Annotated in this window: 53 protein-coding genes and 5 pseudogenes (1 of these 58 running past the window's edge); 24 read left to right on the forward strand and 34 right to left on the reverse strand. The window is 58.9% G+C overall.

Translation table 11 applies throughout. The features are described 5' to 3' along the window. Positions 1-37: 37 nt before the first annotated feature. The 3 genes from EN857_RS30095 to EN857_RS30105 form a co-directional block, all read right to left on the reverse strand. Complete coding sequence (locus EN857_RS30095) at positions 38-481, reverse strand: DUF269 domain-containing protein (RefSeq protein WP_245511359.1); 444 nt, start codon at positions 479-481, stop codon at positions 38-40. A gap of 328 nt (positions 482-809) precedes the next feature. Further along, a complete protein-coding gene (locus EN857_RS30100) occupies positions 810-1,967 on the reverse strand; it encodes a TlpA disulfide reductase family protein (RefSeq protein WP_127241402.1) in 1,158 nt (385 codons plus the stop codon). Between the two features lie 449 nt (positions 1,968-2,416). Then, a complete protein-coding gene (locus tag EN857_RS30105; protein ID WP_127241403.1) occupies positions 2,417-2,611 on the reverse strand; it encodes a hypothetical protein in 195 nt (64 codons plus the stop codon). A gap of 946 nt (positions 2,612-3,557) precedes the next feature. On the opposite strand from EN857_RS30105, the gene EN857_RS30110 reads away from it, so the two are divergent. Together EN857_RS30110 and pyrE are read left to right on the forward strand one after the other, a co-directional pair. Continuing rightward, complete coding sequence (locus EN857_RS30110) at positions 3,558-4,343, forward strand: acetoacetate decarboxylase (protein ID WP_029356505.1); 786 nt, start codon at positions 3,558-3,560, stop codon at positions 4,341-4,343. A gap of 1,027 nt (positions 4,344-5,370) precedes the next feature. Further along, positions 5,371-5,967, forward strand: a complete 597-nt coding sequence (gene pyrE, locus EN857_RS30115; protein ID WP_029356507.1) for an orotate phosphoribosyltransferase — start codon at positions 5,371-5,373, stop codon at positions 5,965-5,967. 1,109 nt (positions 5,968-7,076) lie between these two features. Here pyrE and EN857_RS30125 read toward each other — a convergent pair. The 10 genes from EN857_RS30125 to nifH all read right to left on the reverse strand — a co-directional run bounded on the left by EN857_RS30125 (position 7,077) and on the right by nifH (position 19,039). Then, the gene (locus EN857_RS30125) at positions 7,077-8,375 is read right to left on the reverse strand and encodes a SidA/IucD/PvdA family monooxygenase (RefSeq protein WP_127323364.1); all 1,299 of its coding nucleotides are present in this window, start codon (positions 8,373-8,375) and stop codon (positions 7,077-7,079) included. An 842-nt stretch (positions 8,376-9,217) separates the two neighbouring features. Continuing rightward, entirely contained in the window at positions 9,218-10,090 is an 873-nt protein-coding gene (locus EN857_RS30130) for a universal stress protein (protein ID WP_126087041.1), read from the reverse strand. Positions 10,091-10,185: 95 nt separating this feature from the next. Continuing rightward, positions 10,186-10,890 (reverse strand): response regulator transcription factor, encoded by a 705-nt coding sequence (locus tag EN857_RS30135; RefSeq protein ID WP_224571202.1) that lies wholly within the window; start codon positions 10,888-10,890, stop codon positions 10,186-10,188. A gap of 107 nt (positions 10,891-10,997) precedes the next feature. After that, on the reverse strand, positions 10,998-11,477 hold the full coding sequence (locus EN857_RS30140) for a NifX-associated nitrogen fixation protein (protein WP_024505267.1): 480 nt from the start codon (positions 11,475-11,477) through the stop codon (positions 10,998-11,000). 16 nt (positions 11,478-11,493) lie between these two features. Beyond that, a complete protein-coding gene (gene nifX, locus EN857_RS30145) occupies positions 11,494-11,991 on the reverse strand; it encodes a nitrogen fixation protein NifX (protein WP_063169371.1) in 498 nt (165 codons plus the stop codon). Beyond that, positions 11,988-13,340 carry a nitrogenase iron-molybdenum cofactor biosynthesis protein NifN gene (gene nifN, locus EN857_RS30150; RefSeq protein ID WP_135859556.1) on the reverse strand — a complete coding sequence of 451 codons (1,353 nt, stop codon included), beginning with the start codon at positions 13,338-13,340 and terminating at the stop codon, positions 11,988-11,990. The genes nifX and nifN overlap by 4 nt, the downstream gene beginning before the upstream one ends. Before the next feature lie 8 nt (positions 13,341-13,348). Beyond that, positions 13,349-14,824 (reverse strand): nitrogenase iron-molybdenum cofactor biosynthesis protein NifE, encoded by a 1,476-nt coding sequence (gene nifE, locus EN857_RS30155; protein WP_126057648.1) that lies wholly within the window; start codon positions 14,822-14,824, stop codon positions 13,349-13,351. 61 nt (positions 14,825-14,885) lie between these two features. Next, positions 14,886-16,427 (reverse strand): nitrogenase molybdenum-iron protein subunit beta, encoded by a 1,542-nt coding sequence (gene nifK / locus EN857_RS30160; protein WP_029356526.1) that lies wholly within the window; start codon positions 16,425-16,427, stop codon positions 14,886-14,888. Between the two features lie 129 nt (positions 16,428-16,556). After that, positions 16,557-18,059, reverse strand: coding sequence for a nitrogenase molybdenum-iron protein alpha chain (gene nifD / locus EN857_RS30165; RefSeq protein ID WP_024505262.1), 1,503 nt, complete (start codon positions 18,057-18,059; stop codon positions 16,557-16,559). An 86-nt stretch (positions 18,060-18,145) separates the two neighbouring features. Then, positions 18,146-19,039 (reverse strand): nitrogenase iron protein, encoded by an 894-nt coding sequence (gene nifH, locus EN857_RS30170; RefSeq protein WP_024505261.1) that lies wholly within the window; start codon positions 19,037-19,039, stop codon positions 18,146-18,148. 580 nt (positions 19,040-19,619) lie between these two features. Here nifH and EN857_RS30175 point away from each other — a divergent pair. Continuing rightward, positions 19,620-20,183: a type II toxin-antitoxin system prevent-host-death family antitoxin gene (locus EN857_RS30175; RefSeq protein ID WP_245466524.1), complete on the forward strand. Its 564-nt coding sequence runs from the start codon at positions 19,620-19,622 to the stop codon at positions 20,181-20,183. An 889-nt stretch (positions 20,184-21,072) separates the two neighbouring features. Here EN857_RS30175 and EN857_RS35895 read toward each other — a convergent pair. The 5 genes and pseudogenes from EN857_RS35895 to queC form a co-directional block, all read right to left on the reverse strand. After that, positions 21,073-21,269: pseudogene (locus tag EN857_RS35895) on the reverse strand (7-carboxy-7-deazaguanine synthase QueE); the annotation flags it as partial. Between the two features lie 160 nt (positions 21,270-21,429). Next, positions 21,430-22,181, reverse strand: a pseudogene (locus EN857_RS30190) (carbonic anhydrase). Positions 22,182-23,027: 846 nt separating this feature from the next. After that, complete coding sequence (queE, locus tag EN857_RS30195) at positions 23,028-23,753, reverse strand: 7-carboxy-7-deazaguanine synthase QueE (protein ID WP_164747234.1); 726 nt, start codon at positions 23,751-23,753, stop codon at positions 23,028-23,030. Between the two features lie 5 nt (positions 23,754-23,758). Beyond that, positions 23,759-24,115 carry a 6-carboxytetrahydropterin synthase QueD gene (gene queD, locus EN857_RS30200; protein ID WP_063169374.1) on the reverse strand — a complete coding sequence of 119 codons (357 nt, stop codon included), beginning with the start codon at positions 24,113-24,115 and terminating at the stop codon, positions 23,759-23,761. Further along, entirely contained in the window at positions 24,115-24,813 is a 699-nt protein-coding gene (gene queC, locus EN857_RS30205; protein WP_091599584.1) for a 7-cyano-7-deazaguanine synthase QueC, read from the reverse strand. Before queC ends, queD begins: the two co-directional genes overlap by 1 nt. A 128-nt stretch (positions 24,814-24,941) precedes the next feature. Here queC and EN857_RS30210 point away from each other — a divergent pair. Beyond that, positions 24,942-25,731: pseudogene (locus EN857_RS30210) on the forward strand (HlyD family efflux transporter periplasmic adaptor subunit); the annotation flags it as partial. 58 nt (positions 25,732-25,789) lie between these two features. Next, a pseudogene (locus EN857_RS30215) lies at positions 25,790-26,046 on the forward strand (cysteine peptidase family C39 domain-containing protein); the annotation flags it as partial. Positions 26,047-26,306: 260 nt separating this feature from the next. On the opposite strand, the gene EN857_RS30220 reads toward EN857_RS30215, so the two are convergent. Continuing rightward, the gene (locus EN857_RS30220) at positions 26,307-27,080 is read right to left on the reverse strand and encodes a serine protease (RefSeq protein WP_164747232.1); all 774 of its coding nucleotides are present in this window, start codon (positions 27,078-27,080) and stop codon (positions 26,307-26,309) included. 220 nt (positions 27,081-27,300) lie between these two features. On the opposite strand from EN857_RS30220, the gene EN857_RS30225 reads away from it, so the two are divergent. Further along, positions 27,301-27,591 carry a hypothetical protein gene (locus EN857_RS30225; protein ID WP_126057644.1) on the forward strand — a complete coding sequence of 97 codons (291 nt, stop codon included), beginning with the start codon at positions 27,301-27,303 and terminating at the stop codon, positions 27,589-27,591. Here EN857_RS30225 and EN857_RS34950 read toward each other — a convergent pair. From EN857_RS34950 to hisC, 5 genes are all read right to left on the reverse strand, one after another. After that, the gene (locus EN857_RS34950; RefSeq protein WP_187331497.1) at positions 27,588-27,923 is read right to left on the reverse strand and encodes a hypothetical protein; all 336 of its coding nucleotides are present in this window, start codon (positions 27,921-27,923) and stop codon (positions 27,588-27,590) included. The two genes, EN857_RS30225 and EN857_RS34950, sit on opposite strands and share 4 nt — an antisense overlap. Positions 27,924-27,967: 44 nt before the next feature. Continuing rightward, positions 27,968-28,297 (reverse strand): helix-turn-helix domain-containing protein, encoded by a 330-nt coding sequence (locus EN857_RS35900; RefSeq protein WP_245466525.1) that lies wholly within the window; start codon positions 28,295-28,297, stop codon positions 27,968-27,970. Beyond that, complete coding sequence (locus EN857_RS36365) at positions 28,183-28,689, reverse strand: Crp/Fnr family transcriptional regulator (RefSeq protein WP_348628643.1); 507 nt, start codon at positions 28,687-28,689, stop codon at positions 28,183-28,185. Before EN857_RS36365 ends, EN857_RS35900 begins: the two co-directional genes overlap by 115 nt. A gap of 173 nt (positions 28,690-28,862) precedes the next feature. Continuing rightward, the gene (locus EN857_RS30240; RefSeq protein WP_091599482.1) at positions 28,863-29,897 is read right to left on the reverse strand and encodes an LLM class flavin-dependent oxidoreductase; all 1,035 of its coding nucleotides are present in this window, start codon (positions 29,895-29,897) and stop codon (positions 28,863-28,865) included. A gap of 27 nt (positions 29,898-29,924) precedes the next feature. After that, positions 29,925-31,121, reverse strand: coding sequence for a histidinol-phosphate transaminase (gene hisC / locus EN857_RS30245; protein ID WP_091599485.1), 1,197 nt, complete (start codon positions 31,119-31,121; stop codon positions 29,925-29,927). Positions 31,122-32,304: 1,183 nt separating this feature from the next. On the opposite strand from hisC, the gene EN857_RS30250 reads away from it, so the two are divergent. Then, positions 32,305-32,838, forward strand: a complete 534-nt coding sequence (locus tag EN857_RS30250; RefSeq protein WP_029356553.1) for a peroxiredoxin — start codon at positions 32,305-32,307, stop codon at positions 32,836-32,838. A 69-nt stretch (positions 32,839-32,907) separates the two neighbouring features. Continuing rightward, positions 32,908-34,341 (forward strand): RNA polymerase factor sigma-54, encoded by a 1,434-nt coding sequence (rpoN, locus tag EN857_RS30255; RefSeq protein WP_091599489.1) that lies wholly within the window; start codon positions 32,908-32,910, stop codon positions 34,339-34,341. On the opposite strand, the gene EN857_RS30260 is transcribed toward rpoN, so the two are convergent. The 7 genes and pseudogenes from EN857_RS30260 to EN857_RS30285 all read right to left on the reverse strand — a co-directional run bounded on the left by EN857_RS30260 (position 34,338) and on the right by EN857_RS30285 (position 40,781). Beyond that, positions 34,338-34,937: a nitrogen fixation protein NifQ gene (locus EN857_RS30260; RefSeq protein ID WP_126057643.1), complete on the reverse strand. Its 600-nt coding sequence runs from the start codon at positions 34,935-34,937 to the stop codon at positions 34,338-34,340. The genes rpoN and EN857_RS30260 overlap by 4 nt on opposite strands. Before the next feature lie 14 nt (positions 34,938-34,951). Further along, a complete protein-coding gene (locus EN857_RS30265; RefSeq protein ID WP_091599492.1) occupies positions 34,952-36,004 on the reverse strand; it encodes an LLM class flavin-dependent oxidoreductase in 1,053 nt (350 codons plus the stop codon). Between the two features lie 138 nt (positions 36,005-36,142). After that, complete coding sequence (locus tag EN857_RS30270; RefSeq protein ID WP_091599495.1) at positions 36,143-37,744, reverse strand: SDR family oxidoreductase; 1,602 nt, start codon at positions 37,742-37,744, stop codon at positions 36,143-36,145. A 148-nt stretch (positions 37,745-37,892) separates the two neighbouring features. Further along, the gene (locus EN857_RS30275; protein ID WP_236378846.1) at positions 37,893-38,480 is read right to left on the reverse strand and encodes a nuclear transport factor 2 family protein; all 588 of its coding nucleotides are present in this window, start codon (positions 38,478-38,480) and stop codon (positions 37,893-37,895) included. A 138-nt stretch (positions 38,481-38,618) separates the two neighbouring features. Continuing rightward, positions 38,619-38,741: pseudogene (locus tag EN857_RS35910) on the reverse strand (ferredoxin); the annotation flags it as partial. A 29-nt stretch (positions 38,742-38,770) separates the two neighbouring features. Continuing rightward, on the reverse strand, positions 38,771-39,949 hold the full coding sequence (locus EN857_RS30280; RefSeq protein WP_164746650.1) for a cytochrome P450: 1,179 nt from the start codon (positions 39,947-39,949) through the stop codon (positions 38,771-38,773). A gap of 517 nt (positions 39,950-40,466) precedes the next feature. Continuing rightward, positions 40,467-40,781 (reverse strand): hypothetical protein, encoded by a 315-nt coding sequence (locus EN857_RS30285; RefSeq protein ID WP_091599500.1) that lies wholly within the window; start codon positions 40,779-40,781, stop codon positions 40,467-40,469. Positions 40,782-41,438: 657 nt separating this feature from the next. Between EN857_RS30285 and EN857_RS30290 the strand changes: the two genes are divergently transcribed. After that, positions 41,439-42,671: an MFS transporter gene (locus EN857_RS30290; protein ID WP_091599502.1), complete on the forward strand. Its 1,233-nt coding sequence runs from the start codon at positions 41,439-41,441 to the stop codon at positions 42,669-42,671. Between the two features lie 249 nt (positions 42,672-42,920). Here EN857_RS30290 and EN857_RS30295 read toward each other — a convergent pair whose 3' ends face one another. Beyond that, positions 42,921-43,979, reverse strand: a complete 1,059-nt coding sequence (locus EN857_RS30295) for a ChuX/HutX family heme-like substrate-binding protein (protein WP_135859557.1) — start codon at positions 43,977-43,979, stop codon at positions 42,921-42,923. A gap of 592 nt (positions 43,980-44,571) precedes the next feature. Between EN857_RS30295 and EN857_RS30300 the strand changes: the two genes are divergently transcribed. From EN857_RS30300 to EN857_RS30370, 15 genes are all read left to right on the forward strand, one after another. Further along, positions 44,572-44,892, forward strand: a complete 321-nt coding sequence (locus EN857_RS30300) for an iron-sulfur cluster assembly accessory protein (protein WP_091599508.1) — start codon at positions 44,572-44,574, stop codon at positions 44,890-44,892. Between the two features lie 17 nt (positions 44,893-44,909). Next, a complete protein-coding gene (locus EN857_RS30305) occupies positions 44,910-45,227 on the forward strand; it encodes a hypothetical protein (protein ID WP_127284186.1) in 318 nt (105 codons plus the stop codon). 12 nt (positions 45,228-45,239) lie between these two features. Then, on the forward strand, positions 45,240-46,454 hold the full coding sequence (gene nifS, locus EN857_RS30310; protein WP_091599511.1) for a cysteine desulfurase NifS: 1,215 nt from the start codon (positions 45,240-45,242) through the stop codon (positions 46,452-46,454). Between the two features lie 187 nt (positions 46,455-46,641). Further along, positions 46,642-47,019: a nitrogenase stabilizing/protective protein NifW gene (gene nifW / locus EN857_RS30315; protein WP_091599514.1), complete on the forward strand. Its 378-nt coding sequence runs from the start codon at positions 46,642-46,644 to the stop codon at positions 47,017-47,019. Between the two features lie 188 nt (positions 47,020-47,207). Then, positions 47,208-48,059, forward strand: coding sequence for an electron transfer flavoprotein subunit beta/FixA family protein (locus tag EN857_RS30320; RefSeq protein WP_126059306.1), 852 nt, complete (start codon positions 47,208-47,210; stop codon positions 48,057-48,059). A gap of 16 nt (positions 48,060-48,075) precedes the next feature. After that, positions 48,076-49,185 (forward strand): electron transfer flavoprotein subunit alpha/FixB family protein, encoded by a 1,110-nt coding sequence (locus EN857_RS30325; protein WP_091599520.1) that lies wholly within the window; start codon positions 48,076-48,078, stop codon positions 49,183-49,185. A gap of 10 nt (positions 49,186-49,195) precedes the next feature. Beyond that, positions 49,196-50,500 (forward strand): FAD-binding protein, encoded by a 1,305-nt coding sequence (locus tag EN857_RS30330; protein ID WP_091599523.1) that lies wholly within the window; start codon positions 49,196-49,198, stop codon positions 50,498-50,500. A 12-nt stretch (positions 50,501-50,512) separates the two neighbouring features. Continuing rightward, the gene (locus EN857_RS30335; protein ID WP_091599526.1) at positions 50,513-50,812 is read left to right on the forward strand and encodes a ferredoxin family protein; all 300 of its coding nucleotides are present in this window, start codon (positions 50,513-50,515) and stop codon (positions 50,810-50,812) included. A 265-nt stretch (positions 50,813-51,077) separates the two neighbouring features. Next, entirely contained in the window at positions 51,078-51,602 is a 525-nt protein-coding gene (locus EN857_RS30340; protein WP_128345484.1) for an alpha/beta fold hydrolase, read from the forward strand. Between the two features lie 889 nt (positions 51,603-52,491). Further along, positions 52,492-52,605, forward strand: a complete 114-nt coding sequence (locus EN857_RS36370) for a helix-turn-helix domain-containing protein (RefSeq protein ID WP_329608782.1) — start codon at positions 52,492-52,494, stop codon at positions 52,603-52,605. 273 nt (positions 52,606-52,878) lie between these two features. After that, the gene (gene nifB, locus EN857_RS30350) at positions 52,879-54,360 is read left to right on the forward strand and encodes a nitrogenase cofactor biosynthesis protein NifB (protein WP_091599529.1); all 1,482 of its coding nucleotides are present in this window, start codon (positions 52,879-52,881) and stop codon (positions 54,358-54,360) included. A 29-nt stretch (positions 54,361-54,389) separates the two neighbouring features. Further along, entirely contained in the window at positions 54,390-54,584 is a 195-nt protein-coding gene (locus EN857_RS30355) for a 4Fe-4S dicluster domain-containing protein (RefSeq protein WP_091599532.1), read from the forward strand. An 85-nt stretch (positions 54,585-54,669) separates the two neighbouring features. Next, positions 54,670-54,990: a nitrogen fixation protein NifZ gene (locus EN857_RS30360; RefSeq protein ID WP_029356589.1), complete on the forward strand. Its 321-nt coding sequence runs from the start codon at positions 54,670-54,672 to the stop codon at positions 54,988-54,990. Then, entirely contained in the window at positions 54,987-55,199 is a 213-nt protein-coding gene (gene nifT / locus EN857_RS30365) for a putative nitrogen fixation protein NifT (protein ID WP_024505230.1), read from the forward strand. The genes EN857_RS30360 and nifT overlap by 4 nt, the downstream gene beginning before the upstream one ends. A gap of 34 nt (positions 55,200-55,233) precedes the next feature. Continuing rightward, complete coding sequence (locus EN857_RS30370) at positions 55,234-56,127, forward strand: SIR2 family protein (RefSeq protein ID WP_091599535.1); 894 nt, start codon at positions 55,234-55,236, stop codon at positions 56,125-56,127. 307 nt (positions 56,128-56,434) lie between these two features. Here EN857_RS30370 and EN857_RS30375 read toward each other — a convergent pair whose 3' ends face one another. Together EN857_RS30375 and EN857_RS30380 are read right to left on the reverse strand one after the other, a co-directional pair. After that, on the reverse strand, positions 56,435-57,001 hold the full coding sequence (locus tag EN857_RS30375) for a sugar O-acetyltransferase (protein ID WP_091599538.1): 567 nt from the start codon (positions 56,999-57,001) through the stop codon (positions 56,435-56,437). Between the two features lie 366 nt (positions 57,002-57,367). Beyond that, on the reverse strand, positions 57,368-57,539 hold the 3' portion of the coding sequence (locus EN857_RS30380) for a hypothetical protein (RefSeq protein ID WP_126057642.1). Its footprint extends 56 nt past the window's final position; the window shows 172 of its 228 coding nt (coding positions 57-228); its start codon lies off the right edge, out of view — the gene reads right to left on this strand; its stop codon occupies positions 57,368-57,370.

Consider the following 57,539-nt stretch of genomic DNA (forward strand, 5'->3'; position numbering starts at 1 on the left):
CTGGAACAATGGTTTTCTTGATGCGCGCCATCTCGGGCTAGGCTTCAATGGCTGCAGTCGCATCGTCGACCAGTTTCGTACCGGCCTCAGCCAGTTTGCGGAAAGTCTCGAAGCCGAACCGGTGGACATCTCGATAGAACGACCAACCGCCGGAAGCCCCCAGGGGTTTCATTCCAATTATTGGCGAAGTCGACACGCCGGAGCGCTCCTCAATCGCAAGCGCCACGGCGGTGTAAAACATGTCGAGCCTCCACAGCGCGTCCGAATCAGGATCGCCGATGAGAGGGGTCGCACATTGCTGTTCCTTGGTGATGATGAATTCGGCCAGCAGCTCGGCGTCCGAATTGCCTTCCCATAAGCCGAAGGAATCCTGAGTACGGATCAGCCGCAGAAGGCATTTGACGAACGGGCGAGCAAGGGCTTCTTCGTCCTTGTTGACAGCAGGGCCAACCGGTGCATGAGGCATCTCGTTGTTCCTCATTTCAGTCTTCGTCTTCGAGGACGATTTCCCTTTCCTGCGATGCCCACTCCGGGCCCACTTGCGTGGCCGACGAATGGCTTGGGCGGCCCAACCCCACCCAAGAGTGCCCCGTGGCCGACCTCGACATGTCCACGAGTGCGAGACCTACGGCGCGAATTCGCGGCGCACATCGTCTGCGCCGCGATCCGACCGATGGTCAACGCAATTGAAATCCAACCTGCCGCAAGCCGCCCCCCCTTGCTGCATCGACATACTTGCTGCGAAGCGAGCCACGATGGGCGGATTGGCCAGTGTTGAATTCCAATTGTCATCCCTTCGCGATCTTTGCTCAGGAAGTGACTGCGTTTTGAGTTTCGAAAGCCTTATTTTGCGGAGCCACACAGATATCTGCATGACAGGCGGGCTCACCCGTGTAGTTGGCCAGGGCTTGGAGCAACGGGGTGAGGTAGTGCTGTTTGGTGTGGTCCGGCATTGGCTCCTGGTGGTCCAGCGATTTGATTGCCACCTCGATCAACTCGACCGCGCGATCCTTGTGGCCGCTCTCGTAATAATACTGAGCGACCGGGATGTACCAATGGAATTTAAGGGGCCCGTCGCCTTGCGGAGGATTAAGTTCCAGGATCTGTTCTGAGAGCTCGTTGCCCATCGCAAAGCGATCATCATGCGGAAGATGGGAGTTGTCGATCGTGGGATCGAAGAGTTGGTTCAGCGCCATGACCATCCAAGACACCGCTTCGAACTTTTTGTCGATCGCGTCCTCGACCAATTGGCGCATAAGCGGCAAGCCGGTTTTGATGTCGCGCAGCTTGTGAAGCAGAAGATCCGCATGAATCTGCCGAAAATGAAAAGAGTCTGGCATCACGGCGAGGCCTTCTTCGATGGCCAATAGTGCCGCTGTCCAATCCTTGTCCTGCATCGCCGGCCTAAGTTTGGCGTATATCGGCCGGGTCAGTGACCTTTCGCGCGCTATACTTTGGTTACGCGCGATTCGCTTTGCATCGGCGGCTTTCGCTTCATAGCTGCTGCGCCAGCTGCCGTTAAGGACTTTCGGCAAAACGTCATCGAGTTCCGCCGGGTGGCCGATAAAAGCGATGTGGCCGTCGCGGTCGACCACGAACGAGGTGGGAATCCCGATCGAAGAGCTGGGATCCATCCAGAGCTCGTTCATTTCGCCAGTGTAATCGAACGCGATACGATAATTCAGATTCGAGAACTTCTCGGTCAGCCAGGCATCCACCTTAGTACGTGCCTCGTCCGCGGTTGCAGCCCGTTCGCCAGCTGCGACTCCGATAATCTCAAATCCGCTGTCTGCATGTTTCTCCTGCAGTTCAACCAAATGCGGCATGGCCGTCACACATGGTCCGCACCAAGTCGCCCAAAATTCAACGAGGTAGACCTTGCCGGGCTTAAAGTTCGTGACGGGCTCGCCACGCAGCCAGTTCTCCACTTTGATCGGAGGAGCCGGGGACCCCATACGCAGTTCCATGATGTTCTTATCCAAAGCTACCCACACCTTTCGTGGCTTTTATGCGTAGTTGGTTTCTCTGTCAGAATCGCAACACACGGATCAGGAGGCCATCGCTCGTCTTGCGCGTTTGCATGCGATTCAGTCCTCTCACAGTGTTGCCGCCCATCAAGCAGCAATGGGCGTGCCAACCCCTCTCAGCTCCGGTAAGCGGCGGGGAATGCTTTGAAAATTCTCCACGAGCCCAAACACGGCCGATTGTCGTGGACCTGACATGTCTTCTGCCGCTGTCGGGTTTCGCCCTCTTGAGCCAGCCGCTTTAGGACAGGTGAGAGCTTGGATGGCTCGCCTGTCATTAGACTGGCCGGCGTCCTCGAGCAGTGGCACTTTGGCGCCGGGTCGAAAGTGCGGGGCGGCTTGGTCCTCGTGCCGCCACCGCCGCGTGTGGATCCTTGCCTCGTGGACATAAATCACCACGCGGCTGCCAAGTCGGCGGCATTGGGCTCAATCAGCGCGGCGTTGAGCCCCGACAGCACGTAATGCTGCACCAATGTATCGGATGCCCTTCGCTGCCTCCACTTCTGCAGCCAGGCGTCGAGCGACGCTACCTGCCCACGTTCGAGCGCGACTGCAGTAATCTGCGCCGCAGGATAGCCAGCCGCCATTAGAAGGTACTTGGGTCGGATAGGCACTCTGCCAGCAAATGAGGTCCGCTGTATTTCCTCGCGATGGATCACAGGCGTTGTCGGGTGATCGGGCACTATGCAAGGCGCGTCACGCTGACTAGCGCCTCGAACCACACCGGTAAAGACGGCGAGGGTAACAGGACGGATATCGCAAGATCCCTTGAAATGGCTCGTTCCCCCGGCGGAGCGCGTCCAGCTCACCTTGCGGGCGTACCAGCGCCGAATGGGTACGCACGACGTCAACCTGCCTTTGGGCCCAGAGCCTCCTTGCCCTAGCCGCATGGCCGCGGCTGGTCGAGAATTTCTGGTCGTCGAGCAGGTAGAACTCTTTCACATGATGGCGAATGCGCGGCGTCCAGTGGGAGAACACCTCGGCATAAAGAGCGCTACTTCCCGGGCCGACGGTGGTGAAGCATAGCGCCCCGGTCGGAGCTATTTGCCTGAGGGGCGGAGGTCCTCTTGCGCAAAAGACACGTCCTCCCAATCCGCAAGCGGTCCTGTTCGGCGCTATCCGATGTCCGACAACGTCGGAGGCGTAACGTAGCTGAGCAAGATCTATCGCTTTGCCTCGAACGATTCTCATTTGGCATGGCGCGTGCGCGTTGATCCGCAAACCCCGCCATGAGGCGAAATCGGAGCTGGCCGCCACTCCACTTCCTCCTACCACGAGAGCAGACGGGAAGCAGCGCCTTCAAATGAGGAACAAAATCACTTTACCTCGAATCTTGCCTCTCGACTACAACCGGACCCATGGAACCGCGTCCGCGACCATACAATGAGTGCGCCCCGAGGCAATTGCCCAGCGCAAAATGGCTACGCGCGATCACGCCATGCATCCAGGCTAACGAAGGCACCTCGGAGAGCCTCGCCGCCATCATCGAGACCTATCTAAGCCCACTTGAGCCAGCACAAAGGAATTTCAAACATGCACCAAGATACCGTCCGTGGGAGAGCTTTCGCCATGCCCCTGACCAGCCCGGCCTACCCACCCGGCCCATATCGCTTCAGCAACCGGGAGTATCTGATCATCACATATCGCACCGATCCGCAAAAACTGCGCGACCTTGTGCCGGAGCCGCTTCAGGTGTGCGAGCCTCTGGTCAAATTCGAGTTCATTCGCATGCCGGACTCGACGGGCTTCGGCGACTACACGGAAAGCGGACAGGTCATTCCTGTCTCCTTCTGCGGCCGCATGGGGAGCTACACCCACTGCATGTTTCTCGACGACCATCCGCCGACAGCGGGCGGACGCGAGTTGTGGGGCTTTCCCAAGAAGCTCGCCAGCCCAACGCTCCGAACAGAGACGGACACGCTTGTTGGCACGCTGGACTACGGCCCGGTCCGCGTCGCGACGGGTACGATGGGCTACAAGCACCGGGCCGCGGACCTTGCGAGCGTTAAGGCCTCGCTCGCCGACCCGAACTTCCTCCTCAAAATCATCCCGCATGTCGACGGCACGCCGCGCATCTGCGAACTCGTGGAATACCACCTGGAGGACATCGATCTGAGAGGCGCCTGGACCGGCCCGGCAGCCCTGAACCTCTGGTCGCATGCGCTTGCCCCCGTCGCCGAACTGCCGGTGCTGGAAGTAGTCTCGGCCGTACACCTCGTCGCCGATCTCACGCTCGCGCTCGGGAAGGTCGTCCACGACTATCTCGCGGAAGCCGAGCCTCGCCATCGGAAAGGAAGAAACCATGAACTTTCACAATGATATTTTATTGAACCAGCGCGACGGGGAGCCGGTGGCCGGCTTATCGACAAGGTGGCGGTGATCGCCGAAGCCGCGAGCGGGGTCGGCAAGGAAAGCGCGGTTCGCCCGCGAGGGAGCAAGAGTGGTCCGCGGATCTTGATCACAGCGAAGTCCAACAACGGCGTCCGGGATCGATCGATTGACGAAAAATGGTTGCCAGGGTGAGAGGCAGGTGGAACGCGGCTGATGCAGGCAATCGAAACCTTCGGGCGCCTCGATGTCCTGTCAGCAACGCCGGCGTCCAGAACGTAGCGCCGCTTGTCGAGTTCTGCCACAAGGCGCTTCCCGCCCGTGATAGGCTCCATCTCACGGGTGTCGGCGAACTCAATGTCACCAAAATCAGTGTAAGGCTCGGCCTGCTGTTCGGCGTCTGCCTCAGAGGCAGACGCTCGCCCCTGTCGCCGATATCGCCGTAAAGACTCGGCCGGCAGGGGAGGTGGACTACGACCTACCTTGAACTTTGCTTTTTACCGTCGTCAGATGAAGCGAGCCGAAATGTTGCGCCGCGGTGCTGATGACAAAAATTCTCGGCGGCTCGAACTTTACCTCTCGCGCCTCTACGAGGAGGTTGCACGAAAAGCGCGGCCTTGCCCACTCGTCATCACAAGAGCGACACGGGCCGACATGGCGGCCGAAACGCTCACCTCATGCGCAACCTGGTTAAGAAGCTGGCGCAAACGGGGCCGAGCGAGGCGGAACTCGAGGGGACGAGGATGAAACGCCCAAATCCTCAAAGAGACGGCCCGCATCGAGAAAAGCCGTGCCTGCCGAGATCGGGCAAGGGCGGGTGGCCAACGCTACCCAGCCGTAGGGAAACCCGTGATCACGCTTTAGGCACCCAATAACGATAATGGAAAAATCTGCGCGAAACGGTCGCACCGGTATTGACATTAATTGACACACCCCGCGAACACTTGCATAAGTCACATAGCGGTAGTGACTAGGTGCATGCCGCACCCAATTTTTTCCCTAGGGCGAGGTCTGATCTATGGCGGCACTGGCAAAATTCAGACCAGTTGATTCCAGCCAACACGACAAGGACGAACTCCGCGAAATCGTCCGTGAGCGCTCTTTTCGATCCGGACGCTACACGCTCTCGTCGGGCATAGAGAGCGACATCTATTTCAATATGAAGCCTACCATGATGATGGCGCGAGGCGCGCAACTTGCCGCTCTTGAGTTCCTAAAAATCGCTGAGCAAGTGAAAGCAGAGTACGTCGGCGGCCTTGAAATGGGAGCGGTCCCCGTAATCGGATCGATGGCAGCTGTCAGCTCGGCGATGAACAAACCCATAAACACGATCTTCGTTCGCAAGACTCCAAAGCCTCATGGCACAAGGGACGTGATTGAAGGTCTTGGGCCCAAAGAAGATCTCGAGGGAAAAGTCGTCCTGATCGTTGACGACGTTGCCACAAGCGGCAAGTCGATATTGAAGGCGATTGAAGAGGTTCGCCGCGCCGGGGGCATTGTAGGTGACGCTGCTTGCCTCGTGGACCGCGACGAGGGAGCTACGGCGCTGCTAGCCCAACATGGGGTCACGCTGCATTCCGTTCTGCATGCGAGCGAATTTGTGGAACGCCACTGACAATCTCATACAACGGCTTTCCGGCGACCTAGCCTTAGAGGACATTCCGCCGCTTTGCAGCGAGTGCAGGCGCCTCGCGAGTAAGAGCGACTGCCCTTGCCCATCCTCACTGCTTTTGGTGCAACATATGCTGGCTGCCGTTCACCAGCCGCTTGACGCCATTGACCACCTTTCTGAGCAAGGCGCCATCAGACTGAAGGCTTTTACCGATTATCTGGCGACGGTCGTTCGAATAGCTTCAGAGCGCGGAGACGCGGCACCCTGGATCGATCTAGCCAGCCGGTTTAGCGCCCTTTTCGGTCCCGACGAGGTTGCCCATTAATCTAGTGCTTATCGCTTTCCATGAACTAGCAGCCTCGGCGGCATCGCGTCATGGATCGCCAGCGGCATGCCGGCCCATGATGCGAGCGTAAAAGCGCCGAGCAGCCGGTGCTGAATCTCGGACGTGACGACGCCGATTGGCGCGATGCGCGTTGGCACGGGCCCTCGTGCCCAAGCATGATGCGTTCCCATTCCGCGGCATCATGCTCGCGATCCCGTCTGTGCCGTGCTCAAGCAAGCGAGCCCGAGCGAACCGCCCTGGGTAGCGGATTTAGACAATCGTTGGTGGAGTTGGCTGGCGAATTGGCGAGTTCGGCCTTTGGTTGGAAGACCGGCTTGCGGCGGGCCAACCAAACGGGATTGGCGACACTGGAGTATGCCTTCACTGGGGTCGCGTCCTTACGCTGTAACGCGGCGGTCAGCGAAGCCGCGCGAGCGCCCCCTCGATAGCGCTGAGCGGGCGAGCGGCTTCGGGGCGGGCGCAGGGGCTGGGTAGACCGGGCCGGACTCACCTAACTCACCGGGTCCAGCCACGACATGCATCGCCAAAGGCAAGGACCCTCCCCGCTGAGCGCGGGCTCAGCCATGGCCGCTGAGGCTACCGCACTCTTTCGAGTGAACGTAAGGACTTAACGAGCGTAGGGGAAACGTCCGCAGAATATACGATGTGCCTCAGGGCCCGAGTGCTTATTCGGTCAAGATGATCTGGGCTAAGGCTCCCGCGTTCGCCGCAACGAAGGCGTACATCATTCCCTGGATGCCACCGCCAATGAACAATAGTAGACCAGTTATATCCCGCTGCCCATTTCTTCGGCTACGAGGTCGGGCCGGCGCTCGATCAACGTACGGCTGATGAAGCCCAGATGCTCGGGATTGGTGCATGGCGGGCGCCCCAGAAGGCTGTCCAGGATACGGCGCGCTCGCCAGGCCAGCAGGCCAAAGTTCGGATCAGCCAGCCCGCGCTGTCCAAGGCAGGCGTTCTGAACGAAAAGGCGTCTGTCTCGCGGTCCGTCCCAGTACACCGAAAAATCCTCGCCGGTGGCGAGCTCATTGCCGATCTGCTCGAGGCGATCTGCGATCGGTTCCAGGAAGTCCGGCAGCGCGTTCTCGTACCCCGTGGCCAGGATGACGATGTCCGCGGTTACTTCTCCGATGTTATCCATGCCGCGCTGCAGCGTGAGCCTGTGCCCCGCCCCTGCGTTGATGCAGCGCGACACGTTGCAACTTGGCCGCAGTGTGATGTCGCATTGGTGTGGCTCGAGAAAGGCGTGGTGGTAGAGCGCCTGATAGACCGCGCGCAACGTGCTTTCTGAAATCCCGTCGGAGGCAAGCGCGAAACGCCGCAGGAACAGCTGGCGATGCACCTCGCTCATGGCCGCAAAACGATCCGAAAAGCAAGGCGTGAACAGCTCGTTTGTGAACGGGTGGTCGTCGAAAGGCATCTCGCGCGTCAAGACCCAAGTGATCGCCGCGGGCCGCCGTTCTTTCGGCCGGCCGACAAGGTGCAGCAGCAGCTCGGCTCCCGACTGTCCGCCGCCAACAACGCAGACATGCTTTTTTTGCACCTCAGGATTGATGTGGGCCAACTCAGATGAGTGGAACAGGTTGGGTCCAGTCCAGCCATGAAACTGAGGCGGAATTTGCGCCTGCTTGCCTATGTCGATGACGAGGTTTCTCGCATCAAGGACCGCGTTGTCCGTCCGCACGCGAAACTCGCCGTCAAAGCGGATTTCGCGAACGGCCTCGCCGCCACGGACAAGCGGATTCTTCTGGAACGCCCAGTTGAGATATTGAGCGAACTCGGCTCTGAGCACCCCGTGAAATTGCGCATTGAGGAAATGGTAAAGACGCCCGTTCTCGTGGAGGTAGTTTACGAATGTGTAGGCTGATCGCGGATTGACCAGAGTAACCAGATCCTGGAAGTGGCCGACCTGGAGCTCCGCGCAATCGAAAGCGCTGCCTGGATGTCCGCGGAAATCAACCTGCCGATCCAGGAACAGTGCCCCTTGCGCAATCTCTTCCTGTATCTGACACGCAAGGCTCAAATTAGACGGCCCAGCACCGATACCAATGCAAAAGAGGTCCACTTATCCTTGCTCCTCTAGGAGTGTTTTCCAACTCAGCGGCATGTGCGCGGCGACCGCCAGGCATTGAGCATTGCGAACCTCACAGGCATCCTTGAGCCGCGGTCCCGACTGAGAGGAAGGCAAAAGGCCTGCGCGGCCTTCCAGATCTTGGGCTCAATGGGCGACATCGACAGCGGGCACCGCATCATCCGAACCCAAGAGCGGAAGGAAAGCGTGTGATGCTGTCGCGCAGCTCTCCGGATTTTACGGCGGCTCCTAGCGGCTGCCTCCACCCCAGGATTGGCTGTTTCCCGGTTACGACGGAAGCGGCTCTTTCTTCGAGGGGCGTAACCATGGATAACGGCTCGTAATGCGTTCGTAGACTCCCATGCATGCAGCGTGCCGGATAAAGAAAACGTCAAACCAACGAGTTCGCGTAATTCCAGCTCGTCTGGAACCCGACATTGTCGCACGCCCGACGATCGGGCAGAGGAAGCTCCGCGGCAGCGGCCCTTGCACACCGCAGGCCTGACAGGGGGCAGCCGCCGATTTGACCCGCGTCCGGGTACTGATCAGGGGCCAACAGGGTTCGCGCCCCGAGGTGGGGGTCCCCTGGTACACCCGCCCTGTGGCTTGGCTGCGGTCTGCTGCAGCCGTTCGTCTTTACTGCCCGTTACAGACGATCTCGCACGAGTTGGATGCACGAGAGCGTCGTGAAGCAGTCGAGGCGTCCGGTTTGGCTCTGACAAGCGTCGCAAGATGTTCGCGGATCCAGCCATGTCTCCGCAATCCGACCGGTAACCGACGACGACTTCGGACTGGTTGGCGGTCCTACGACCTGATCGGTGTTCCTACGGAGCTGATCAGCGAGCCAAAAACAGCGGCAATGTGGTCTTCCCAAAGCTCCAGCTCGGCGGACCGCCGAAAATCCGCTCACGCAGCCCACGGCTGCCATAAGCACCCATAACCATCATGTCAGCACAGATGTCGTTCGCGTGCTGGGTCAGCACTGTGCCCGCCGATTTGCCGGCGCTCTTAAGCAGGTCAACGGAGACCCGAGCACCGTGCCGAGTAAGATAGGCAGCGATGTCAGCTCCAGACTGCGCGCCTTTCCCGTTGTTTTGCGCCTTTGGATCGACCATAGCGACACAGACTTCCTTGGCAGCGGATAGGATACTAAGAGCTTCCCGAACCGCACGCGAGGCCTCTACACGCGAATCCCAGCCGACCAGCACGCGTCGAGGCGACAGCGTCGCCTTAACGCCCTTCGGCACGATGAGCACCGGCTTTCCGCTATCGAACAAGCAGCCGTTGACAACAGGAGGTCCGAGAGTCTCATCGTTGAGGAGGTCTCCTCCAACGATCGTCAGGTCAGCGCAGAGCGCCCGCTGTCGTGCCACTTCACCGAGGCTAGCCGGATCGCAATAGTCGGTGTCAACGTCACAGGAAAGCGACATAGCTTTCAGCCTTTTGAGGATATCCGCGGACCGTCTTTCCATTCTGGTCACGTCCTGTGAAAATTTCTCGATTTGCTGAAATCGATAGTTCGGTACTGCAATTGCCTGTGCACGTCCTGTATTCCATTCGGGGGGCGGAGACAACATCAAGAGCAATGGAGGCGGTATAATGAGTACCGATAGGTGCGCGCCGACCTCGGCACACAGTCCGGCAGCTGTTGTGAGGTCCTCATCAGAATGATCAGCACCCGTCACACTGAATATGCTTTTAAATTCCATTTGCCTGCTTCTCCTGGTCTTCGTTAGGAGCGCCTCAAAGCGGCAACACCGCTCTCAGGAGGAAGAGAGAGCGGCACCACGTTCGATCACCGATTTCAGTCGTCCGGCTTCTCGAGCGAGTAGCCGGCCGACCTGACGGTGCGAATGACGCTGCCGGGCAAGGCCGTTTTCAGCGCCCTCCTGATTCGGCTGATATGGACATCGACGGTGCGTGCACCGACATGAATGTTGGGCAGCCAGGCCGCCCCGATAAGCTCGTCCCGGCTGAAGACCTTGCCGGGGGCCTCAATCATAAGCCGCAGCACGTTGAAATCGATCCGTCCGAGATGGATGTCGTGGCCATTACCGCGAACCCGATGGGCATCGAGCTTCATCTCCAGGCCTCCACAACAAATCCAACTGTCGTTTTCAACCCCGTTCGGACCACGCTTGGTCAGCCCGAGCCTCGCCCGCAGGCAGTCGAGCAGCTTGGCCGGAGCCACCGGCCGCACAAAGCTCTCAACGCCTGCCTTCAAGAGATCGAGGTGCTGGTGCTCGGCGCCAGGCGCGATCAGGGCGATGATAGGCAGGTCGGTGGTGCGCGGTTCCCGCTTGAGGTGGGCGCAAATTGCGGACCCGTTTATGCTGGCTGGGTCGCAATCCAGCACTACGGCCTGAAGCTCCCGTTGTTCGGCCAAGGCCAGCGCAGCCTTCGCGCCGTCTGCCGTCTCACTGCTGAAACCGTCAACCTCCAGTATGTGGCTGTAGAGCAGATAGAACTCGGCATCTTGCGAGCAGATCAGGACCAGCGGCTTCTTCATCGGCGATACCCCAACAACCTGGTCGGCCTCGAGTCCCTGGATCGAGGGGACTGGCCAACATAGTTTCTCGGGTCCGTCATGATGGCCTTTCTCGAAAATCGCGCCCATCATGCCAGCGCCACGTGGGGAAAGGTTTCGATGACTGAAATCGCATCGTCGACCAGCTTCGTACCGGCCGTGGCGAGCTTCAGGAGCGTCTCGAAGCCAAACCGGTGGACATCGCGCAGCGTTTTGGACAAAACGACCAGCCGTCCGGTCGTGAAAAGCACCCGACCAAAACCCTCATGGCTCACCTGGATCATCGGCGATGCCATAAGGCCGCAGCGCTCCTCGATCGCAAGCCCGATGGCGGCGTAGTACTTGTCGAGCCTCCACAGCACGTCGGGATCGGGATCTCCGATGATTGGGATCCCTCGGCGCTGTTCCTTGGTAATGATGAAGTCGCCCAGCAGCTCAGCGTCCGCTTTGCGTTCCCACGAGCCATAGGAATCCTGAGAACGGATCAGCCGCACGAGGCATTTGACGAACGGGGTGCAAAGAGCCGCCTCGTCTTCGGCGACAGCTGGGGGGATTGCGGGGTCAGGCATTGGCGTCCTCCTCTTTTCAGTCCTCGTCCTCGAAGGACGGTTTCTTTTCGGCAATGCCCGCTCGCGCCAGCACCTTGCGCAGCCAAGGCGGAGGACACGTCCTGAGCATCATCTGCGTGCGCAAGAGCACCTGTGGGATCGATTGGGGCTCCGCCACTTTGATCGGGTGGATTTTTGCCGCGACAAGCTTGGCTGCCGAAGGGCCGCCAATTGCCAGACAAAACAGGATCTGACAGCCCTTGAGCGCATCCACCTTTGGCGTGATGCGATCATCGCGCTCGGCCCGATGCTCCCCGCTTTCATCGGACACGTCATCGAAGGCCACGGCTTCTACGAGATTCCATTCCTCGCGCGTCACGTCGTAGACAGCAAAGCGCCTGGCCGACCCGAAATGGGCGTTGAGGTCCTGCATGTCCTGAGTGGCGATCGCAACGCGCAATGCGCCCTTACGTCGTTCAGGCATCGGGGCGAAAACCTCACTACTGACCAGCGAGAGGCGGCGAACAGCGTTCATCGTGATATTTCTCGATTACGGAGTGGATCAAGCGCCTCAGGAGTGGGCGCGTGTTGGTTGGCCTGGAAGATGCTGGCGACCTCGAAGATCATGTCGCGGGTGCCCTGATAGAGAATTGCGAGCTTGTGCTGGCTGCCTAGTCGATCGAAGACCGGGAACCCGATGCGCATGAGCGGAATTCGGAGCCGCTCCGATGCTTGGCGCCCGTGCGAATGCGTGACAAGCAGGTCAGCACCGACGGCAAGACTTTCCAGATCGCCGAGATCGCCGATCTGAACCGAAACCGCCGGGACTTTCTCGAGAATTTTAGACCTGTCGGTCGTTGTGACGGCCGCGGCTATCTCGGAGCCGAGGCCAGCAAAGAAGGTCGCAAGTTGGAACAGCTGGTCTGGTTCGGCAGCGATGGCAATTTTCTTGCCGCCGAAATGGAAATGTCCGTCGAGCATCGCGTCCTGCAATTGCGCCCGGCGCCGGCGCACGCGGGCCGGTACCGCCGCGCCCGAAATCGCAGACAGCAGCGACACGAAGCGGTCCGTGTCCTGCAGCCCAGTCAGTGACTGGAACAACACGTAAGGCACGCCGGTCAACCCGTGCAGCACTCTCGCCGGACGGCGCATGTGCTCACCGATGGCGATGCATTGCATGGCCGTGCCCAACTCGCGAACGTCCTCGACGCTGGTGCCGCCGTATGTAGTCGCTACCCAGCGGTCAGGAACCGTACCGTCGAGCGAGCCTGAAATGTCGGGCAGAATAACCGGCTTGAGCCCAAAGCTTTCAACCATGTCACGCATATGCTCGACGTCGGCGACAGTGAGGTTGCATCCGGGCAGGATCGCGATCTTCTTCGGCTGCCGCGCACGTTCGCCCGAGCGTGTAATCCCTTTGATCATTGCGGTGACTGCCCTGGCCCAGCCCTCTTCGATCGCGCCGTCAAAATCCGGCGTGTTGGCCAGCACGACCTCCGTACCCGCAAGCTCTTGCGTGTGCTTCAGCTTGACGTTGGCGATATCACCCGCGCAATCTTCGCCACGCGTCTCCACGAGCGCGGTCGTGCACACCCCGATCAGCTTTGGCTTCGTGCGGTTCTTGAGGTTGAGGATCGCCTCTTCCAGATGGTCGGCTGCGCCGAGGATGGTCGCCACCTCATCCATCGCCGTAGTCTGCAAGGGAATCGCTTCTTTGAAGTGCCGCACGAAGAGAACGAGCGCAAAGCTTGTGCATCCCTGGCTGCCGTGGAACAGCGGCATCGCACCGTCGACGCCAAGAAAGGCAAAGGCGGCACCCAGCGGCTGCGACGACTTCAGCGGGTTGACCGCAGCCGATTTGCTCTGGAGAAGGATGCGGGCCATCGGTCGCCTCAACACTCGTGTGCCGTCGCGCATGCGAATTCATCAAACAGGTACGCGGTCTCGTTCCTCGTGCACGGCAATTCGCCTATCAGATCAGGCTGGCAATCCCACGGGGCCGGCTGGCGCACCTGAGACCAGATCGGATTGTGAATGGCGAGGTCGATCTGGCGTACGAGTTCCACCATGCCGTCATAGCCGGCATAAGGATGCTGGCGCTCCTGGTTGATATCGAGCCAGGGCGTCTTGGCCTTGAGCGCAATGAATTGCGTGCGACCGCCCGACAGCATGATATCGGCCCTGTGTTCAGAGAGCATGGCGTACAGCTCGCGCGCAGCCATGGATTCGAACATGTGCTTGTCGTGCTTGAGAACTTGTTTGATGCGCTCCTTGTCCTGCACCGTAGATTTCTTGACCGAGGTGCCGACGATCTCGATTCCGATCTCCATCAGCGCATGGACAACCGACCAGGACTTCACACCGCCTGTGTTGAGCAGCACGCGCTTGCCTTGGAGCCTTTGCCGGTAGGATTCGAGTTTCTTCCACGCGATCGCCTCCTGCTGCGCGATTAGCGTCTCTGTGCGCTCGAGGATCTCCGGATCGGCGCCCTTCCTCACCAGCAGCCTGACAAGGTTGCGAAGAGCTTGCGATGTGTCGGAGATGCCATAGAAGGAGCCCTCGAAGAACGGGATGTCCCAGCGCTCCTCCATCTTGCGGGCAAGACTGATCAGCGCGGTCGAGCACACCATCATTGCCGCCCGGGCGCGGTGCGCGGAAGCAATGTCGCGGTAACGCGCATCGCCGGGAATGCAGGCGCGCACCCGGATCCCGAGCCGATCGAGGAGCGGCTTTACAAGCCAGAATTCGCCCGAGAGGTTGAATTCGCCAAGGATGTTGATGTCGTAGGGCCCAGAGTCGTCGGGTTCGACCGTGCCGATGACATGATCGAGCAACGCCTCGGCGGCGAGCTTGTTGCCGAGGTTCTTGGAGCCTGCCAGGCCAGGCGCATTGATCGGCACCACGGCCAAACCGAACTTTTCCGTGGCGCGTTTGCACACGGCCTCGATGTCGTCACCGATCAGCGCCGTTACGCAAGTCGAGTAGACGAAGATCGCCGGCGGCGCGTATGTGTGCTTGATCTCGCGGATCGCCTTGAAGAGTTTCCGCTCGCCCTGCCCCATCACCAGGTCGAGTTCGGTGAGGTCGGTCGTGAAGCTTGTCCGCCACAAGGTCGGTCCTGACGAAACCGCACCACGGTTGTCCCAAGAATTGCCCTCGCAGGCAAGCGGCGCATGGACCAGATGCGCAACGTCGGTGATCGGCTGCAGGACGATCTTGGCTCCGTCAAAGGCGCAGCCGCCGGCTGCCGCCCCTGGTGTCAGCGACTTCGAGCAGCCCTCCTTGCGCGCCTTGGCATCTTTGCCACGGTTCTTATCGCAGGCGGGCTCATCGAAGGCGTCCTTGATTTTGGCGCTGAGGGAGGACATTGCTCAGCCTCCCCAGTCCATTGGGCAAGGAATGGCCTCGGCGAAAAGCCGGCCACGGCTCTTAGCGCGTGAGGTCATAGGAATAATCCGTCACACCCGTCTCGCTCGTCTCGCGATCGAGTTTGTCGAAGATCTTGTCGAGGATCGTCGTAAGCACGCGCAACGCGCCCTGGTAGCCAAAGAGCGCAAAGCGGTGATGATGGTGCCGATCGAAGATCGGAAACATCAGCCGGATCAGCGGCGTTCCGGTGTCGCGCTCCAGGTACTTGCCGTAGGAATTGCCGATCAAAAGGTCCACCGGCTCGGTAAAGAGCAGTGAGCGCAGCGCCCACAGGTCCTTGCCCGCCCAAACCTGGGCAGCCTTGCCGAAAGGCGAGGATGCTAGCAGCTTCTTCAAATCGGCTTCCCATGCCGAGGTGCCATTGGTGGCGAGGCAATGGGTTGGCTCGCCGCCGGTCTCCATGACAAAGCGGGCCATCGCGTGAACGAAGTCGGGATCGCCGTAGATGGCGTATTTCTTACCATGCAACCAGGATTGGCTGTCCGCCATGGCGTCTACCAGTCGGCCGCGCTCGAGGCGAATTGCCTCGGGGATCTCCTTGCCGGAAATCGCCGCGACCTCCATCAGGAATTCGTCGGTCGCCTGAACGCCGAGCGGATAGTGGAACGAGGCCGTCGCCTGCCCGACCTCCTCGCAATAGCCCAGCGTCTTTCGGGTGTTGTGATGCTGCAGCGAAAGCGTTGCCTCGGCGTTGAGGGCCTTCTTCACCTCGTTGATCTTCGTGCCCCCGTCATACATGCGGTATTCACCGTCCGAAGGCGTATCGAACTGGTCAGAGGCATCCTGGATGAATGTGTAGGACACGCCCATTACATCGAGCAGGCGCTTGAGCTCCCGGTTGTTGCCGACGCAGAAGCCGTCGAAGCCCGGAATGATGTTGATGGCTCCTTCGACTTGCGTACGCTCCTGGCCTTTCCAGAAGTGCTCCAAAATGCCTTTGACCATGTTGTCATAGCCGTCGACATGACTGCCAACGAAGGCCGGCGTGTGGGCAAAGGGCACGTCGAAGTCGCGCGGGACTGAATCTTCGTCCTTGGCGTTCTGGATGAAGCTGTGCAGGTCGTCGCCAATGACCTCTGCCATACAGGTCGTCGACACGGCAATCATCTTCGGGTCGTAGAGCTGGTAGGTGTTGGCGAGCCCGTCGACCATGTTCTTCAGGCCGCCAAACACCGCCGCATCCTCGGTCATTGAGGAGGAGACCGCCGCGGCAGGCTCCTTGAAATGGCGCGACAGGTGCGAGCGGTAATAGGCGACGCAACCTTGGCTGCCGTGGACGAAGGACATGGTTCGTTCGAAGCCGGCGGCAGCGAATACCGCACCCAGCGGCTGGCAGGCCTTGGCCGGGTTCACGACAAGCGCTTTGCGGGCGAGGTTCTTTTCGCGGTATTCCCACGTCTGGGTGAAATCGCGCTGATCGGAAACGATCTCATCGGGGTGCGGACATTCGAAGTTTAGCTTCTTCTCAGCGAGCATCTTTCTGTATTCCGGCTCGCGGAACAGGGGAGCGTGATCGAGAATTTTTTCAGCCGACTGCGGCATGATGATTACCTCTTTTGCATCTGGCTGCGCGGTACGGCAGCTCAGGACGTCAAGACGTTCCAGGCTCCGGCGGATCAGAGGCCGCGGGAGTTCACCGTCTCAGTGGGAGACTGGGGCTAAAGCAGATGTTTATTCGGCAGCCATCGCCCGCTCATCGCCCCGGCTTCTTTTCCAAGGCGCGTGGAATAGGTCCCAGACCGGGTTGTTGATGGCGAGATCCACATCACGTGCGAAAATGGCAAAGCCATCGTACCCGTGATACGGGCCTGAATAATCCCAGGAATGCATCTGGCGGAACGGTATGCCCATCTTCTGCACCGGGTATTTTTCTTTGATTCCCGAGCCGACCAGATTTGGGCGAATCCCTTCGATGAATTTCTCCAACTCATAGCCGGTCACGTCATCATAGATCAGCGTGCCGTTCTTCACGTAGTGGCCGGTGCGCTGATAGTCGTCGCTGTGGGCGAATTCATAGCCGGTGCCCACGATGACCATGCCGAGGTCCTCGTAGGCCGTGACGACGTGGCGGGGGCGCAGGCCGCCGACATAGAGCATCACGGTATTTCCTTCCAGGCGCGACAGGTACTTGGCGATGACCGCATCAACAAGCGGCCTGTACTTGGCAATGACCTTTTCGGTCTTTTCCTCGATTTCCGGCCCAAAATGCTTGGCTATGTTGCGCAGAGAGGCTTCGATCTGGGAGGGACCGAAGAAATTGTACTCCATCCAAGCGACGCCATACTTTTCCTCCATATGCCGACAGATGTAGTTCATCGACCGGTAGCAGTGGATAAGATTGAGCTTAGCCTTCGGGGCGCGCTCGATCTCTGCGAGTGTGGCGTCACCCGACCAGTTGCCGACCACGCGCAGCCCTATCTCCTCAAGCAGTATGCGCGAGGCCCAGGCATCGCCGCCGATATTGTAGTCGCCGATGACGTTGACGTCGTAGGGGCCGGCCTCGAACTTGACATCCTTTTTGTCGAAGACCCAATCCCGGATCGCATCATTGGCGATGTGGTGGCCAAGCGACTGCGAGACGCCGCGGAAACCCTCGCAGCGTACCGGCACGATCGTCTTGTCATACTCCTTGGTCTTTTTGCGAGAAACCGCCTCGGTGTCATCGCCAATCAGGCCGATAGGGCATTCGGATTGCACGGTGATGCCGTTGTTAAGCGGAAACAAGACTTCAATCTCGTCAATGATCTGTTCCAGCTTCTTGTCGCCGCCGAAGACGATGTCCTTCTCCTGGAAATCGGAGGTGAACTGCATTGTCCCGAACGTGTCGACGCCCGTCGTACCGACGTAGTAGTTGCGGCGCTGCGACCAAGAGTATTGGCCGCAGCCGACCGGGCCGTGCGAGATATGGACCATATCCTTGACTGGCCCCCACACCACGCCTTTCGAACCCGCATATGCACAGCCGCGAATCGTCATCACCCCGGGAATGGACTTGATGTTCGATTTGACGTCGCATTCGGAAAGGACCTCGCTTTCCCCGCCAGCCTCGTTGCCGCTCTTTGCGACGTTGAGGTGCTTCTTGCGGCGCTTCGCCGCCTTGTCGGGATAATGCGACAACACCTCTTCGATAAGCTTCGCATGAAGAGCACCGTCATTCTCGTATTCCCGGCTCATGAGTCCCCTTTCAAGGTTGGGTGACGCCTCAACGAATAGGCGCCGTTCTCTGCAAGGCGCGCCGATTCATGGCAGCGCTAATGTCACTACTGGGCCGCCGCCTTCGCCGCTTCCTTGGAGTGAAGCTCGGCAAGCATCTGCTCGTCGGTCTTCATGATGCCGAAGTCGAGCAGCATCTCCTCCAGCTCCTCCATGGTGATCGGCGTCGGGATCGTACCCTGGCCCGAATTGGCGTGGATCTTCTCGGCCAGAGCGCGGTATTCCCCTGCCTGCTTGGAGTCCGGCGCGTACTGGATCACCGACATCTTCCTGAGTTCGGCATGCTGGACGATGTTGTCGCGGGGCACGAAGTGGATGAGCTTGGAATTCAATCGGCCAGCCAGTGCTTCGGCCAGATCGAGTTCACGGTCGGTTTGACGTTCATTGCAGATCAGCCCGCCCAGCCGCACACCGCCCGAATGGGCATATTTGAGGATGCCCTTGGCGATGTTATTGGCGGCATAGAGCGCCATCATCTCGCCGGACATGACGATGTAGATCTCCTGGGCCTTGCCTTCGCGGATCGGCATGGCGAAGCCGCCGCATACCACGTCGCCGAGGACGTCATAGGAGACATAATCGACATCGTCATAAGCGCCATTCTCCTCGAGGAAATTGATCGAGGTGATGACGCCGCGGCCGGCGCAACCGACACCCGGCTCGGGGCCGCCGGACTCCACGCACTTGATGCCTCTGTAGCCGACCTTGAGCACGTCCTGGAGTTCGAGGTCTTCCACCGAACCTTCCTGTGCGGCGAGATCCAGGACGGTATCCTGAGCTTTCGAATTCAGGATCAAGCGTGTGGAATCGGCTTTGGGGTCGCATCCTACGATGAGGATTCTCTGCCCGAGGTCGACAAGGGCGGCGAGCGTATTTTGGGAGGTGGTGGACTTGCCGATGCCGCCTTTGCCGTAAAAGGCGATCTGACGCAGACCTGACATAATAGCTTTCCTTCCTTCGTTCTAATCATCGCGACTGCCCGCGACACAAGTGCCGATAGGCAGCTCGTGCCGCCTCACACCAAGCATCGCAAAAAGCGTACCAGCGTGATCGGCCGATCCGAGAAGAAACTTCGTTATTAAATTCCAGCCACTTAGACGGCGGCAAAACGCGCGAGCGGGCCTTTCAGGCGTCTGTCACGGACACGACAAAGCCGACACAGATTGTCGTGCGCCATCGAAACCGCCCTGTGTCGAGCTCGAAGCGGGATAATGGGGAGCTAGCCCAAAGCTGATGGCGAGACCATCGGAAGACGTCGGCTATTGTCTTTCCAGCCTGCGGTCGCTGGATGAGCAGGAGCCTGGGGCTTGACCGCCGCGCGGAATAGTTCAGGCAGGCTTGCGGAGCGGGAACGCCGGCGGCCGATAGACATCCGCGCTTAACCTTTCATAGCCCGTCTACGAGTTGGTTCCGCCGACGCGCTATATCGAAGGCAAATAATTCAGTACCTTAGCACGAGATCATTGATATTTTCAAAAAGATACGTATTATACGGATATAACGGATTATCGGGACAATTCTATGTCGGTCATTAGCTCGGTTGAATTTCAGCGCAACTTAGGGGTGTATCAGGACAAGGCGCTAGCGGAACCCGTGATCATCAGCAAGAATGGCCGCGAACGGCTTGTGCTGCTTTCGGTCGATGAATACCAGCGCCTAAAGGCGCATCGTGACGGCACTAGCGCGGGGCCTGAGAACGCAGCCCCCCCTGCTTTGCAGAGCACGGCGCACTTTTCACTTAAGAACCAAATACCAACCGAGCCACTAAGGGAATTGCTGTCGCACTTTCATTCGATCAAATCTGCCTTCGTGTACGGTTCAGTCGCCAAAGGCACGGACACAGAACGCAGCGATATCGATTTGATGGTGGTCGGCGATAACCTGAACCTCTCTGAACTTTATTCAGCCGCACAAAACGCGGAACTGAGACTAGGCCGAAAGGTCAGTCCGACATTTCTGTCGCCGGAGGAATGGCAACGAAAGGCGTCGCAGAAAGGGTCGTTTGTCCGAAAGGTAAGTACCCTTCCAAAGATTTTCCTCATCGGCTCGGAGAAAGATTTACAAGCGTGGGCAAGCAAGAACTAGACAACCTCGTAAAGATTGGGCTGATGAAAAGTGAGCCCCCATCGCTGTCCGAATATGACGGCATGCTGGGTGGCGCCCGCAAGAATTTAACTGACGCACAGAAAGGTCTCGACCCCGACAGCCAATTCACTCTCTTATATGGAGCTGCGCATCGGCTTGCCCTGGCAGCCCTACGCCGCGAAGGCTATCGCTCGGACAATCGCACTTCGGTGTTTCAAGCGCTCGTTCATACCGTCGGAACCGACAAGGCTGACATTCAGATTTTTCTAAAGCGCACAACGAGCGAAACCTCTCCGAGTACGAGGGGCACACAGACATTGATGCCAAATTGCTAGCTAACCTTATTGAGTGCACCACGAGGCTAGAGGTTTCGGTTGGCAAACTAGAACCGCCAGAAGATGACGAGTGAGCGGCAACCGAACGCGCGGGCAAGGGGTTGCGCCTTTTCGTTGTTGGTCAGCACGGTGCGCCACTACGGCTTCTCGAGAACGCTCACGATGTAAGTAGCCACCCGCTTGTCTGCATAGGGCTAATATGCACCTGGTCATGATAGATGGGCATACTGCCCCGCGGGGAGAAAGAGCGAGGGCAAACGGCGCTATGTAGACAATGAGTACAACCGCCGAACCCATGGCCGGCGCCATCATGCGCGTGAGACCCCGTTGTGGGCGAGGCTCGCGACTGGCTGCACGATCCTAGCCGGCCTGCTTGCCATTGAGTTTGGTCCCGCCGCGGTAGGCTGCGGCATCAAGGGCAACATCAGCTACAACTTGACCTCTGCATGATGAGAGCAGCTTTTACACCAGGTGCGCAGCACATGTCTTTAACGAACGCATCGCCTTCAAGAATATAGAGAGCAATTCGGAAAACCGAGTAGTTGGCGGCGAAGCTAAGAGAAGGTATACACCGCCCTCTTGTTACCCCAGAGTAGAACGTGCAGCTGCGGCAAGACGCGGGCTTCGAACCACCTGTCGCTGGTCACCTTTTCGGCCAGCTATTCCATGCGCATCATATTCCGTCGGACTCGACAGAGACGTCTTCATTGCCACGGCGGGGCGGCGTGTGATTGCCGGGTTGCAGACAAACCTCGCCGCGACGTCTTTGGGACGAGTGGTGCCGGCACCGAATCCCTATCCTTTAGACTAGCCAGCTTGGGGAGCGCCGTCAGACCGCCAGACCGGAAGAGGAGGCTTCGCGCCAATTTGTGCCAAGAATGTTGGACCGTGCGGAACCGCTGGGGCGGCGCTCAACTCTGGCGCAGGATGAAGCGTCGATTGGGTGAATGAAAAGGGCGCGCGTTCACGGGTAAAGTGAGGTAAATCGCTGGATGTCTGCCGGATCAACGTCAACCGGTTCCATCGCCACCATCCACTCGACGTTTTCGGCGCACGGCGGCGTCGTCAGTGAGCCCTCATAAGTCCAATAGCCAAGCGACGCTGGCAGAAGCCAGTTGGGATTCACCTCGTCGATCGTAACCTCCCCATTCGGCAGTTCGGGAAAGGCCGCAGCAAGGGCAGCAAAGCTGGCATTTGTCGCGCCGGGCGTTAAAAAGACGCCCAGCACGCCCAGAGTACCACTTTGCGTGTCCTTGTGAACGAAATGCACCTCCAGCGGGAAGCTCTTGCCCGCCACGTGATGTTCGCTTGGCGCATGGAAATGGAACTGTACCAGTTCGTAGACACGATCGCCGCGGGTCAGCGTGCTGCCTTGTGGCATATTGATTTGAATGGTGTGGCCGTTGTTCACCATATTGCCGCCGCCCTTGTGCCAGCCGATGGCGATATGCGGGATATCCGCCTTGACCGCGCTGTTGATATCGATCGGCGATTGCTGCGTGCCGGCAGAGCATACGAAATTTTTCTTATCCAGATCAGCCCAGTGCTCCGGTCCGACCGGACCGGTGTATCCCCAATGGGCACTGGTCGCTTGGGCGGCTTGAACGCAAATCCGGCATGCGCCGAGCGCAACCAACCCTTTGATCAGGTGACGACGATACATATTGCTTTTGCTCCTCTTGCGAACTGATGTTGGTGGCTGCCCTAATGGACCCGTGATGGCCAATCGGCGCGGCCACTATTGTCCTTTGCAACTGACGGATGCCCGCATGCCTTGGCGTGCTTTTATAAGTGCGGCTGCCGTTTCTCGGCCGGCCGGCTTCTGCAGCCCGCAACGGACGCAGTTTCAACCAGCTAGACGATAAAAATTCGAGCAGACCAGCGCTTGACCCCCGCCGCAAAGGCACAGGCGAAGGTGATCACTGCGCGGCTCGCCGTTCGCGCCTGAGGCCGCATCGCTACACTTTACACTCGCCGCCCAAGGAGACGCAGGCGACCCCAATACGTTTTCATCGCTACTCCTGACGCAGCCGACGACGCCACGAAGACGTTGCTATATTTCACGTTGGGCCAGTGAGGAAATCGATCTTCTTTATGGAAGGCATTTACGCAATGGATGCATTCCCATGCACATCGCCGTTCTGTTTAGCAGCTGCCGTTGACCGGCGGGCCAGCCCCGTTGGGCGTTCTGGTGTCTGACAGTCGAGCGTCAGGCCGGACAATGAGATACATCGATAAGAGCTGAACAAGGATGAGGGGATGACGTGCTTGCGACGGAGGAAACAGTCAAGCAGGTGGGGCGAGAAGGCCAGTTCTTGCGGATTTCAACTTTGCGTGACGACAGCTCATCGGAGTCAAGGTGACACACGCCGGCAGCGGGTGTCCGGGCGGTTTCCAGCCGCACAATCGCGAGACCGCTGGCGCGAACAAAGCTCGGCTGTACTCGGCACGCGAAGAGAGCCTGCCAAGCCGTCGGAGCCCGGCCTTCCGGTGCGACGCAAGCCGCAGACTAGACCGCCCTCTTGTTACCCCAAAGCAGAACGTGCAGCTGCGGCAACACGCGGGCTTCGAACCACCTGTCGCTGGTCACCCTTTCGACAAGCCATTCCATTCGCATCATTATTCCGTCCAAGTCGACAGAGGCGTCTTCACTGCCGGGGCGCGGCGGCGTGTGATTGCCGGGTTGCAGATAGATCGGAAGGTGCGGATATCGCGCCGCGACTTCTTTGGCGTAGGCATAGTCACTCTCGTCGAAAACGACGAGCTTGAGCACGATTTGCGGCTTCTCTTGCGCCGCTTCGAGGCACGCCTCAAACGCAGCCCAACGGGTCGTCATTTCGCTGGACGGCGGCTTTGGGCTAAGGGTCAGCACGTCAAGATCCGCAAACCACTCCCTCACCACGGAACCCTGCGTTTCCAGTGCAAAACGATAGCCCTCGCGATGGCCTCGTTCTATGAGGGGACCGAACGGCTGAATGGCCGGGTTGCCGCCTGACAAGGAGACCATAACCGGCCTGCCGCCGGAAAGCGCATGGACGGTTTGCCACACGGCATCGATCGGCATCGGTAGCCATTCATGGCGATACTGATTGTCCACCGCGTGAAGGCTGTCGCACCATGAACAGCGATAATCACATCCGCCGGTTCTGATGAACACCGTCGGCAAGCCGATGAGCACGCCCTCGCCCTGGATCGTCGGCCCGAATATCTCGCTCACACGGATTACGGGATGCATGTCGGTCACGGACGGTATTCCGCCCAAGTTTTCGGTGTTTCGCTAACGCGCACGGCCGCGGTCTGCGGCAGACGTGCCTTGCACCATTCATAGAAATGTCTGGCCAGGCATTCCGCCGTGACCTTCTCATGTCCCAGCACGTCGTTGAGGTGCCGATGGTCGAAGCTCTCGTCAATGTAGCGTTTGAGCGGCGCCAGATCGTGATAGTCGCGCACGAAGCCGTGGGCGTCCAGTTCCTTGGCCGACAGCTCCACTACGACGACATAGTTATGCCCGTGCAGGCGCGCACATTGATGGTTGGGAGGCAAGGAGGTGAGCTGATGCGAGGCCGAGAAGTGGAATTCCTTGCTGATGTGGAACATTACGCGCGCCTCCTGCGCAGCGCCTCGAGCCAGAAATCGGCGTCCTCGTAGTCGGTGGGATCAGCGTGCCCGGCGAGATGGAACGCTTCGCGCCGCTCGACGCAGGTCCCGCATCGTCCGCAGTGACGCACGCCGCCCTTGTAACAGGACCAGGTCTCGGCAAACGGGGTGCCGTATCTTGCGCCATCCGCAACAATGTCAGCTTTTCCGAGATTCACATACGGTGCATAGAGGCGTATCTGCGCATAGCCGTCGAGCGCGCGGTCTTGCATTGTCTGGAAAGCTTCAATGAAGGCCGGACGGCAATCGGGATAGATGAAGTGGTCCCCACCATGCATGGCCGCCGCCACCGCTTCGGCGTTGTGGGCGGCGGCGAGACCGAAGGCGATTGCCAACATGATGGCATTGCGGTTCGGCACCACCGTAATCTTCATCGTGTCTTCGGCGTAGTGGCCGTCCGGCACGTCGACACTGTCGGTCAGCGCTGAGCCGGAAAGGCCACGGCCGATTTCGCCGATGTCGATGATCTGGTGCGGGACCTTCAGTCGCTGCGCGCAAAGAGCGGCGAAGCCCAATTCCTTCCTGTGCCGTTGGCCATAGTCGAAAGATAGAAGGCCGGTGAGTTCGTGCTCCGCTGCCACCATGTGAGCAAGGGAAACGGAGTCCAATCCGCCAGAGCAGACGGCGAGAGTCTTCATCATTGGTATCCTTGTTTTGACCGGGTAAGGCTGCGACCGGAGATTTCTCTGCGCCCCCACTACTCCAGCGACTCAATTTTGTGAACCGGGAGAATTTCCGCACAGCCCGATTGGAGCGAGCATGGGTCGCAAGGAGCGATCTTGCCGGTGATCTCGAAAACCTGATCTCCTCCGGCACGCAGGCCAAGGACCCGATCCGCCTCTCGACCGAATCCGCCAAAGCTGACCGCGCGCATTTCCTCAACTTGTTGCGGGAAAACGAATACGCCCGCACCAATGCCGCAGCGGAACTCGACCGTGCCAAGCGACTGCTTTCGGCTTCTGCAGCGCCCGCGAAAACTGTTGAAGAAAAGACTTTCGCCCTCCACAACATTGAGCTCCAGGGCGAGATCCTGGCCCGGCGAAAAATCGCCGAATGAAACCAGCAACTCTTCGACATCAACCTGCGCCTCAAGGAGCTCACGGCCACTTTGCATGAGCTCGAGAACGAGCGGGATCTGACTCATATTCGAGCCCCAGTACTCTTGAGCAATTCTCAGGCCTCACTTCCGGCAGCTACGTACAGGCCGGGCAAAACGTCGGTTGGGTTTCGCCGGTACCGAACTGGTGGTGGAAATCTACGTTCCCCCCAAAGACATCGCTTTTGTGCACCCGGGCCAGTCGGTGCATATCCAAATCGATGCCTACAAACTACAATCAATGGGGTGTCACTGACGCCAAGGTGCTCAACGTGGCGCAGGACTCCATTCTCCACGGCGGGAGCCCTTCTTCAAGGTCCCCCTTGCGCTGTCTCGCAACCAACTCGTCCTTAAGAACGGGGGCATCGCTCACCTGAAGAAAGGCATTACCGTTTGGGCACGCTTTCTCGTTGCAGGCCGCACTTTGCTGCAACTCCTCTATGATAAAGTCGACGATTAGCTCAATCCGCTCTACGCGGGCGACTAATCTTCAATTTCCAGACAGTCAGCGAGCCGCCATGTCAAGCAAGGTCAGCAAGTTTAAGCAGCGCGATATCACCGATTGCGGGGCGACCAGTCTTGCTTGTGTCGCTGCCTTCTATGGCCACAAGCTGCTTTTGTCGCGCATTCGCCAGCATGCCTCGACCGACCACTCTGGCACCACTGTGCTCGGTCTCTTGGAAGCTGAAGAAGGCTTGGTTTCTTAGCCAAGGGCGTGAGGGGTGGCTTCGACCGCCTCGACAAAATCCCCAAGCCCGCTATCGCGCACGTCGTCATCAAATTTGCGTTTGGACTTGGCGTCATACAGTGCCGCTGGATAGAGCCCGCCGCCCTGATCTCCGGCGGGTCTAATCAGAGCCCCCAGCTCCGCTGATGAGCCAGGCGCGGGTGCCTCGGGGCTTCCTAGCCTGCACAGCCTTCATGGGACATGGTCAGGATACCTGTTAGATGAACTCCGATTAGTCTGGACATTCTGCGCGTTCGGATACGCGGCAACGTGAACTTTCCACCCTGCACGCATCCCGACTCGCCCCCTCAGTCACCGGTATGTTTCGTGATCCACTCGCGATAATACGACACGCGCGTATACACACCGTATGTCCTTCCGCAACCGGCCCCACTCGAGACAATTCCAACCAAGATAGGGTTTTTGCCATGGGCTTTGGTCAGAGGACCTCCACTGTCCCCTTGGCAAGGATCGGTCCCGCCGCTTTCGGTTCCGGCGCACATCATCCCAGGAAAGATCTCCTCCCCATATTTGCGGCTGCACGTTTTGTTGTCGACGTATGGGACCTTGCCCTCTCGGAGCTCTTCTGATTCCTCTCCACCATGTCGTGTAACTCCCTTACCCGTCACGGTAAGGAGCTCGCCATTAGGAATGTCCATCCGGGGGGTAGCAAGGGGAATGGCCACTGCGGGTAGCGTACTGCGCACCCGCACGAGCGCCAGATCATGTTTGAATGTCTTCGCGACATATTCTTCGTGAACAATAAAGTCCGTTACATCTAACGAAACGCCATTCTTCACAAAGGCCTCGACCTTGGTTGCACCCGCTAAACAGTGTGCCGCTGTGAGGATCCATTGGTCTCCGATCACCACTCCACCGCATAGATAAGATTTATCCTCTCTGACAATTTTATCCTCTGTGACAATATTGAGTTCGACGTACCAAGGATGCTCTTTAGACGTGGTCCGCTTGCCGCGGACGATATCGAGCCCGCCTTGTACAGAAGTTTGAGCATGGGCGTGTTTTCCACCAAAAAGGGCTGCGAGCGCGCAGAGGGCATGACGACGGGTGATGGGGGGCATCGGTTTCCTCGTACTATTTGCATTACATCGTGCGGCCGTGTGCCGTTGGCGCGCCACCCTGCCTGCCCACCCATTAGCTGGCAACCCTCGTCTCGGATGTGATTCAGAATGCCGCAGGCAAACATGCTTTGTCCTCGATAGGACGCTCTGGTTGCCGTGGGCGGACGACTTCTTCGGAAAGCGCGACGACGGCACGGGGTCCGTTATAGGCAGGCTCTCCATGCTGATGCAGCTCGAGACCCTCAGGGTTACTCGCCGCGCCGATGGCTCTCATGGCCAAGGCCGACGGCTCACGAAAATATGTCGGGGCCGCGGTGATCGGTCTGAACCGCGCCATGAAGGAACGGCTCTACGAGCGCGTCGCCGGATGCCCGGCCGGGCGCGCAAAGGAATTCCGATCAAGAAGCCGAACGCGCAGTGGATCAAGCCCGGCCTGGTCGGCCACATCAGCTTCCTGAAAGGCGAGGGCGGGCTGCGCCATGCCACTCTGACCGATGTTCGAGAGGACTAGTCGGCCCCGCAGATCGGTTCACCGGAAGGCATCCGAGCTGGCGCTCGGCGTTTTTTTAGCGCTTTGGCTGTTCGGGGTCGTCTGAGACAAACGACCCCGATGACCACGTCCATAACAGCTTCCAAGAGCGGCTTGCTGTCTTCGTCGCGGGCTTCAACGGTAAGGCGGCGGCAAATGACGGTGGGGGTGACTTCCCGCGCATAGTCTGTCAGCGCGGCGAAAGCCTCGAGCCTGACGGAATCCATGCCGCCGGCTAACCATGTCCCTTCAGTGTCGGAAAAGAGCCGATCATTGTTGCGTACGTCAAAATAATTAAGGGAAAGGGCGGCCATGTGATCTCCTATGGGCTCACTGCTGTCGAGGGTCCCTACAGCCTTCAGCGGAGTGGACTGCTACCGATAAGCCTTTCGTACTCGGCTTCCGGTGGGCCATAGCTGCCATCGGCCAGTTTGATCAGTCCTTCCCAATCACGGATGACGATCTTGCCGCACGTGGCGCGGATCAAGCCATTGCCTTCCAGGACCTCGATGGCGACGGTTACGCCCGGCCGCCTCACGCCGAGCATGATCGACAGGAATTCGCGCGTGAGTTTCAGCTCGGGGCCAGCGCGATCCTCACACAACAGCAGCCATCGGACGAGACGGCTTTCGAGCCCCTGGCGGGCGTTCGCGTGAGAGCGGTGTAGCTGGTCTGCACCATCAGGCATTGCACGAAGCGCAGAAGAAACAGCCGCAGGGTGGGACTTTGCTCGAGTGCCTCATGAAAGGGGGCTATCGGAATGCGCATCGCCTCTCCGGCGAGCTGGACGACGCAATCATGCGGCGCCAGATTGTCGCCGAGGACGACAACCGTTCCTGTCATGCCTTTGTGGCCCAGAATGCCGGCTTCGGCATCCCGGCCGGGCGCCATTTTGGCGATGATAGAGCCGAAGCCCTCCTCTATGAAGTACACGAAGTTGATCGGCCTGCCTTGCTGTTCAAGGCGATCGCTCAGTGCCAGTTCGACGTGCTCCAGATCCGGCGAGAGCAGGGACCCATCCTGCTGGTCGAGCAGGCCAAGAAGTCTGTTTCTGTATGGGGAATTTGCGGAGTGCGGCACTGCAACCGTCGCGGCAGGAATGTCATCGGGACTGAAATGGGCGAGGGCTGCAGTATCGCGGTCGGCGACCAAGCACCGGCCTAGTGTTTACGCCTGACACAAGAGTCCGGCCCCCACAACCGTTTCGGAATGAGCAGCAGCGCTGCCGCTGCTCCTCCAATCACACAACGGATTCACGATGCGGCAACTCGAGCCATGATTTCGGATCGAATGGTCGATGCGGTGTATAGCGAGGCATCCAGCGGCAAATCCCCAAATGCCAGTTGACACAGAAGATAATTAGCACCTGCCTCTTCCAGCTGATCAAGGAGAGCTTTTCGGACAGAAGCTGCCGTTCCCACGACGCACAATTCACTTTCAATTGCTGCATCGAAGTTCAAAGGCAAGTTTGGTGGAGTGGGAATGGCATTTAGTTCGTATAGAAATTTGAAGCTCTTGAGCCATCGTTCATAGGCAGGTGCTGCGAGCAAATACGCATCTGTTTCAGAACGCCCTATCACCACCATTCGGAGCAATCCAAGAAATGGCGCTTGGTGGCCAATGTCAGCATCGTGAATTCGGGCGGCGCGGAACGCGTCGGTAACGCTGCGAACAGAAGTGGAAGGTCCGACGCAGGCGATGTTTGCCCCATTCGCGGCGGCCCAGCTAGCCGGCTCGGGTCGATTGGTGGCGATCCATGTCGGCGGCTGGGGATATTGGTGAGGTCTCAACGTCAGCGGAACGTCTTTCAACTCAAAGTGGCGGCCCTCATAAGAAAGCGTCCCGCCTTTCATCGCATTGATGAGAATCTCGCTGGCCTCCGTGTACTGTTCTGGTGCTGCTTCTACAGCAACCCCGAAGTATCCCAATTCAGTCGGAGCAGAGCCGCGCCCTATGCCGAGTTCAAGCCTGCCGCCGCTCAACTGATCAAGCATGCAGATCTCCTCGAAGGCACGCAGCGGATGATAGAGCGCAAGTAGCATTACCATGGGACCAACACGAAGACTGCGGGTTCGCTGGGCGACGCTCGCTAAGAACAAATTCGGTGATGGACCTCTGCCATGTGGCGTACAGTGGTGCTCTGCGAGATGATACGCATAAAAGCCATAGCCATCGCACGCTTCTGCTAGGCTCAGCCGATCTGCATATTGTTGGGCGATGTCATCGCCGTTTTCGTCCAGATGATCGAAGATGCCGAAGGTTAGGCCCGAAGCGAAAATTTTCGTCAATTAATTATTCTCCAAATTACCTATGATTTATCCACTATTGGAAACATCATAACTTATAACACATCGACACTTATTACTTAATACATTTCCAATGCAATGTGAATTGACTTCATGCTTGCGCACACCGCGATTCCTCTTAAAGTTCATACAGACGTGTTTGGCGGCAGCAAGGAATTTGTCCATCTGCTCTGTGCTACCAATGCTGACGCGAATGCAGTTCTTCAAATCTATGTCAGGAAAGCTGGCGATGAGGATCTTCTGCTCTTTCAACGCGGCTTGCCAGCATGAGCCCTCCTGTCCCGCCGGCACACGGGCCAGCAAAAAGTTTGCGTGGGAGGGTGTTACGGAAAAGCCAAGTTGCAACAGCGCCAGGGTCACTCGCTGTCGTTCATGCTTGATGTGCCTGTGGTTCTCTTCGTAGGCGTGGCGATGCGCAAGAATGCTTTTCCCGACCGCCTGCCCGATCACGTTCATGTTGAAGACATTCTGGATGTTGCGCAGCCTGCCAATGATTTCTGGGTGACCGAAACCGAAGCCGACTCGCACGCCAGCGGCAGCATAGCTCTTTGAAAAAGTCCTCAAGATCAAAAGATTCGGATGTCTATTGACGAGGCGCAGGGCATGGTCGGGTGCGAAGTCAACGTAGGCCTCATCCAAGACGATCAAGCGATCTGCTTGCTCCACAAGGCGTTCGATTTCGGCCACCGGCACGAATGTTCCGGTCGGATTGTTCGGATTAGCCAACAGAATGAACTTCGCGTCTTTTGCGGGGCCGGACAGAAGTTTTTCTATCGGCAGGGGATGAGCTTCGCTCGATGCGATTTCGAGAAACTCGGCACCCTGTAACATGGCAAGTTTACGGTTGAACGAAAATCCGGGCGACAGCATCGCCACTGTATCTCCTGGGGCGAGGAAAGCTCTGTAGATGAGTCCGAGCAGTTCCGACGAACCGTTGCCGGCAATCACCTGATCTTTGGAAAATCCGTAAGCGTCGGAGGCAGCTGCCCTTAAGCTGAGATTGTCGTCTTCCGGATAAAGATAATGGTGTTCGATCGCAGCAATTGCACTTTGCATTACGCTCTTCGGCAACGGAAACGGGTTCTCGTTCGTATTTAGCTTAACGTAATTTGCATCCGTCGCTGGTCCGTTGGACGAGAGAGCATCTAATTTGCTGGCCACCGGCGAGAAGAGCGAAAGCACGGTCTTCAGTTTTGCATCGCACATGTTCTTCTCCGTTTTTCAGTCCCGCAGGGCATGTGACATGAGGCAATCGTTGATCGTGACTTGATCGACGTTCGGCTATGTCAGCGCTGCCTTCCCACCTTGGTGGGATCGCCGACCACGGTTTGGATTTGACACCGGGAAGCTGTCGAGAACCTGATGACGACCCAACGTGTGGCCGACGGCCGATTCGGCGCAACAGACGGTGTTTCAACATCGCATCGTCGTCAAAGCCGCATGCAGGGCCAGCACGACAGCCCGCCTCCAGCGCCCGCAGAAATAGGTGGAAACCGAGGTCTTGCCGAACCTCAGTTGCTCTGCCACCTCGCCCACCGGACTGCCCTGTTTACGGGTCAGGCGCAGGATCGTCCGGGTATCTTTGACGCTCGTTCGTCTTGCTTGCTTCCGTCTTGGCATGGGCTCTCTCGGTTCGCTGATGAGAGAGCCAAATACCGGCTCATCTGAGCATGAGACGCGGGCCTGACGATATGGAGCGTCTCTGGTGGCGCGCGTAGCCAAGAGGGTTCGCCTCGCTGGCGGGGCATGCAAGACGGCGCACCTCCTTGGCTATCCTGTCCCATCGTCTCAACGACTTCGCAGAGGTTGATATTCTGCAGTGACTTTCGTCTCGCTGCTGCACGGCATTGACGCTGGGAGCCATGCTCGCGTGGCGCAATTGTGCTGAAGAACGGTGCCCACGGCAACGTTTCTTAACCCGCCCCAGGTCCTGGCGTTTGGCTAATTTCCGACATTCGTGTCCGGCTTCGGACAAAGGCCGGGTTTGCCGAACGGAGTCCCACCCAATTTCCAGTGCTGCTTGAGCAATAATATCGACCGGCATTACTGCACAACACGAAAGTTGCTGCAAAAACCGAAGTGAACCCAAGGCATGGGGTCAATTGGCATGGCGCTTGCGACTCGGTCGCTAGAACGCAGTCAAAACCACGGTTGGAGACCATGCCTACCTCTCAAAGCTCGATAAAGCACGCGAGCAAACATTCCCCGTCCCCGCGGAAAACTGGAAGCTCGTCGCCGTTAAACGTCCCTGCTCGGGGGCGGTCTTGCACAAGACTGGTCCGAGGCAACCACGCCAGGGCGAAAGGCTGCCGGAACTGTCCACCGAAGTCGATGCCGCTTCAGTTTAACCGAAAAATGCACCGTACCACTTTGGCCTGGGAGCAAATCAATGACCGATAGAAAGAACGTTCCTCTCGTGACCTTTCGCACGCGTGTTCGCGATGAGTCGATCGGGGGGCCAAATCCTTATCGGTGGGAGAACAAGACCTCCGACGATTATTTCGGGGGCAAGCGCGTTATCCTGTTCTCGCTGCCTGGCGCCTTCACCCCGACCTGCTCGACCTTCCAACTGCCCGATTTCGAAAAACTCTATGATCAATTTCTGGAACTGCGAATTGACGCGATCTACTGCGTCTCAGTCAACGATGCTTTCGTCATGAATGCGTGGGGAAAGTCCTTGGGGCTGCAGAAGATCGAGCTGATCCCAGACGGGTCGGGCGAGTTCACGCGCAAGATGGGCATGCTGGTCGCGAAGGACAATCTGGGCTTTGGCATGCGCTCCTGGCGATACGCCGCTCTGATCGACGATGGCGTGGTGGAGCAGTGGTTCGAGGAGGAAGGCTTCTGTGACAACTGCGAGACGGACCCCTATGGCGTTTCATCCCCGCAAAACGTTCTCGACAAACTGAAGGCGGCGGCATGACCCAGAAGTGGCAAGTCTCACACAACCCCAGCACACACTAGAGCCTCCTCGGCAGATTACCGGTTCAACATGCATCTCTCAGCAAGCCTGCTTCAACGCCAGAAGCAACGTATGGTCTTATCGCCTCAAGCCATTGAAGCTATTCGCTTGCTGCGATTGACGCATACTGAACTCCATCAGCTCGTGGAGCAGGCACTCGAGAAGAACCCCGTTTTGAAGCCTGACCCGTTTGACGACGTTTCGCCGCTGTCAGGGGTGGATCAGCGGAGCAGTCAAAGCAGAAGCGAAATCGGCGAATCGCCCATTGGCGGGCCGTCTGGCGGGCGCGGGCAATGGAAGTCGCAACGCAGTAGCGGCAACGATCGACCTGCCGTCGAGGAGTTTACCGCCCACACCGAAACATTGCACGACCATGTCGCCCGCCAGGTCGCCCTCACCCCGTTCACCCCGCAGGAGCGGCTGATTGCCGGACAGCTCGCCGCCCATCTGGAGGACACTGGCTATCTTCAGGTAAACCTTTTCGATCTGGCCGGGAGGTTAAACGTTCGGCAAGCTGATGTGGAACGGGTCATCGGAATCTTGCAGCAATTTGATCCGCCGGGGATTTTTGCGCGAACTCTCAGCGAATGCCTGGAGATTCAGCTGCGCCAGCAAGACCGGTTCGACCCGGCTATGGCAGCTTTGGTCGCCAATCTCGAGATGCTTGCACGGGGGGATTTTCAGGGATTGAAGCAGCGTTGCGGAGTCGACGAGGAGGATCTCCTCGACATGAGGAACGAAATCCGCGCGCTCGATCCCAAGCCTGGAGACCGGTTCCAGTCCGGGACGCCGGAAACCATCGTACCGGACGTCTGGGTAATGCCCAAGTCCGAAGGTGGATGGCGGGTGGAGCTTGATCCGGCCACGCTGCCCAAAGTGTTGATCAACCACACCTATGTCGCCGAAATCTCGCAGCTGACCAATCAAAATCCGGAAGGCAAAGCGTTTCTCGACCATTGCCAGGAAAAAGGGAACTGGCTGATCAGCTGTCTCGAGCAGCGCGCTAAGACGATCCTTAAGGTTGCGACCGAAATCGTGCGCCAGCAGGATGCCTTTTTTACACACGGCGTCGCCCATCTGCGGCCTCTCTGTCTCAAAAATGTCGCTGACGGGATCAAAATGCACCAGTCGACGGTAAGCCGGGTGGCTTCGAACAGGTACATGTTAACTCCGCGCGGGGTGTTCGAGCTGAAGTATTTTTTCACAGCGACAATCGCATCCTGCGAGGGCGGCGACGCGCACTCCGCCAAATCTGTCCGCCATCGGATCAAGGCAATCATCGCCGAAGAATCGCTCGACAAGGTACTTTCCGACGAAGACATCGTTGCTCAGCTCAAGCAGACCGGCATCAATGTCGCTCGCCGTACCGTCACCAAATATCGCGAGGCGATGAACATCCCTTCCTCCATACTACGGCGCCGTGATAAGCGGTTGTCCGCAGCTGCGATCAAGCGAAGTGACTAACCGGCATTCCTGGTCGGCGAGAGGCGACTCTCAACTTCCTCCGGGCCGAAGCAGCTTTCGAAGTCATGGCATTCCCGACAACTGGGTGCAGTGCATGACGAAAAGCCTTCGGCCTCACACAGCTTGCGGTAAAAGTACTTTTTCCATTTCATGTTTTCTGTGTTGCCTGCCGCCAGCGCGGGAAAATGTCTGGCAAGCAGGCGGCTGAGCTCAGCGCGATTTGAGAGGCCAAGATCCCGCCAAAGATGGTCCGTGCGCATCGCACGCCGGGCGATGATCTTGGCCAAGCGGGCGCTCGCCGGGTCGCCCGGCGCAGCATGCGCTAGCAGCAGCCGGCGCAGCAGCTCCTCTTCCAGTTCCGGCTCGGGCTCGCTCAACTCCTCCAAAGCGAATACGCTGCTGGAGGTAGACGGGAAAGTTGCGGCCAAGACATCACGCAATTCGACAGACGAAAGGCCTGTCCCCTCCGTCGCCAACACCTCGCCCGCCTGGACCTCCTCAAGCGAACGCGAAAGCACGCAGGGCAGCACATGCTGATCGAAGCTCCTCCCTAGCTCGGACCCACGCCATTGCGCGCGTGGATAGGCAGCCATCATCGTAACGGCCGGCTTCAGCTTCCGGCATGACAAAGCGCCTTGTTGACCGCAGGGATGATCTTGTCGCCCCAGAGCTCGATCTGGCGCAGCATCGTCTTTTGGTCGAAGTCGCCCAATTGAGTCTGAACTGCGATCTGGTCCGGTTTCAAGACATCGATCTCTTCCAGCAGGCGATCAATCACGCGATTTACGCTGCCAATCGGCAAATTTTTGCGCATGGTCTCGAAGGACAGATCCTGCTGGGTCGGTGTCTCCTGCAGCAGGTAGCCATCGTGGCTCTGTTGGCGGCGCTGATGCAGGGCTTCAGAAAGCCGGCGCTGGAAGCGGGCATTGTCGAGATAGCTGTTGATCTCCAACTCGTCGTGGCTGGCATAGCAGCAGCGCAGCAGCGATATCTTGACGTCGGTGACGTTCTTTTCCTCGGATGCCGCCGCCCTCTCGACTGATTCACGCAGTGTGGTCAAAGTCTCTAAGCCGTCGTGGAAGGCTGTGACAAAAAAATTGTGCCCCTCGCGGTAGGCCCGAGCCATCCGTGCGGCTCCGCCAGCGATCCAGATAGGCGGCGTCGGCTGCTGGACTGTGCGGACCGAAATCGCTGTTGGGGGGATCTTCTCATACTGGCCGTCGTGTTCGAAGACGTTTTGGTTGAGGCCCTTGAGAATGATGTCCAGGTATTCCGAAAAGACGGCCGGCGCCTCATCGATGTCCACGCCGAACCGTTCGAACTCGAACTGCTGGTATCCCAAGCCTACGCCGAGCTCGAGACGGCCGTTCGCAACGATGTCGGCGAAGCCGATCTCGGACAGCAGGCGCTGCGGTTGGTAAAGCGGCAGCACGCAGACGGCAGTGCCCAGGCGAATCGTGCTTGTCAAGCCGGCGCAGTGCGCCACCATCATCAGCGGGGATGGTATGAGGCTGTAATTGTTGAAGTGGTGCTCAGCAAACCACGCGGTGTTGAACCCAGCCTGCTCCGAAGCGACGGCCTGTTCGATGGAGTTGCGGATGACGCTTTCTGAGGATTGGTGATAGCCACGCTGGGCGGCCAGAATGAAAGTGGCAAATTCCATGATTTCTCCTCGTTATAGACACGTCAGCCGACCGGGAATGTGCTCGGCATGCGCATGCTTGGATCTCAAGCACCTCGGGTGCGTCGTGGAGCCGAGGCTTCATAATGCTCGGCCGGTCGCCCTGCGAATGCCTGGCAATTAACCTGCGGCCTCCGCAAAACATTCGTCATAGAGTTCGCTGGCGTTTCCCGCATCACCGAACGAGGTCCAGCCGCCGTCCACGTAGAGGATCGAGCCGTTGATGTATGAGGCGTCAGACGAAGCAAGGAAGAACGATGCATCTGCGACGTCTTCTGGCCGTCCCATCCTGCCCATGGGGATGCGTCGTCCGATTGCTGCCAGGTCGATGCGGCCGGCTTTGGCCAACTGAGCAAGTGCGGGCGTGCGGATGTGGCCAGGAGCGACGGTGGCTGTCCGAATTCCGACCGGGCCGAGTTCGGCCGCCATGCAACGGGTCAGCATATCCATCCCCGCCTTGGAGGCGCCGTAGGCATGGCGCGGCGCGAACGGCAGAAAGCTGTCGATCGACCCGAGATTGAGGATCACGCCGCCCGGGCGCATAGCCTTGATCGCTTCGCGCGCGCAGGTGAAGGCGCCGGTAAGGTTGACATCCAGGACGTGTTCGAGCTGTTTCGACAGTTGCTCGATCGCAGGCACAATCCTGTCGGCGGTATCAGCACTATTGACCAGAACATCGATATACCCGAAGCGTCGCCTCAGCTCTTCGAACATCGACACCACATCGCTCTCGACGGCCACGTCCAGCGATTTCGCCAGATGCTTGCCGGGGAGCGATGTAGCCAGCTCTGCCGCTGCAGTGCCATCTTTATCAGCAATCACGACGGTGTCGCCGTTCGCGGCAAAGCGGCGAGCGACGGCCGCGCCAATGCTTTTTGCGCCACCGGTGACGAGCACGATTCGCGCATCTGTGCATTCGGCCGGACAGGAGAGCTCGGCTTGGAGCGCACTATCCACCGGCGGGTGAGCATCCCCCGGCTGGTTGAATGACATCCAGCCTCCGTCGACTGCCAGCACCGAGCCGGTGATGTAGCGCGCCTGCGTGCTGCTCAGAAAACGCACGACCCTGGCGATCTCGTCGGGGCGAGCCAAGCGCCCCATCGGCACGCGGCGGCGTATCGCCGCGAGGTCCATTTTGCCAGCGCGTGCCAGTTCTGTGACCATTGGGGTGCGGACGGAGCCCGGCGCCACCGCCGTGACGCGGATTCCTCGCATAGCCCACTCGCACGCAAGGGACTTTGTCAACGAGATCACGCCAGCTTTCGAGGCTGCGTAGGCGTTGCGCCTGGGATTGCCGACCACGCCCGCCATCGAAGCCACATTGACGATCGCACCGCCCGGCCTCATGCGCCGCGCCGCTTCCCGGGCCATAACGAATGGCCCAATAAGGTTCACTGTCACGCCGCGTCGGAAGGTATCGACAGCGGTGTCGATGATCCTATCCATCGTGGGTCCAACCGCCGCATTGTTGATGAGGACATCGATTTGCGCGAACCGTGCTTCGACCTGGCCGAAAAGTGAGAGCATGTCCTTCTCTCGCGACACATCGCACTCCAGACCGACGTGCGGCGACCCGAGATCCCGAGCCAGTTCAACCACACCACTGCCCGGAAGGTCCACCGCAACTACAGTGTCTCCGTCCGCGGCAAGGATATCGACCAGGGCACGGCCGATCCCGCCCGCGGCGCCTGTGATGATTACGGTGCGTGCTGCCAGTTTCACGAGAGCTTCTCCACGATGACCGCTTGTGATCTCAGCCCATCGACCTTGGGCGGAATGAAGGGTCGAGCCAAATCGTTGCAGTGACCGCCAGTTGCGGCCCCACACAGATCTCAATCCCGCAAGGCGCTCATCCTCCATTTCTACCCACTTATGCAGCTCCCAGTTGGGGACCCTCGACGCCATCTTGGTCGGTGGGGATGTGACGCTTGAGCAGCTGGTAGATGGGATCGTCTGGATGTGGTGCTCCAATCGGCTGTCGCCGGCCGAACCTATCTGCCTCAAGAATCGCTGGCGGGATTTGCTCCTCAACCCAATCGTAGACGACTGTCCGTTCCGCAATTCGCCACTCGTCCTGCCTCTTCTGAAACAGATCGCAGTAACGGCCGCAAAGCAGCGTCTGACGTATTTCTTGGTCTGTATCCGGTCCGCGTTGCAGCGCGGTGAAATAGCTCTCGACCGCGGCCTCTGCTGAACTGATGAAGTCGATCAGGCTGTTCGTGATTTGATGGATGTTACGCTGCCCCGGCAGACCGAGAGCAAATTGGATGAAGTCCTCTGCCGGTCCGCAATAGGGACCGTGCCTGTCATACGCTTCGGGCCAGTATGCGCTACGCAGCGCCGCCTCATCGGCGCGGTCTATCCCGCGGCAGTACCGATACAGGCAGTTGCGGATCGCCTCTCGGTCACGCAGTTCGGTAATTTTCGCGTGGTCGACAGGTTCTGTCGCGAATTGTATGATTGTTTTGTCCTTCCCGACGCCAGTCTGCACTTTGCGTGTGTCTCTCTCTACAATTGAGTTAGCGGGGGGCTCGTCAACTTCCAGAGCTTGTTCGGGGCAGGCTCTTACCCCTTGTGAGGCAAGCAGTTGCTCCCCATCGGCAACATCAATATCACCGGGCAAGATGTAGCCGTCGTCATCAAGCTTGAAGACTCTCGGCGCCCGCGCCAAGCAGCGCGCATGACCCTGGCATCTGGCTTTGTGTACGATGACACGCATAGCGAACTCCAATGTCGTTGGCGGAAACTTCAGGACCAGTCCAGGATCAGATTCTCGATCCCGAACACATGGCCGCCGAAGGTGATGGGTTCAGTCCCTGTCTTGATCCGAAAGGCTGGGATGCGCGCCAGCCACTCCTCCAGGCCAATGACAATCTCCCGCCGGGCAAGGTGTGAGCCAAGACAACGATGGGGACCATAGCCAAAGGCAGCGTGCCGGTTGTCCTCGCGCGCCAGATCGATCTCATTCGGGTATTCGAATTCCGCCGGGTCACGATTGGCAATCATCGTGGCACAGGAAACATAGTCTCCCTTGCGGATCGGCGCGCCTTTGAAGTCGACATCCTTCGTTGCCACTCGGATCATCTGAATGGTCGAATAGGCGCGCAGCAATTCTTCCGCGGCGACGGCAATCCGGTCCGGTTCGCTTCGTAGCAATTCCTGATCTTTGGGGTTGCGCGCGAGATGGGCCAAGTCGAAGCATATGGCTGCTGAGACCGTGTCGAGCCCCGCGACGAACACAAGCACGCCGATGCCACGGACTTCTTCGTCACTGAGCAGACGGCCCTCGACCTTTGCCTTCACGATGAAGGTCATGAAATCATCGACCGGCTCCTTGCGGCGCTCGGTGGCAAGTTCGTCGATGAAGGCCACGATCGTCCGGGCTGCGGGTGGTCGTTGCTCCTTATCGCCGTGGAGCAGATCTCTAGCCCAGCCGACAAATGTTTCTAGTCCGTCGTCCGAAAGCCCAATAAAGCGAAGGAAGATATTGACCGCGAACGGAACTGCAAAATCCTTCATGATGTCGCAGCTCGTGCCTGATGCGGCGATCCTGTCGATCAGCTTGATCGCTCGTTCCCGGACAGCCGGCTCCAATGCCATTACCCGCTTTGGCGAAAGCAGCGGATTGAGCAGTGAGCGAAAAACACCGTGGAATGGCGGATCGAGCTCAAGCGGGATCATCGGCCAGCTCTCGCCGAGCACAGAGGCGAAGATGCTGCGATGGCTGGAAAACGTTTCGGTGTCCTGCAGCACCCGGCGCTGGTCGCTCGCGCGAGTGATGACCCAGGTACCCCGACCGTCGCGCGTGTTGCTGGTTGAATAAAAGATCGGAGGCCCGGCATGAACGCAAGCAACCGCTGCATGCGGATCCCCGTTGGCCGTCGGCAACATGCCGGGCGACGTAAACAGGCTGAAGTCCCTCACCATTTCGGGCGGGACATGATCTGGAACCGGCCGCGATTTAACCGCGCCAGAATCGAGAGACCGTTCATGAGATGCTGTCGGCATTTGCATGCAATCGTTGGTGCAAGCTCCGTGCCGAATTCGTCTTTCGATAATCCTTGCCGTTTGCTGGGCAACAGGTGGCGCCTGTGCTGACTTACTGGTCGGGATTGCAACATTCTTGTCCAGCGTCGGACACAGAATGTAGAAAGCTAGACACCGACTTGGAGCAACTCAATTGGTGGGATCGCTAGCCGATCATGTGCCCGGGGAGCATCCAGTTCGAAAGGTTGCGCTAAGCGGTTTGGTGACTTGGCCGAGGTCACCCAGGTGGAAATGACCAACACTTGTTCGTGAGCCTAGTGGCGCTCCCCTCGATGATGTCTGGCGGGGTGGTTAGCCGCCTCCGTGGGACAAGGTCAGTCTACAAGAATGGGCTATAGCCTCTCCTCGCCTGCCTCATTGGCCCTCCTTCAGAGCCGGCCACACGAGCTTTCGTCTTTCAGCACGGCGTTTTCTCGCCAGCTACCAGAGCCACACCGATGCCGTTAATGAGCGTCCAGTCGAGGGGTTGTGTGGCCCTGTCCATCTTGCCCAGCACCTTGGCTTCGCATTTGCCGGTGCGGCGGAAAGCCTTCAAGACGCAGTTCTTGACCTTCTCCAGATCAGCCTCGGACGGATATCGGCAAGGGTTCAGCTCGTCCTTTTGAACTTGCGCATCTTCGTGTTGGCGAACCCCAGGCCGCCCGACATATTTGCGGCCTATCCGGCACCTCAACTTCGAACAACCTTGCGGCAAGCTCTTGGGATAGCCCACGCTCGTGCCTCCACCACCCGCTCAGCAGAGCCAGATTTGTCGTTGATGGCACGGTACTTGCGCAGTCATTCGCAGACGCGTCACGGACCGAGAGTGTCGTCCCATGAATTCAATCACCAAAAAGGCCGCCCGACGTTGCTGGGACCGCCTGCAATTACCTTATCCCAGAATTGGGAGCAACGGCTTCAAAAGGGATAACTCATCACCTCAATTCTGTCGATCGCGCGGCCATCGAACCGCAGCCATCGATCAGACTTCCGCCTCGTTGCACTCATTGCGACCGCCTTGGTGCTTGCGACGACCGCTCAATTCTGGCTGCCAGGATAACCGCATATGGCGACGGAACTTCCTGCTTCAAAGCAATATAGAGATCGTCGATCATCCCCCCATCAAGGCCTCGATCGAGGACACCGCGTTCGGCTTGCTTGGTTCGCAGTGAACAGGCCGCACTTCGACGGATGCGATCGATGCGACCGCGCCGAGAACTCTCCCGCATTGTCGACGGTTGTGTCCGTCGGCCCTCCGATGAGGCCTCGGATGCGTGGGCGCCGAGGCCTCGACTGAGGCCGACTGGCCGCCGCCGGAAGGTCTAGCGGCTTTGATCCCCGGCGATATAGCCACCCCTGCTGCAACAGCTCCTAGCTGGAGAACTCATTCATGACCGAATCGGCGACAGATTTAGTGGACGCGGCTCTGTTCGACCGAGATCGGCTTGACCCAGAAAGTCCCTATCAACGGTCTGGCCCCGCATGGGGTGCGATCATTTCGCTTTCCTTCGGCACCTTCGGGCTTGTGACGGCAGAGTTTCTGCCCGCCAGCGTTCTGACACCGCTCGCGCATGATCTCGGTATCAGCACGGGCACGGCTGGACAGGCGCTAACAGCGACCGCAATCGTCGCGGCGATCTCGGCACCGACAATGGCCATCGTGACAAAGCGTCTGGACCGCAGGGTCGTCATCTGGGCGATGACGCTGCTGCTGATCCTGTCGAACGTTCTGGCGGAGGTTGCGGGGTCGCTGCCGGTGTTGCTGGCGGCACGCGTCGTCCTCGGCATATCGCTCGGTGGTTTTTGGTCAATTTCGGCAGCGTTGGCAATGCGGCTGGTTCCAAGTCACCTCATGCCGCGCGCCATGTCGATCATCCTCACCGGCGTTTCTGTCGCCTCCGTCTGCGCGGCTCCAATCGGCGCTTATGTCGGTGACATTTGGGGATGGCGAGCCTCGTTCAAGGTCGCCGCAATCGTGAGTGCCGTTGCGCTGCTCGTGCAACTCGTAACCATTCCGCCACTGCCTCCGATCGAAGTGCGCAGATTCCGCAGTCCGCTGGATGTCGCGAAGAATCCGACGATGAAGGTTGCGGTCCTAGTCGTGCTATTGGTCGCTTCCGGCCATTTTGCCAGCTTCGCCTACATCCGCGACTTTCTCGAGAGCGTTCCTCCGCTCGACAAGAAGTCGATCCCGCTCGTGTTCCTTGCTTCTGGCACGGCCGGCGTCTTCGGCAATTTAGCGGGCGCATTCCTCACCAAACACAGTCTCAAGGCAGTCGCGGCCCTGCCGCCCCTGCTCATTGCCGTAGCCGCTGTCTCGCTCCTGACTATGGGAGCATCGGCCTTGACCTCGGCAATTGCAGTTGCCGTATGGGGCTTTGCTTTTGGCGCGGTCCCGGTCGGATTGCAGACCTGGATGGTGCTGCGCGCCGCTCCGAAACAGGCCGAGAGCGCTGGTGTACTGATGGTCATAGCCTTCCAAGTGGCGATCGCAGCCGGCACAACTTTCGGTGGCCTATTGGTGGATCACACGGGCATTGCCAGTGTCTTTCTCTACAGCGCGGTTGCCACGTTCCTCGCTGTCTTGACAGTATTTCTGCTCGGCCCGAACCGCAACAGCTGACCGCCTGGTGGGGAGTGACGACGGTCGGTGGCGTTAACGCTATTGTCACCTCTGAGCTCGGCCAAAGGCCGCGGCTTCGTCGTAACCATGCCTTCGATGGGGCAGCGCCAAATTGCTACCTGCTCATCGCGTTATGACAATACAGCGCGCTTATTGCGTCATCGTGTTCCCGATCTCGGCTTCAATGCCCGGCTACTCGCTGCGGAGGCAGATGGGCGCCGGCGTCCCACCGACAACGATCGGTCTTTCTCATGTAGCTGTTCTCATGTAGCTGTCGGGGAAACGCGGCAGGTTTTCCGCCAGAACCCGCCAGTCGTCGCGCTCGCGTTCGCCTTCCTTGCGCGCACCGAACAACTGGATGATGATCTTGCCGTCGGACCCATATGCTTCGAGCGAGGTGACGTGACTGTCATTGGTCGGCTTGCGCACGGCCCAAACCTCACGGATTTGGTGGGTCCTGAGATGCAGCCGGAAGGTTTCGTCCAGCACATGGATGCACGGCCCGATCTGCTTGACCGACTTGATTAAGCCGGAATGGGTCTGGATAGAACCTCGGTTGCCGACGAAGCACATGATCGGCAATTCGTCTTCGGCCGCACGCTGGAGCACGGCGCCAACTGCGGCATTGTCGAGCAGCCAAGCGTAATCCTGGCCGACCATGCGCAAAGCCTGGCAGCGGCTGAGCTTGAGCGTCTTTAGAAGGTTGACGTCAGTCAGCCGGCTCCAGTGCTCGCGTAGGTCGTCCACCGTGCCGGCCCAGTCCGCAGTCCTCGCGCCCAGGTCGGCTACTCTCGCCTTAAGCGACATGGTCGGCTCCTGGTTGGCGGATACGAGCTCGGCCACCAGCTTTCGATAGGCATGAAGGTTGGAGACCGGCCTGAGATGCACCTTATGCACTGCTGCGCCGGTGGCGTCGAAGAATTGCAAACTGCGCTGGATTCCGCCGCGATGGCGCCTTTCAACAGCGAAACCATACCTCCAAGCTTGCGGGAAGACGCGAAGGTCGAATTCGTCACCAAGGACCATGGCGTGATTGTTGCCGGTTATCACTTTGTTGAAGACGCCAATCTTTTCGTGCACGGCACCTTGATTGCGGGTCAGCGCCGTCACTTCGCCCACGAATTCGAGGCCCGTCAGAACGTGATTGACGCGCGGGTCGATGCGTGCCGCGCCGAAACCGCAATGGGCCGCGACCAGTTCCGCTTCCGAAATGGCCAATTGGGCTGCGAAATCACGCGCGGGAATGTTCGGACAGACTTCCCACGCACGCCGGATTTCGTTGGGCGACCGCTTCTTGCGCTGATCCATGTTTTTAACCCCGCCCCGTTCTTCTTTTGACGATCGGTCGAAAAAAGGGCCTCAGGGGTGTGCACGGCGGACGCGATTGATCGTCAGGCACACGCCAGTCGAATCCTGTCTCCGGGCGGTCAGCGGCCAATCGCCGGTAGAGAGCGATTGTTGGGTGGTCGGCGCCAATCGGCCGATCGAGCATTCGGGTTCCACCGGCGGTGCTGCTTTCCCACACAAGGCGGGTCTGAGGGAGGAGCGACATATTGCTTCCTTCGTTCTTCGATTGCGAGGGCAACCCAAAGGTGAATCGGCCGGCAATTTTGCCGCCGCAACGAAGGCTCTCAAAAGTCGTGCCAGTTGCTCCGCGGCAAGCTCTGAACATCTTTGGCTCTGTTCATTGCTTTACGCGTGAGTGCATCGCGAACTCAGGCGCCCCTCCTGTGACGCGGACGCGACAAACCCGACAGTAAGTGTCGGTTGTCGGACGTCTCCCCAGCAATCGAGCATAGAGACGTCGGGATGTCCTACCGTTTTTACACACGTCTTCCCTTTGGCACGGTTCATGCGAGATGATCCGCGAAAACGTCACGGACCGAGGAGAAATCGAGCCATGATTACGCTCACCGACAACGCTGTTGCCGCCATCAAGGCCGCTCTTTACCGCGCCAGCGAGCCGGCGGAAGGATTTCGCATCATGGTCCATGCCGGCGGCTGCGCCGGCTTCCAATACTCAATGGGCCTGGAGAGCGTCTCACATGAGGGCGATACGATCATCGAGCGAGATGGGCTCAAGGTGTTCATGGATAGAGGCTCCCAACCCCATGCCGCCGGCATGACCGTCGACTTCGTCACAGGGCTCGAAACATCCGGCTTTGTTTTCGATAACCCCAATGCGCAGGAGAAGTGCAGCTGCGGCAAGTCCTGCAAATGATTGCAGGGGAACAGGCTATGTTCGACTATAGCGACGCCAAGGAATACTGCGTCAAACCGGTAACCCCCGGCGCTCTGGAACCAGCCGACACGCACTGTCGGCCCGGAACAATTGCGTTCGGTGATGTGCCAAATCGCGATCATCGATCGTTGCCGTGGGCAAGCAAACAACATTGCCCGAAACAGCTGAATTCCCGGCGGATGCCGCCACCAAATGGCAATGTCGGCAGCGACCGGTCAGCCAAGCCATCGCTCGCCCGGCCGCCCACCTCACCAGATACGATATGCGCCAGAGGTTCAATGGCCCGCCTACCCTTGAATCATTTCAGCAGTTGAAGGATCACTCCCATGAGACCTGTCTATCTCGACAACAACGCAACGACGCGGGTTGATCCTGCAGTCCTTGGAGCGATGTTGCCTTTCTTTACGGAGCAATTTGGCAATCCTTCGTCCATGCACGCCTATGGCGCATCGGTTGCTGAAGCCGTGAGAAAGGCGAGGCGGCAGTTGCAAGCCCTCATCGGCGCGGGATTCGAGGACGAGATCATCTTCACCTCGGGCGGGACTGAAAGCGACAGTACAGCCATCCTTTCGGCGCTCGAGGTAATGCCCGGTCGAACGGAAATAGTGACTTCCGCGGTTGAACATCCGGCCGTTCTGAAGTTGTGCGCGCACCTTGAAAAGACGCGCGGCGTCAAGGTGCACATTATCCCAGTCGATCACCACGGCCGGCTCGACCTGGACGCCTACAGAACCGCCCTCACCCCACAAGTGGCAATCGTCTCGATAATGTGGGCGAACAGTGAGACCGGTACGATCTTTCCCGTGGTTGAGCTTGCCGACCTAGCCAGGGAAGTCGGCGCGCTTTTCCACACTGATGCAGTGCAGGCGGTCGGAAGGTTTCCGATTGAGCTGAAATCGACCGCGATCGACATGCTGTCGCTCTCCGCCCACAAGCTGCATGGTCCAAAGGGGATAGGCGCGCTTTATGTAAGACGTGGCGTGCGCTTCTCCTCCCTGATCAAGGGTGGCCACCAAGAGCGCGACCGGCGTGCAGGCACTGAAAACACACCCGGCATAGTCGGACTGGGCATGGCGGCCGAACTCGCCTTGAAATTCATGGACGAGACAACACGAATAAAATGGTTGCGCGACCGCCTTGAGAACGGGATCATCCAGCGCATCCCAAACGCATCCATCAACGGCGATCCGCAGGAGCGATTGCCAAACACTGCAAACATTGGATTCGAAGGTATCGAAGGCGATGCAATCCCAATTGTCCTCAGCCGGCTGGGAATCGCCTGTTCCGCCGGGTCCGCCTGTGCCTCTGGCTCAATGGAACCGAGCCATGTTCTGATCGCTATGAACGCGGCATGTGGGGCAGTCCGCTTCTCCTTGTCGCGTGACAACGGCGAAGATGACGTAGACCGCGTGCTTGAGGTCCTGCCTGCGATCATCGAGAAACTACGTGCCGTTCCCAGTGCTGGACTGTGCGGGCGAGGTGCAGAACACCTTCATTCCGGCCCGGGCCCGAGCGGCACAATAGCCGACGCCCACTCATGAGCCGTGAGGACTTCCTCAACGTGACGACCCTACGCAATGGAGAGCAGGCAACCCGGGGTCGCCTTCACCACTTCAGAAAAGCTTGAGATCGCCAAGTCTCTTGCCCCAGCCGCCGTGCCAGAGGTCGGCACGCCGTCAGCAATGTCACCAACGCATCGACACCACAATTTCGCGCCGGGAGAATACAATGAACTGCTCCGCTGACAGCCGCCCGATTGATCCCACCGATATCCTGGCGCGACTGAAGGGCCTGTCGGCTGCGGAGGACTTCTTCGCCTGCCTTGGCGTCTCCTACGACCCGAAAGTGATGAATGTCTCGCGGCTCCATATCATGAAGCGCGTGGGCCAATACCTTGCCGAAGAAGATTTCTCCGGTCTGCCTGACCAGGTAATCGCCGCGCGGGTGCGCGCCAAGCTGGAACGCGCCTACGAAGATTTCGCGACTTCCTCGCCGCTCACGCAACGTGTGTTCAAGGTGCTAAGGGACCACGATCCAAACATATGTCCCGCACCTGGCCGCGCCTTCGTCCCGCTCGACTCTGCACTGAAGCGGTTCGGAAAGTAATGAGCCCGACACGGCTGCGACGCGACAATGTCGGGAAGTCGACAAATCCAGTCCTCATGACGCCTCCTCGGACGCAAACGAAGCCACCTTCTGGAATAGAGGCAGGAAGAAGACTTGGCATGAACGATGCAGGCAATGAGGTGAACCGCCAAGCACGCATCCGGACTGGGAGCTTAGAGAAATCGCCAATGCACATCGTAATCTGCATCAAGCAGGTGCCGGATTCGGCCCAGATCCGCGTCCACCCGGTGACGAACACGATCATGCGTCAGGGTGTGCCGACCATCATCAATCCTTACGACCTGTTCGCCCTCGAAGAAGCGCTCAAACTGCGCGACGTTCATGGTGGCGAGGTTACTGTGCTCACAATGGGTCCGCCCATGGCGGAGGACTCGCTGCGAAAGGCGCTCGGTTACGGTGCTGACCGAGCAGTTCTCTTGACGGACCGCTATTTTGCCGGATCCGATACGCTGGCGACCTCCTTTGCTCTTTCGCAAGCAATCGCAAAAATTGGGGAGACTTTCGGCAGGCCAGACATCGTCTTCACCGGCAAGCAGACGATTGACGGCGATACCGCCCAGGTCGGACCAGGCATAGCCAAGCGCCTGAATCTATCGCAACTTACCTACGTCGCGAAGATTGCCTCCATCGATCTCAAAACGCGCGAGATCGAAGTCGCGCGTCGCGCCGAAGGCGGCACCCAGTTGCTGAAGAGCAGACTCCCCTGCCTCATTACCATGCTGGAAGACACCAACGAAATCCGCCGGGGCTCGCTCCAGCAGGCTCTTTGCGCGGCGCGCAGCCAAGTCGTGAAGTGGACTGCAGCCGACGCCGGCATTGACGATCTCACCCGGTGCGGTCTGCGTGGCTCGCCGACAGTCGTCAAGCGTGTTTTCGCCCCCACCGCACGGGCAGAAAGCGCGGCGCAGATCGACACCGCGGAAAAGGGCTTGCAGGACATCGCCGATGAACTCATCGCCGATATCTTAACCCGCCGGCCGGCGCTGGAACATGAGTTGGCCTTCAAGAGCGGCACGTGACGGCCAGGAGCAGAAAATGTCGACCGCAAGCCAAGCTACCCCTCGCCTTGCCCCCGGCCGTGCCGGTGTAAAGAAAGAACTTCCCGACCGTTTCAAAGACTACCGGCACGTGTGGGTCTTCCTCGAGCTCGAACGCGGCAATGTGCATCCTGTATCATTCGAACTGCTGGGTGAAGGCCGCAAATTAGCCGACAAGCTTGAAGTCCAGCTCGCGGGCGTCGTGCTGGGACCGCCGGGCGAGATGGTCGAGGACGCTGTTGCCGAGGCCTTCGCTTACGGGGCGGATCTTGTCTACATCGTCGATGCGCCGCCGCTCGCCGACTACCGCAACGAGCCGTTCGCCAAGGCGCTCACGGATCTGGTCAATACCCATAAACCCGAAATCCTCCTTCTCGGCGCGACCACACTGGGCAGGGATCTTGCGGGCTCGGTAGCGACGACCCTGCAGACGGGGCTCACGGCCGACTGCACCGAACTTGATGTAGATTCCGACGGTTCACTCGCCGCGACCCGTCCGACTTTTGGTGGCTCGTTGTTGTGTACGATCTATACACTAAATTACCGGCCGCAAATGGCGACGGTGCGACCAAGGGTCATGCCTATGCCGCAACGGGTGGATAAGCCGGTCGGGCGTGTCATGCGGCACAAGCTGTCGCTCGTTGAGGACGATATCGTCACCAAAGTCCTCGGCTTCCTACCGGATAACCAGTCGGCAATGGCAAATCTTGCCTATGCGGATGTCGTGGTTGCGGGAGGCCTCGGTCTCGGTGCGGCGGAGAACCTTCAGCTTGTGAAGAATCTTGCCCGAGCGATCGGCGCCGAGCATGGCTGTTCGCGCCCCTTGGTCCAGAAGGGCTGGATGCCGGCTGATCGCCAGATTGGCCAAACTGGCAAGACCATTCGACCGAAGCTTTACATCGCGGCCGGAATTTCCGGCGCCATCCAGCACCGAGTTGGGGTCGAGGGGGCCGATCTCATCGTCGCGATCAACACCGATCCGAACGCGCCGATTTTCGAGTTCGCCCACCTCGGGATCGTCACGGATGCAATCCGCTTCCTGCCCGCACTCACGGAAGCCTTCACCCGGCGGCTGTCGCCGCACAGTCGAGACAAGCTTGCGAGTTGAGGGAGAGGACATGATTGAACAATTCGATGCCATTGTGGTCGGAGCCGGCATGTCCGGAAACGCAGCTGCTTACACTTTGGCAAGCCAGGGGCTGAAGGTACTGCAGTTGGAGCGCGGGGAATATCCGGGCTCTAAGAACGTCCAGGGCGCCATAATGTACGCGAACATGCTGGAGAAGATCATCCCGGACTTCCGGGATGATGCGCCCCTCGAGCGGCACCTGGTCGAACAGCGACTTTGGGTGATGGACAACACATCTCACACCGGAATTCATTACCGGTCGGACGACTTCAATGAGGCGAAACCCAACCGCTACACGATCATCCGCGCCCAGTTCGACAAATGGTTTTCCCGCAAGGTGCGCGAGGCTGGCGCGACGGTCCTGTGTGAGACGACCGCGACGGAACTCGTCCGTGATGGCAATGGCAAGGTGATCGGCGTCCGCACAGACCGGGCTGGCGGAGTGGTCTTCGCGAATGTGGTCGTTCTCGCAGAAGGGGTGTCGGGATTGCTTGGCACTCGCGCAGGCCTGCGCGAGATGCCGAAGCCGGAGACCGTGGCGCTTGCCGTCAAGGAAATGCATTTCTTGCCCGAAGAGGTCATTGACCAGCGGTTCGGTGTCAAGGGCGATGAAGGCTGCGTAATCGAGGCCGTGGGCACGATCTCTCGCGACATGGCCGGGCTCGGCTTCCTTTACACCAACAAGGAGTCGATTTCACTCGGCATCGGCTGCCTGGTCTCGGATTTCGCCGCGATGTTGGAGAGCCCGTCCGCCCTCCTAGACGCGATGAAAAACCATCCTTCGATCCGGCCGCTGATCGCTGGCTCGGAGGTGAAAGAATATGCCGCCCATCTTATCCCCGAAGGTGGTTACAGGGCCATTCCGCAGCTCTTCGGCGACGGTTGGGTCATCGTCGGCGACGCAGCGCAACTGAACAATGCCATTCACCGTGAGGGTTCGAACCTTGCCATGACCTCGGGTCGTGTCGCGGCTGAGGCGATCATCAAAGTCAAAAGCCGCAACGGTCCTATGACCAAAGGGAACCTTGCGCTCTACAAGACGATGCTGGATGAATCCTTTGTGATCAAGGATCTTAAGAAATACAAGGACATGCCAGCCTTACTCCACACCAATTCCAGCAACTTTTTTACCAGCTATCCGCGGTTGATGTCGTATGCCGCTCAGAACTTCATGCGTGTCGACGGCACGCCGAAGATCGAGAAGGAAAGGGCCACCACGGCCGCCTTCATCAACGCGCGCTCGCGCTGGGGGTTGGTCAGCGACGCGGTCCGGCTGGCATTGGCATGGCGCTGAAGAGGGTACAAGATGACGATCGCAGTGACGAAGGTTCGTGTCGAGGACAAGCTTTACCAGAACCGCTACCTGGTCGATTCCGGCCGCCCCCATATCATAGTGCGACCGCACGAGAAGCCAAGCGCGAACTTGCTTGCGTTGACCTACGTCTGTCCAGCGAAATGCTATGAGTTGAATGACAGGGGCCAAGTCGAGATCACCGCCGACGGCTGCATGGAATGCGGCACCTGCCGGATATTGTGCGAGAAAGGCGGCGACATCGAGTGGAACTATCCGCGCGGCGGCTTTGGTGTCCTGTTCAAGTTCGGATGATCAGCCGGGACCGTGCCAAGAGCATGCCGGCAGCGAGCAACTGCGGCACACCATGAGCCTCTCCATCCACTTGCAAAGAGCTAGTGAATATTGGGCGTTCGCAATTCAAATTTCCTCGACTGGTAGGGGTGTCCTCAGGCCACGGCGGCGGCCTGTGCGCCGGACTTACCACCGGTAACGTGGTCGAGCCCCTTTGGGACAACGTTCGGCCATCGTGCCGGATGGCAGCCACAACGGCCGGTGAGCAAATGGAACGGCACAATCCATGACAAAGACGTATGTGCTAGTGCATGGTGCCTGGCATGGCGGATGGTGTTGGCGGGACGTCGCCGCCAATCTTCGCAAGATGGGATGCCACGTGACCACGCCGACCCAGACAGGTGTCGGCGAACGCGCACATTTGCTGTGCAAGGACATCACGCCCGACACATTCGTGACCGACATCGTCAACCACATTGTAACGGAAGAGCTGAGCGATGTGATCCTTGTCGGTCACAGTCTAGGCGGCATCAGCATCACCGGCGCCGCCGACCGGATACCCGACCATATCAGCCATCTCGTTTATCTCGCTCGACGGCGCCATCGTCGAGAGCGGTCAAAGTGTATTCAGCACCATGCCCCCCGACATCGTCGCCGCCCGTCGAAAATTGGTTGCGGAGGAAGGACGGGGTATCTTCATGCCGACTCCGCCGCCAACAGCATTCGGCATTCCCAAGGGACACTCGCTCACGGACTGGGTGCGGCGCCGGATAACACCGCATGCGGCAAGCACCTACGAAAGCAGACTTAAGCTCGAGCCCCCGCTCGGCAACGGCAGGCCCCGAACCTATGTCGTCTGCACTAATCCGCTCCACCCGCCGACGGCGGGAGCGCGAGAATGGGTCGCGAAGCAGGATGGCTGGGCGTGGCAGGAACTCGCCACTGGCCACGACGCAATGATCCTCGCACCGACGGAAGTTGCTCTCCTTCTTAGCGCTGTCGGCTGAGGAACCAAGTAAAGGGTGAGCGGGCGGCCGATTCTCAGGCCGCGGCCTTGAGTTCTGGTGCACGGATGTAGGCCCAACGGGTCGTTCCGGTGGCGCCACCGAAACCACCACCGGAACAAAGGCGGGAGTGGCCTGTCCTGCCGACGTCGCAAGCTTGCGAGCGTTCCGCCGCGGCCGCAGCCCGTAGCGCCGGGCAACCTCCGAGATCACCACGTTCGGCCCCAGGGTCTCGGCGATGACTCCGTCCCTTGTCGTCCATCGACCAATGCCTGCCGACTAACAGCGCCGTTGATCACCTTGAAACGCCGAGGCTGCCGCTCAGGGTCAATCGTAAAGTTCAAGTTCAGACACAAGCCGATCTCCGATCCACCTCAGAATCGGCAGGCCCACAGATCGCGGGCACTCCTGGAAGGACACAGCGCTTACCCTTAAAATATGGAGAACCATGGCTTTACGCCGTCGGCAGTTGAGCTGATCTCGCAATGCTATTTCCCCGGCAACGTCCGCGAGCTGGAGAACTGCGTGTAAAGAACAGCCACACTTGCGCGTTCTCCTCTGGAAGGAACCAATCTTTCGGAACGTGGCAATGGCATCGACGAGCTCTCACGGCCCAGCACGAAGCCGGTTAGGCGCATCGGCGCCCCTGAACACGAGATAGCCGGTTGCGATTCTAACGATACGGCCGGACCGGCGCTGGGACCGCGACGGACGGAGCGTGACCGGCTGATCGACACAATGGAGAAGGCCGGCTGGGTTCAGGCTAATGCGGCTCGAATTCTCCGCCTCACGCCGCGACAAGTCGGCTAGGCGATACGCCGGCATAGTCTCGAGGTGAAGGAAATTCTAAGAGCCTGATGAGCCAATCGTCAGGCCAGTGGTCTTGCGCGCCCTCTGCGCGACAAGGAGTGCTTTGTGCTTCTGAACGGATTTGGACTTGCACTGTCGCAAGCAGGACAAAATTGTGTCGCGCCGGCCTCACACAATCCGACATCGACCCAAATAGTGAACTGAAGCCGCTTTTTTAAGTTGGTATGGCTCTTGCACCTTGAACCGCGACGTTACCAGCAACGGAGCCGTTTGATGTCCTCACCGACAGTTTCGATTGAGGGGCCGACCAGCACGACATCCGAGGGTTTTCTGGCAGCCGCGAAATCCGGTGGCTGCGCACCGTCCTCCTACGGTTCGTCGCCGACCAGCCCGGGCGATGTGGATCCGGCTATTTGGGACAAGATCAAGGATCACCCCTGCTTTTCGGAGGAAGCGCATCACTATTTCGCGCGTATGCATGTGGCGGTCGCGCCGGCTTGCAATGTCCAGTGCAACTACTGCAATCGCAAATACGATTGCGCCAACGAGAGCCGGCCTGGTGTTGTGTCTGAGAAGCTGACGCCCGACCAAGCGCTACGCAAGGTCATCGCGGTTGCCAACGAAGTTCCGCAGCTTTCGGTTCTTGGCATCGCTGGGCCGGGGGATGCCTGTTACGACTGGGAGAAAACGAAGGCAACGTTCGACCGCGTCATCAGGGAAATCCCCGACATAAAGCTGTGCGTCTCCACCAACGGGCTCGTGCTGCCGGACCATGTAGCTGAGCTTGCCGAAATGAATGTTGATCACGTGACGATCACCATCAACATGGTCGACCCGGAAGTCGGCGCAAAGATCTATCCTTGGATTTTTTATGAAAATCGCCGCTACTTCGGCATCGAAGCCGCTCGAATCTTGCACGCGCGGCAGATGCTGGGCCTGGAGATGCTGAGCGCGCGCGGCATCCTCACCAAAATCAACTCGGTGATGATTCCTGGAGTGAACGACCAGCACCTGTTTGAGGTGAACAAAATGGTCAAGGAGCGGGGCGCGTTCCTGCACAACGTGATGCCTCTGATTTCGGACCCGGCGCACGGCACCCACTACGGACTCATCGGGCAGCGCGGCCCAACGGCAATGGAGATGATGGCTCTTCAGGATCGACTTGAAGGTGGCGCCAAGTTGATGCGCCACTGCCGGCAGTGCCGGGCAGATGCTGTCGGCCTGCTCGGTGAAGATCGTGGCCAGGAATTCACGCTGGATGGGATTCCCGACGATGTCACCTACGATGCTGGCAAGCGTCAGGCCTATCGGCAGGTGGTCGCACACGAGCGCCGTGATCATGAGGCGGCGAGGAGCGAGGCCATCGGTATGGTCAAGGCAACAGACTCCGAAAAGTCGCTTCTGGTTGCGGTGGCCACAAAGGGAGGTGGACGCGTCAACGAACACTTCGGCCACGCGAAGGAATTCCAGGTTTATGAAGTCTCGCCTAGAGGGATCAGCTTGGTCGGGCATCGGAAGGTCGAGCGGTATTGCCTCGGAGGCGGGGGCGAAGACGCCACCCTCGAGGGCGTCTTCGCTGCGCTGGAAGGCATACACATAGTGCTATGCGCCAAGATCGGAAATCGCCCGAAGGAACAACTCTCGCGAGCTGGACTGCGCGTAACCGACGCCTATGGCCATGACTACATCGAGACCGCAGTCAGCGCACTTTACGCGGCAGAGTTTGGGATCAGACCACTAGCGGCGACGGCCTGAGCGGTCTCGTCCGATAACCAGGAGTTAGAATGGCTTTCAAGATCATCGCATCCCAATGTACCCAATGCGGGGCCTGCGAGTTCGAATGTCCCTCGGAAGCGATCAAGTTCAAGGGCGACGCCTATGTGATCGATCCAATCAAGTGCACCGAATGCAAGGAGGCCTTCGATAAGCAGCAATGCGTGTCGGTCTGTCCGGTACCGAAAACCTGCGTTCCCGCTTGATTCCTACCGAAACGGTCGGGTTCGCCGCGCGAGGACGCCTGCAACCCGCGACCACACCAAAAGCCTCGAGAAAGGAATGGACAGCATGTGGTCCAGACGCGAACAGGAGGTCGAAATCGGCAGACCGCCACGGTTCATGCAGGGTGAGCGGGTCCGTGCAACACGCCACATAAAAAACGACGGCACCTATCCCGGCAAGGAGATCGGCGAAAACCTCGTGCGGAAGGGCGACGAAGGCTACGTGCGCGACATTGGAACCTTTCTCCAGCAATTCTTCATCTATGCGGTCGAATGGATCGATCGTGGCACGGTCGTCGGCATGCGAGCGCGCGAACTCATTAGCCTCGACAAAGTCGAGGTTCCCTGCGGAGCTGAAGGCATTTCCAACGGAGGAACAGCCGGATGAAAGTAATGATTCGCAGGACCGCTACTGGCTTGTCGGCTTATGTCCCCAAGAAGGATCTCGAAGAGCCGATCACCGAGATTGAGAACGCAGACTTATGGGGCGGGACCGTGACGCTCAGGAACGGTTGGCGGCTCATGCTGCCCGACCTTCCGCGCGATACGCGTTTGCCGATCACCGTCGAGGCGATGAAGATTTCCGACGGGGCCTGATGCCGGTGGGTTCAGTGGCGGAGAGGAAACGCGTATGAACACGATGCTGAGCTGGGACCATCTCGTCGTCGTCCGGGGCAGTTTTGCCAAAAAGCTGATTGACCTGCTGAAGGGCGCTCTCAAGGCCGATCGAGTGATCCCCTATCTCGGTCCTGGTCTTCTGCAGCTTAACACGCCGGAATCACCTGCACCTTGCACCCCTGAAGATGTCGCCGCGGCGCTCAACAAGCGGGCGCCTGCCCCTTCCAGGATTCGCACCAATATGTGGTCGGTCGCGCAGTTTATCGAGCAGCGCCGACATCGTCGGACTCTTCAAGCGTGGATGGCGGAGATATTCGCAGCCCCCGCCGAGCCGACCGTTCTTCACGCCTGGCTCGCAACCCTTCAACTGTCTGTCATCATCGACAGCTGGTACGATGGCGCCATGCGGGCAGCCCTTGCAGAGGCCGGCCAAACAGACGTTGTCGAGATACAAGGAACCACGCGAGCGACCGGAATTGGTAACATCTGGACGAGAACTTACGATTTGTCAGGAACAGAACTCGACGCCGAACAAGTGGCAAGGACGGTGCTCTATGCGCCGCACGGCAGCGTCAGGCCGGCCGCAAACTTCCTCGTGGCTGATTCCGATTACGTCGAAGTCCTAACCGAAATTGATATCCAGACGCCGATCCCGGACGTGGTGAAGCAACGGCGCGTCAACCGGGGCTTTTTCTTCGTTGGCTGTCGCTTCAACGATCAGATGCTGCGCACATATGCCAGACAGATGATGAAGCGCTCCACTGGCCCACATTTTGCGGTGATCGATTCGGCTACGCTGACCAGAAACGAACGTCGTTTCCTTGCCGAAGGCGCAATCACGGTCATCGACATGCCGATCGGCAACGCCGCGGCTCGCCTCGTCGGGGTCGATGCTAGCCAGGATTAATGGCCGGCGATTGCTGGTGAGTCGCTTGCCTCCAAGGGCGAAAACTCAGTTGGGAATACATCTGAGCAGTAATGCTACTGGCAGCACAACGGAGGCTCTGAATTCGTTGGGCCATGTGAAAGGGCCCGCTGCTGCGGGACGTGAGCACGTTGCGGCGGCATTACGCACATGATTTTGTGACACCCGTGGCAAAAGAACTGAAGCGCCCGAGCCGAACCGCGACAAGATATGCAGCGCTCAATGGCTTCGGCAGAAATTTGGCACAGTTTCGACAGTTCGCATGCACCTCCAGGGTCAAGGAGGTTGATTATGCCTGTTTATGTGGGTTGGCGACGCGAGCAGGAATTCCCACTACCTTTGCCCCGGCGGGAACATCGCGTGTGACCACGCTGCCAGCGCCTACGACCGCATTATCGCCAATCGTGACGCCAGGCAGAATGATTGCTCCACCGCCGATCCAGACACGGCTGCCAATGCGAACAGGACGCCCGACCTGCAGGCCGGCCTGTCGCTGCTCGGCATCATGTGGATGATCGGCGGTATAAATCTGCACGGCAGGCCCAATTGCCGTTCCTTGCCCGATTTTGACCTCTACCACGTCAAGAATAACGCAGTTGAAGTTGATGTAGGCATTGGCGCCAATGCGGATATTGAATCCGTAGTCGCAAAAAAAGGGCGGACGGATGACCGTTCCGCGCCCAACCTCTCCCAGCCGCTCGGACAAAAGCTCATGCCAATGCTCCGTGGTCTGCCCCAGCGTATCATTGTACCGCTTGAGCCAAGCCCCGGTGGCCAACAGGTCAGCTTGGATCTCCGGATCCGCCGCATTGTAAAACTCGCCTGCGAGCATCTTTTCTTTCTGGCTACGCATCATAGTCTCCCGTCAGGTCGTGTCCCGTGCAGTGATGCAGGAACGCACATCAAACTGCCTCGGCAACTTTGTAACTCGGTCTGCCGGGCGCGTGGTCAAGCCGGGGCGACAGTTTCGTCTCGACCAACTTCTGCGAATTTTGGAAATATCGCAGATCAACCGGTCGCAGGGCCAATACCTGACGAAGTCGGCAACTGTCCAGCGGTCGAACTCACTTTCATGCCCATCTCAACGGGTGCCATGAGCGCGGCGCAACGCGCTCGAACGCCGAAATACTTAATTCCCAAACACCCTCTAAGATTGAGAAAGTGCATCGTTTTGTACGAAACTAACAATCCCATTAGCTGAAGAGTTTGCAACACATCCGTGTCAGATCCCCATCAGCTTGAACGCCGCCTGGCTGACTTCAGTGTCGGGGTCTTTCAGATGCTCGGGTTCCTGGAAGTGGTTGGCGTTGAAGGCTATCGTTCGACTGGCCAATCTCCCCATGCCGCGCAGCGCTTCACCGAACACATCGGACTGGCGCTTGAACTCCGGACTG

The organism is Mesorhizobium sp. M4B.F.Ca.ET.214.01.1.1, assembly GCF_004791545.1.
In the GTDB taxonomy this organism is placed as follows: Bacteria; Pseudomonadota; Alphaproteobacteria; order Rhizobiales; family Rhizobiaceae; genus Mesorhizobium; species Mesorhizobium abyssinicae.

Coding starts and splice junctions, on each gene's coding strand:
- EN857_RS30265 (WP_091599492.1), bottom strand. CDS start 36,004: ATGGAATTTGCCACTTTCATTCTGGCCGCCCAGCGTGGCTATCACCAA.
- EN857_RS30375 (WP_091599538.1), bottom strand. CDS start 57,001: ATGATGCGTAGCCAGAAAGAAAAGATGCTCGCAGGCGAGTTTTACAAT.
- nifT (WP_024505230.1), top strand. CDS start 54,987: ATGAAAGTAATGATTCGCAGGACCGCTACTGGCTTGTCGGCTTATGTC.
- nifN (WP_135859556.1), bottom strand. CDS start 13,340: ATGGCCCGCATCCTTCTCCAGAGCAAATCGGCTGCGGTCAACCCGCTG.
- nifW (WP_091599514.1), top strand. CDS start 46,642: ATGAACTGCTCCGCTGACAGCCGCCCGATTGATCCCACCGATATCCTG.
- EN857_RS30100 (WP_127241402.1), bottom strand. CDS start 1,967: ATGGAACTGCGTATGGGGTCCCCGGCTCCTCCGATCAAAGTGGAGAAC.
- EN857_RS30320 (WP_126059306.1), top strand. CDS start 47,208: ATGCACATCGTAATCTGCATCAAGCAGGTGCCGGATTCGGCCCAGATC.
- EN857_RS30250 (WP_029356553.1), top strand. CDS start 32,305: ATGACCGATAGAAAGAACGTTCCTCTCGTGACCTTTCGCACGCGTGTT.
- EN857_RS30140 (WP_024505267.1), bottom strand. CDS start 11,477: ATGCCTGACCCCGCAATCCCCCCAGCTGTCGCCGAAGACGAGGCGGCT.
- EN857_RS30370 (WP_091599535.1), top strand. CDS start 55,234: ATGAACACGATGCTGAGCTGGGACCATCTCGTCGTCGTCCGGGGCAGT.
- nifH (WP_024505261.1), bottom strand. CDS start 19,039: ATGTCAGGTCTGCGTCAGATCGCCTTTTACGGCAAAGGCGGCATCGGC.
- queC (WP_091599584.1), bottom strand. CDS start 24,813: ATGAAGACTCTCGCCGTCTGCTCTGGCGGATTGGACTCCGTTTCCCTT.
- EN857_RS30225 (WP_126057644.1), top strand. CDS start 27,301: ATGCTGATGCAGCTCGAGACCCTCAGGGTTACTCGCCGCGCCGATGGC.
- EN857_RS30305 (WP_127284186.1), top strand. CDS start 44,910: ATGTTCGACTATAGCGACGCCAAGGAATACTGCGTCAAACCGGTAACC.
- EN857_RS30355 (WP_091599532.1), top strand. CDS start 54,390: ATGGCTTTCAAGATCATCGCATCCCAATGTACCCAATGCGGGGCCTGC.
- EN857_RS30295 (WP_135859557.1), bottom strand. CDS start 43,979: ATGGATCAGCGCAAGAAGCGGTCGCCCAACGAAATCCGGCGTGCGTGG.
- rpoN (WP_091599489.1), top strand. CDS start 32,908: ATGCATCTCTCAGCAAGCCTGCTTCAACGCCAGAAGCAACGTATGGTC.
- EN857_RS30095 (WP_245511359.1), bottom strand. CDS start 481: ATGAGGAACAACGAGATGCCTCATGCACCGGTTGGCCCTGCTGTCAAC.
- nifS (WP_091599511.1), top strand. CDS start 45,240: ATGAGACCTGTCTATCTCGACAACAACGCAACGACGCGGGTTGATCCT.
- EN857_RS30325 (WP_091599520.1), top strand. CDS start 48,076: ATGTCGACCGCAAGCCAAGCTACCCCTCGCCTTGCCCCCGGCCGTGCC.
- EN857_RS30130 (WP_126087041.1), bottom strand. CDS start 10,090: ATGGAATTTAAAAGCATATTCAGTGTGACGGGTGCTGATCATTCTGAT.
- EN857_RS30220 (WP_164747232.1), bottom strand. CDS start 27,080: ATGCCCCCCATCACCCGTCGTCATGCCCTCTGCGCGCTCGCAGCCCTT.
- queE (WP_164747234.1), bottom strand. CDS start 23,753: ATGCATCCCGTAATCCGTGTGAGCGAGATATTCGGGCCGACGATCCAG.
- nifK (WP_029356526.1), bottom strand. CDS start 16,427: ATGCCGCAGTCGGCTGAAAAAATTCTCGATCACGCTCCCCTGTTCCGC.
- EN857_RS30110 (WP_029356505.1), top strand. CDS start 3,558: ATGCACCAAGATACCGTCCGTGGGAGAGCTTTCGCCATGCCCCTGACC.
- EN857_RS30300 (WP_091599508.1), top strand. CDS start 44,572: ATGATTACGCTCACCGACAACGCTGTTGCCGCCATCAAGGCCGCTCTT.
- EN857_RS30280 (WP_164746650.1), bottom strand. CDS start 39,949: ATGGTGAGGGACTTCAGCCTGTTTACGTCGCCCGGCATGTTGCCGACG.
- EN857_RS30135 (WP_224571202.1), bottom strand. CDS start 10,890: ATGAAGAAGCCGCTGGTCCTGATCTGCTCGCAAGATGCCGAGTTCTAT.
- EN857_RS30105 (WP_127241403.1), bottom strand. CDS start 2,611: ATGGCGGCTGGCTATCCTGCGGCGCAGATTACTGCAGTCGCGCTCGAA.
- nifX (WP_063169371.1), bottom strand. CDS start 11,991: ATGAACGCTGTTCGCCGCCTCTCGCTGGTCAGTAGTGAGGTTTTCGCC.
- hisC (WP_091599485.1), bottom strand. CDS start 31,121: ATGTGCGATGCAAAACTGAAGACCGTGCTTTCGCTCTTCTCGCCGGTG.
- EN857_RS35900 (WP_245466525.1), bottom strand. CDS start 28,297: ATGCCTGATGGTGCAGACCAGCTACACCGCTCTCACGCGAACGCCCGC.
- EN857_RS30175 (WP_245466524.1), top strand. CDS start 19,620: ATGTCGGTCATTAGCTCGGTTGAATTTCAGCGCAACTTAGGGGTGTAT.
- nifE (WP_126057648.1), bottom strand. CDS start 14,824: ATGTCCTCCCTCAGCGCCAAAATCAAGGACGCCTTCGATGAGCCCGCC.
- EN857_RS34950 (WP_187331497.1), bottom strand. CDS start 27,923: ATGGCCGCCCTTTCCCTTAATTATTTTGACGTACGCAACAATGATCGG.
- EN857_RS30360 (WP_029356589.1), top strand. CDS start 54,670: ATGTGGTCCAGACGCGAACAGGAGGTCGAAATCGGCAGACCGCCACGG.
- pyrE (WP_029356507.1), top strand. CDS start 5,371: ATGGCGGCACTGGCAAAATTCAGACCAGTTGATTCCAGCCAACACGAC.
- EN857_RS30335 (WP_091599526.1), top strand. CDS start 50,513: ATGACGATCGCAGTGACGAAGGTTCGTGTCGAGGACAAGCTTTACCAG.
- queD (WP_063169374.1), bottom strand. CDS start 24,115: ATGTTCCACATCAGCAAGGAATTCCACTTCTCGGCCTCGCATCAGCTC.
- EN857_RS30330 (WP_091599523.1), top strand. CDS start 49,196: ATGATTGAACAATTCGATGCCATTGTGGTCGGAGCCGGCATGTCCGGA.
- nifB (WP_091599529.1), top strand. CDS start 52,879: ATGTCCTCACCGACAGTTTCGATTGAGGGGCCGACCAGCACGACATCC.
- EN857_RS30340 (WP_128345484.1), top strand. CDS start 51,078: ATGACAAAGACGTATGTGCTAGTGCATGGTGCCTGGCATGGCGGATGG.
- EN857_RS30290 (WP_091599502.1), top strand. CDS start 41,439: ATGACCGAATCGGCGACAGATTTAGTGGACGCGGCTCTGTTCGACCGA.
- EN857_RS30260 (WP_126057643.1), bottom strand. CDS start 34,937: ATGATGGCTGCCTATCCACGCGCGCAATGGCGTGGGTCCGAGCTAGGG.
- nifD (WP_024505262.1), bottom strand. CDS start 18,059: ATGAGCCGGGAATACGAGAATGACGGTGCTCTTCATGCGAAGCTTATC.